Source organism: Massilia sp. KIM, assembly GCF_002007115.1.
In the GTDB taxonomy this organism is placed as follows: domain Bacteria; phylum Pseudomonadota; class Gammaproteobacteria; order Burkholderiales; family Burkholderiaceae_D; genus Telluria.
The window spans coordinates 2,557,139-2,612,320 of sequence record NZ_MVAD01000001.1; the positions used below are offsets into that span (position 1 = coordinate 2,557,139).

General features: G+C 66.7%; 53 protein-coding genes, 1 other RNA gene and 1 riboswitch (2 of these 55 only partly in view). Of the genes, 19 read left to right on the forward strand and 35 right to left on the reverse strand.

The genetic code is table 11. The annotated features are described in order from the left end of the window. The 16 genes from cysM to gyrA form a co-directional block, all read right to left on the reverse strand. Nucleotides 1-476 carry the 5' portion of a cysteine synthase CysM gene (cysM, locus tag B0920_RS11100; protein ID WP_078032554.1) on the reverse strand. 427 nt of this gene lie to the left of the window's left edge, so only the first 476 of its 903 coding nucleotides appear in the window; its start codon is at nt 474-476; its stop codon lies off the left edge, out of view. 117 nt (nt 477-593) lie between these two features. Next, nucleotides 594-2,126 (reverse strand): M20/M25/M40 family metallo-hydrolase, encoded by a 1,533-nt coding sequence (locus B0920_RS11105; RefSeq protein WP_229455363.1) that lies wholly within the window; start codon nt 2,124-2,126, stop codon nt 594-596. Nucleotides 2,127-2,479: 353 nt separating this feature from the next. Next, on the reverse strand, nt 2,480-2,830 hold the full coding sequence (locus B0920_RS11110; protein ID WP_078032555.1) for a helix-hairpin-helix domain-containing protein: 351 nt from the start codon (nt 2,828-2,830) through the stop codon (nt 2,480-2,482). 96 nt (nt 2,831-2,926) lie between these two features. Further along, nucleotides 2,927-3,916 carry a D-glycero-beta-D-manno-heptose-7-phosphate kinase gene (gene rfaE1 / locus B0920_RS11115; protein ID WP_078032556.1) on the reverse strand — a complete coding sequence of 330 codons (990 nt, stop codon included), beginning with the start codon at nt 3,914-3,916 and terminating at the stop codon, nt 2,927-2,929. Between the two features lie 22 nt (nt 3,917-3,938). Then, on the reverse strand, nt 3,939-5,114 hold the full coding sequence (gene lapB, locus B0920_RS11120) for a lipopolysaccharide assembly protein LapB (protein ID WP_078032557.1): 1,176 nt from the start codon (nt 5,112-5,114) through the stop codon (nt 3,939-3,941). A 26-nt stretch (nt 5,115-5,140) separates the two neighbouring features. Next, a complete protein-coding gene (locus tag B0920_RS11125; protein WP_078032558.1) occupies nt 5,141-5,446 on the reverse strand; it encodes a lipopolysaccharide assembly LapA domain-containing protein in 306 nt (101 codons plus the stop codon). Nucleotides 5,447-5,764: 318 nt separating this feature from the next. Beyond that, the gene (locus B0920_RS11130; protein WP_036237327.1) at nt 5,765-6,070 is read right to left on the reverse strand and encodes an integration host factor subunit beta; all 306 of its coding nucleotides are present in this window, start codon (nt 6,068-6,070) and stop codon (nt 5,765-5,767) included. A gap of 29 nt (nt 6,071-6,099) precedes the next feature. Beyond that, nucleotides 6,100-7,806, reverse strand: coding sequence for a 30S ribosomal protein S1 (gene rpsA, locus B0920_RS11135; RefSeq protein WP_267873365.1), 1,707 nt, complete (start codon nt 7,804-7,806; stop codon nt 6,100-6,102). 295 nt (nt 7,807-8,101) lie between these two features. Beyond that, nucleotides 8,102-8,770, reverse strand: a complete 669-nt coding sequence (gene cmk, locus B0920_RS11140; RefSeq protein ID WP_078032560.1) for a (d)CMP kinase — start codon at nt 8,768-8,770, stop codon at nt 8,102-8,104. 2 nt (nt 8,771-8,772) lie between these two features. Further along, nucleotides 8,773-10,104, reverse strand: coding sequence for a 3-phosphoshikimate 1-carboxyvinyltransferase (aroA, locus tag B0920_RS11145; RefSeq protein ID WP_078032561.1), 1,332 nt, complete (start codon nt 10,102-10,104; stop codon nt 8,773-8,775). Beyond that, nucleotides 10,101-11,006: a prephenate dehydrogenase/arogenate dehydrogenase family protein gene (locus tag B0920_RS11150; protein ID WP_078032562.1), complete on the reverse strand. Its 906-nt coding sequence runs from the start codon at nt 11,004-11,006 to the stop codon at nt 10,101-10,103. The genes aroA and B0920_RS11150 overlap by 4 nt, the downstream gene beginning before the upstream one ends. Beyond that, the gene (hisC, locus tag B0920_RS11155) at nt 11,007-12,110 is read right to left on the reverse strand and encodes a histidinol-phosphate transaminase (RefSeq protein WP_078032563.1); all 1,104 of its coding nucleotides are present in this window, start codon (nt 12,108-12,110) and stop codon (nt 11,007-11,009) included. It abuts the gene before it with no gap. Between the two features lie 22 nt (nt 12,111-12,132). Further along, on the reverse strand, nt 12,133-13,203 hold the full coding sequence (pheA, locus tag B0920_RS11160; protein WP_078032564.1) for a prephenate dehydratase: 1,071 nt from the start codon (nt 13,201-13,203) through the stop codon (nt 12,133-12,135). Between the two features lie 97 nt (nt 13,204-13,300). Beyond that, on the reverse strand, nt 13,301-14,389 hold the full coding sequence (gene serC / locus B0920_RS11165) for a 3-phosphoserine/phosphohydroxythreonine transaminase (protein ID WP_078032565.1): 1,089 nt from the start codon (nt 14,387-14,389) through the stop codon (nt 13,301-13,303). 18 nt (nt 14,390-14,407) lie between these two features. Beyond that, a complete protein-coding gene (locus tag B0920_RS11170; protein ID WP_078032566.1) occupies nt 14,408-14,950 on the reverse strand; it encodes a DUF2059 domain-containing protein in 543 nt (180 codons plus the stop codon). A 110-nt stretch (nt 14,951-15,060) separates the two neighbouring features. Further along, entirely contained in the window at nt 15,061-17,676 is a 2,616-nt protein-coding gene (gene gyrA, locus B0920_RS11175) for a DNA gyrase subunit A (RefSeq protein WP_078032567.1), read from the reverse strand. A 378-nt stretch (nt 17,677-18,054) separates the two neighbouring features. On the opposite strand from gyrA, the gene ompA reads away from it, so the two are divergent. The 4 genes from ompA to B0920_RS11195 all read left to right on the forward strand — a co-directional run bounded on the left by ompA (nt 18,055) and on the right by B0920_RS11195 (nt 21,221). Next, a complete protein-coding gene (gene ompA, locus B0920_RS11180; protein ID WP_078032568.1) occupies nt 18,055-18,768 on the forward strand; it encodes an outer membrane protein OmpA in 714 nt (237 codons plus the stop codon). A 289-nt stretch (nt 18,769-19,057) separates the two neighbouring features. After that, nucleotides 19,058-19,762: a bifunctional 2-polyprenyl-6-hydroxyphenol methylase/3-demethylubiquinol 3-O-methyltransferase UbiG gene (gene ubiG / locus B0920_RS11185; protein ID WP_078032569.1), complete on the forward strand. Its 705-nt coding sequence runs from the start codon at nt 19,058-19,060 to the stop codon at nt 19,760-19,762. A gap of 9 nt (nt 19,763-19,771) precedes the next feature. After that, nucleotides 19,772-20,479 (forward strand): HAD family hydrolase, encoded by a 708-nt coding sequence (locus B0920_RS11190; RefSeq protein WP_078032570.1) that lies wholly within the window; start codon nt 19,772-19,774, stop codon nt 20,477-20,479. 109 nt (nt 20,480-20,588) lie between these two features. Continuing rightward, complete coding sequence (locus tag B0920_RS11195) at nt 20,589-21,221, forward strand: glycine zipper 2TM domain-containing protein (RefSeq protein ID WP_078032571.1); 633 nt, start codon at nt 20,589-20,591, stop codon at nt 21,219-21,221. A 30-nt stretch (nt 21,222-21,251) separates the two neighbouring features. Here B0920_RS11195 and B0920_RS11200 read toward each other — a convergent pair whose 3' ends face one another. Continuing rightward, the gene (locus B0920_RS11200; RefSeq protein ID WP_229455365.1) at nt 21,252-22,022 is read right to left on the reverse strand and encodes a bifunctional 2-polyprenyl-6-hydroxyphenol methylase/3-demethylubiquinol 3-O-methyltransferase UbiG; all 771 of its coding nucleotides are present in this window, start codon (nt 22,020-22,022) and stop codon (nt 21,252-21,254) included. Between the two features lie 232 nt (nt 22,023-22,254). Here B0920_RS11200 and ssrA point away from each other — a divergent pair. The 7 genes from ssrA to B0920_RS25585 all read left to right on the forward strand — a co-directional run bounded on the left by ssrA (nt 22,255) and on the right by B0920_RS25585 (nt 27,066). Beyond that, nucleotides 22,255-22,613, forward strand: a transfer-messenger RNA (tmRNA) gene (gene ssrA / locus B0920_RS11205). A gap of 390 nt (nt 22,614-23,003) precedes the next feature. Then, a complete protein-coding gene (locus B0920_RS11210) occupies nt 23,004-24,038 on the forward strand; it encodes an acyltransferase (RefSeq protein ID WP_179119140.1) in 1,035 nt (344 codons plus the stop codon). A gap of 206 nt (nt 24,039-24,244) precedes the next feature. Continuing rightward, nucleotides 24,245-24,781 carry a PAAR domain-containing protein gene (locus B0920_RS11215; RefSeq protein WP_143745708.1) on the forward strand — a complete coding sequence of 179 codons (537 nt, stop codon included), beginning with the start codon at nt 24,245-24,247 and terminating at the stop codon, nt 24,779-24,781. Continuing rightward, complete coding sequence (locus B0920_RS11220; RefSeq protein ID WP_078032574.1) at nt 24,778-25,467, forward strand: alpha/beta hydrolase; 690 nt, start codon at nt 24,778-24,780, stop codon at nt 25,465-25,467. The genes B0920_RS11215 and B0920_RS11220 overlap by 4 nt, the downstream gene beginning before the upstream one ends. A gap of 2 nt (nt 25,468-25,469) precedes the next feature. Then, the gene (locus tag B0920_RS11225; protein ID WP_078032575.1) at nt 25,470-25,769 is read left to right on the forward strand and encodes a hypothetical protein; all 300 of its coding nucleotides are present in this window, start codon (nt 25,470-25,472) and stop codon (nt 25,767-25,769) included. 93 nt (nt 25,770-25,862) lie between these two features. Then, a riboswitch (yybP-ykoY riboswitch) is annotated at nt 25,863-26,020 on the forward strand. Between the two features lie 19 nt (nt 26,021-26,039). After that, a complete protein-coding gene (locus B0920_RS11230; protein ID WP_078032576.1) occupies nt 26,040-26,597 on the forward strand; it encodes a manganese efflux pump MntP family protein in 558 nt (185 codons plus the stop codon). A gap of 202 nt (nt 26,598-26,799) precedes the next feature. After that, nucleotides 26,800-27,066: a hypothetical protein gene (locus tag B0920_RS25585; protein WP_143745709.1), complete on the forward strand. Its 267-nt coding sequence runs from the start codon at nt 26,800-26,802 to the stop codon at nt 27,064-27,066. A 110-nt stretch (nt 27,067-27,176) separates the two neighbouring features. Here the strand turns inward: B0920_RS25585 and B0920_RS11240 are convergent, their stop codons facing one another. From B0920_RS11240 to B0920_RS11260, 5 genes are all read right to left on the reverse strand, one after another. Beyond that, complete coding sequence (locus B0920_RS11240; protein WP_078032578.1) at nt 27,177-27,785, reverse strand: type 1 glutamine amidotransferase domain-containing protein; 609 nt, start codon at nt 27,783-27,785, stop codon at nt 27,177-27,179. Between the two features lie 102 nt (nt 27,786-27,887). Continuing rightward, a complete protein-coding gene (gene tssG, locus B0920_RS11245; protein ID WP_229455377.1) occupies nt 27,888-28,862 on the reverse strand; it encodes a type VI secretion system baseplate subunit TssG in 975 nt (324 codons plus the stop codon). Further along, the gene (gene tssF, locus B0920_RS11250) at nt 28,859-30,697 is read right to left on the reverse strand and encodes a type VI secretion system baseplate subunit TssF (RefSeq protein ID WP_078032580.1); all 1,839 of its coding nucleotides are present in this window, start codon (nt 30,695-30,697) and stop codon (nt 28,859-28,861) included. The genes tssG and tssF overlap by 4 nt, the downstream gene beginning before the upstream one ends. Before the next feature lie 89 nt (nt 30,698-30,786). Then, complete coding sequence (locus tag B0920_RS11255) at nt 30,787-31,098, reverse strand: chaperone modulator CbpM (protein ID WP_078032581.1); 312 nt, start codon at nt 31,096-31,098, stop codon at nt 30,787-30,789. Nucleotides 31,099-31,111: 13 nt separating this feature from the next. Continuing rightward, nucleotides 31,112-32,020, reverse strand: a complete 909-nt coding sequence (locus B0920_RS11260; protein WP_078032582.1) for a DnaJ C-terminal domain-containing protein — start codon at nt 32,018-32,020, stop codon at nt 31,112-31,114. A gap of 145 nt (nt 32,021-32,165) precedes the next feature. Here B0920_RS11260 and B0920_RS11265 point away from each other — a divergent pair, with 145 nt between their 5' ends. Next, nucleotides 32,166-33,569: an MATE family efflux transporter gene (locus B0920_RS11265; RefSeq protein WP_078032583.1), complete on the forward strand. Its 1,404-nt coding sequence runs from the start codon at nt 32,166-32,168 to the stop codon at nt 33,567-33,569. Nucleotides 33,570-33,714: 145 nt separating this feature from the next. Next, nucleotides 33,715-35,934 carry a S9 family peptidase gene (locus B0920_RS11270; RefSeq protein ID WP_078032584.1) on the forward strand — a complete coding sequence of 740 codons (2,220 nt, stop codon included), beginning with the start codon at nt 33,715-33,717 and terminating at the stop codon, nt 35,932-35,934. A gap of 412 nt (nt 35,935-36,346) precedes the next feature. Here B0920_RS11270 and B0920_RS11275 read toward each other — a convergent pair whose 3' ends face one another. Beyond that, the gene (locus B0920_RS11275) at nt 36,347-36,535 is read right to left on the reverse strand and encodes a CsbD family protein (protein WP_078032585.1); all 189 of its coding nucleotides are present in this window, start codon (nt 36,533-36,535) and stop codon (nt 36,347-36,349) included. A gap of 138 nt (nt 36,536-36,673) precedes the next feature. Between B0920_RS11275 and B0920_RS11280 the strand changes: the two genes are divergently transcribed. Next, nucleotides 36,674-37,765, forward strand: a complete 1,092-nt coding sequence (locus tag B0920_RS11280) for an AI-2E family transporter (protein WP_078032586.1) — start codon at nt 36,674-36,676, stop codon at nt 37,763-37,765. Nucleotides 37,766-37,820: 55 nt separating this feature from the next. Here B0920_RS11280 and B0920_RS11285 read toward each other — a convergent pair whose 3' ends face one another. From B0920_RS11285 to B0920_RS11300, 4 genes are all read right to left on the reverse strand, one after another. After that, nucleotides 37,821-37,997: a CsbD family protein gene (locus B0920_RS11285; protein ID WP_078032587.1), complete on the reverse strand. Its 177-nt coding sequence runs from the start codon at nt 37,995-37,997 to the stop codon at nt 37,821-37,823. A gap of 70 nt (nt 37,998-38,067) precedes the next feature. After that, nucleotides 38,068-38,685 carry a bifunctional 2-polyprenyl-6-hydroxyphenol methylase/3-demethylubiquinol 3-O-methyltransferase UbiG gene (locus B0920_RS11290; RefSeq protein WP_078032588.1) on the reverse strand — a complete coding sequence of 206 codons (618 nt, stop codon included), beginning with the start codon at nt 38,683-38,685 and terminating at the stop codon, nt 38,068-38,070. A gap of 123 nt (nt 38,686-38,808) precedes the next feature. Next, nucleotides 38,809-40,872, reverse strand: coding sequence for a M13 family metallopeptidase (locus tag B0920_RS11295; RefSeq protein WP_078032589.1), 2,064 nt, complete (start codon nt 40,870-40,872; stop codon nt 38,809-38,811). A 35-nt stretch (nt 40,873-40,907) separates the two neighbouring features. Next, the gene (locus tag B0920_RS11300; protein ID WP_078032590.1) at nt 40,908-43,532 is read right to left on the reverse strand and encodes a M1 family metallopeptidase; all 2,625 of its coding nucleotides are present in this window, start codon (nt 43,530-43,532) and stop codon (nt 40,908-40,910) included. 317 nt (nt 43,533-43,849) lie between these two features. On the opposite strand from B0920_RS11300, the gene B0920_RS11305 reads away from it, so the two are divergent. Then, the gene (locus tag B0920_RS11305) at nt 43,850-44,131 is read left to right on the forward strand and encodes a flagellar protein FliT (RefSeq protein WP_078032591.1); all 282 of its coding nucleotides are present in this window, start codon (nt 43,850-43,852) and stop codon (nt 44,129-44,131) included. A gap of 377 nt (nt 44,132-44,508) precedes the next feature. Here B0920_RS11305 and B0920_RS11310 read toward each other — a convergent pair whose 3' ends face one another. Beyond that, nucleotides 44,509-45,645, reverse strand: coding sequence for a FimV family protein (locus B0920_RS11310; RefSeq protein ID WP_078032592.1), 1,137 nt, complete (start codon nt 45,643-45,645; stop codon nt 44,509-44,511). An 88-nt stretch (nt 45,646-45,733) separates the two neighbouring features. Between B0920_RS11310 and fumC the strand changes: the two genes are divergently transcribed. From fumC to B0920_RS11325, 3 genes are all read left to right on the forward strand, one after another. After that, entirely contained in the window at nt 45,734-47,128 is a 1,395-nt protein-coding gene (gene fumC / locus B0920_RS11315; protein WP_078032593.1) for a class II fumarate hydratase, read from the forward strand. 88 nt (nt 47,129-47,216) lie between these two features. Continuing rightward, nucleotides 47,217-47,429, forward strand: a complete 213-nt coding sequence (locus B0920_RS11320; RefSeq protein WP_078032594.1) for an RNA-binding S4 domain-containing protein — start codon at nt 47,217-47,219, stop codon at nt 47,427-47,429. Between the two features lie 100 nt (nt 47,430-47,529). Next, on the forward strand, nt 47,530-47,814 hold the full coding sequence (locus B0920_RS11325; protein ID WP_078032595.1) for a DUF883 family protein: 285 nt from the start codon (nt 47,530-47,532) through the stop codon (nt 47,812-47,814). A gap of 66 nt (nt 47,815-47,880) precedes the next feature. Here B0920_RS11325 and B0920_RS11330 read toward each other — a convergent pair whose 3' ends face one another. The 7 genes from B0920_RS11330 to B0920_RS11360 all read right to left on the reverse strand — a co-directional run bounded on the left by B0920_RS11330 (nt 47,881) and on the right by B0920_RS11360 (nt 53,675). Further along, nucleotides 47,881-49,560, reverse strand: coding sequence for a DUF692 family multinuclear iron-containing protein (locus B0920_RS11330; RefSeq protein WP_229455379.1), 1,680 nt, complete (start codon nt 49,558-49,560; stop codon nt 47,881-47,883). Nucleotides 49,561-49,564: 4 nt separating this feature from the next. Continuing rightward, nucleotides 49,565-49,885: a DUF2282 domain-containing protein gene (locus B0920_RS11335; protein WP_078032596.1), complete on the reverse strand. Its 321-nt coding sequence runs from the start codon at nt 49,883-49,885 to the stop codon at nt 49,565-49,567. 136 nt (nt 49,886-50,021) lie between these two features. Then, entirely contained in the window at nt 50,022-50,219 is a 198-nt protein-coding gene (locus B0920_RS11340; RefSeq protein ID WP_078032597.1) for a YjfB family protein, read from the reverse strand. Nucleotides 50,220-50,232: 13 nt separating this feature from the next. Beyond that, the gene (gene mobB / locus B0920_RS11345; RefSeq protein WP_229455383.1) at nt 50,233-50,823 is read right to left on the reverse strand and encodes a molybdopterin-guanine dinucleotide biosynthesis protein B; all 591 of its coding nucleotides are present in this window, start codon (nt 50,821-50,823) and stop codon (nt 50,233-50,235) included. Further along, nucleotides 50,795-51,559, reverse strand: a complete 765-nt coding sequence (locus B0920_RS11350; RefSeq protein WP_078032599.1) for a general secretion pathway protein GspB — start codon at nt 51,557-51,559, stop codon at nt 50,795-50,797. Before B0920_RS11350 ends, mobB begins: the two co-directional genes overlap by 29 nt. A 1-nt stretch (nt 51,560) precedes the next feature. Beyond that, nucleotides 51,561-53,153 carry an ExeA family protein gene (locus B0920_RS11355; RefSeq protein ID WP_078032600.1) on the reverse strand — a complete coding sequence of 531 codons (1,593 nt, stop codon included), beginning with the start codon at nt 53,151-53,153 and terminating at the stop codon, nt 51,561-51,563. Between the two features lie 6 nt (nt 53,154-53,159). Beyond that, nucleotides 53,160-53,675 (reverse strand): hypothetical protein, encoded by a 516-nt coding sequence (locus B0920_RS11360; protein ID WP_078032601.1) that lies wholly within the window; start codon nt 53,673-53,675, stop codon nt 53,160-53,162. A 315-nt stretch (nt 53,676-53,990) separates the two neighbouring features. Between B0920_RS11360 and B0920_RS11365 the strand changes: the two genes are divergently transcribed. Further along, on the forward strand, nt 53,991-55,182 hold the 5' portion of the coding sequence (locus tag B0920_RS11365) for a head GIN domain-containing protein (RefSeq protein ID WP_078032602.1). 158 nt of this gene lie beyond the right edge of the window; 1,192 of the gene's 1,350 nt are visible here — the first part of the coding sequence; the start codon lies at nt 53,991-53,993; its stop codon lies beyond the right edge, outside the window.

Genomic DNA, 55,182 nt, shown 5'->3' on the forward strand with positions numbered 1-55,182 from the left:
GTCTCGTAGTGGGCGCGCGGATTGTCGAAGTTGGCGAACTGGTCGAGGATGATGCCCTGGCCGTCCTTCTGCATCTGCTCGGCCATGTCGCGCGCGTATTCCATGCCGCCCGACTTGGGCGTCAGGATGATCTGGGCGCCGTAGGCGGCCATGCTCTGGCGCCGTTCGACCGAGAGGTTGTCCGGCATCAGCAGCACCATCTTGTAGCCCTTGATGGCGGCGGCCATGGCCAGGGCGATGCCGGTGTTGCCGCTGGTCGCTTCGATCAGGGTGTCGCCCGGCTTGATCTGGCCGCGCTCTTCGGCGCCGCGCAGCATGGACATCGCGGCCCGGTCCTTGACCGAACCGGCCGGATTATTCCCCTCGAGCTTGCCGAGGATCACGTTGTTGCGCGCCGCCGCGTCCGCACCCGGCAGGCGCTGCAGGCGCACCAGCGGCGTGTTGCCGATGGTGTCTTCGATGGTCTTGTAAGCCATTGCTTTCTCAGTTCGTTGCGGTATTTAATCCGCCATTCTAAACCGGGAAGCAGGACCGCGTATGCAGACGGACCGGTCGGCCCGTCTGCGCCTTGTCAATCAGCCTTGCGACGCGGATCAACGCAGCGGCATGGGATAGGTCGCCGGGCTGACATTGCCGTCCTTGTCGACGGCCTGCACGCCGAAGAACACATTGTCCTTCGACAGGTCGAGCGTCGCCTCGGTGACATTCCCGACCCACTTGGCGCCCTGCCAGTTGGCGGCGGTGGTCTCGCGCCAGACGATGCGGTAGCCGGCCAGGTCGGGTTCGGCATTGGCCTGCCAGACCAGGGTCGAGTCGTTGGTCAGCTTGTCGGTGCGCAGCTTGACCTCGCGCGGCGCGGCCGGGGCCAGGGCAAGCGAGGCCAGGGCCGCCGCGTTCACCTTGGCCACCTTGGCGGTGTAGTCGAAGTCGACGTACTCGATCAGGTCGCCGTACACCTTGCCGTTCTCGGTGCGCAGGTCCTGGTGCTGGTGGTCGAAGTCCTCGGCCGGCTCGGTGAAGCGCAGCGCGGCATAGCCCTGCTCCAGGAAGGGCATGTGGTCGCCGCCGCGCAGGTAGCGGTCGTGGCGCTGGATCACCGAGACCTTGAAGCCCTTCACGTAGCGCTCGCCCTGTTCCTTGGTGTGGCGCGCGAGCTGGCGCGAGAGCGAATCGTTTTCGCCGCCGGTGGCCACCAGCTGGCGCACCGCGTCGCTCATCTCCTTGGTGGCCGGGATGCTCTGGGCGAACAGGCGCACCTGCTTGTTGTCGACCTTGCCGTCGTCGGCGCGCGAGCTGCCGATGATGTCGTTGGTGAACATGCCGGCCACGTTCACGTTGTTCTTGCGCGCCTGTTCGGCCCAGTGGCGGGCGCCGATCAGGCCCTGCTCCTCGGCGGCCACGGCCATGAAGACGATGGTGGCGTCGAACTTGTACTTGGCCATCACGCAGGCCAGTTCCATGGCGGCGGCGGTGCCGGAGGCGTCGTCGTTGGCACCGGGGGCGTCGGCGGTGTAGTTCATCACGTCGCTGACGCGCGAATCGTAGTGGCCGCTGACCACGTAGACGCGGTCCTTCGCGGCTTCCTGGGCGCCCGGCAGGGTGGCGACCACGTTGACGATCTCGGTCGGGCGCGAGATGCGCGCCGAGACCGGGGCCACGTGGCTGTCGAAGGCGACCTGCAGCGGGGTCCCGGCGCCGCAGCGTTCCAGCTCGGCCTTGATCCAGCGGCGCGCGGCACCGATGCCGCGGGTCTCGGATTCGGTTTCCGACATGGTGTGGCGGGTGCCGAAGCTCACCAGCTTGCGGATGTGGGATTCGATACGCTTGGGGGAAATCTCGGCGACGATCTTCTTGATCTGGGCCTGTTCGCGCTTGATGTCCGGCTGGGCCGGGGTGGCTTGCGTGGTCTGGGCCGGGGCGGCTTGCGCGGCCTTGGCCGGGGCGGCTTGCGTGGTCTGGGCCGGGGCGGCTTGCGCGGCCTTGGCCGGGGCGGCTTGCGTGGCCTGGGCCGGGGCGGCTTGCGCGGCCTGGGCCGGGGCGGCTTGCGCGGCCTGGGCCGCGCTGGCGGCGCCGGCGCTGGCCAGCAGGGCGGTCAGCAGGGCGCTGGAGAGACGGACGTGAGGCATGAGTACCTTTCTAATCGTGGTTGAGGCAGGCGCTCACATCTTCTCATGGGCGGGGGATAGTGTCAGTCAATACAGACTGTAAAGTGCATGGCGTGGCTCCGGCGCTGCCGCTGGCAGCTCACCCGGCCACCTGCCTCCAAACGTCGTCCCGGCGAAGGCCGGGACCCAAGTTCGTTCCGCTGCCACCAAGCTGAAACGCAGCTGGGTCGCATGCGAACTTGGGTCCCGGCCTTCGCCGGGACGACGTGCTGATGGAGCTGGCCGCTGGTGGCGTGAGCGACACGCACGAGACAATAAAAAACCCGCGGCAAGCCGCGGGTTGTATCGTTCAATCGACGTTGAGTACCAGGCCCTCACATCGCCGCCTTGCCCTCCTCCGGCTTGGCCTTGGCCGTGGTCTTGGACGCCTTCTCCGCCGGCTTGGCCGACGCGCCCTCCTTGCCCTTGCCGTTCACCACCAGCCCGGCCTCGGTCAACTTGAGGGCTTTCTTGTCGCCCAGCCCCTTCACCCGCTTCTGCAAATCGGCCCAGTCCTTGAACTCGCCCTTGGCGCGCTCGTCCAGGATGGCCTTGGACATGCTCGGCCCGACGCCCTTCACGCCGTCGAGCGCGGCGGCGTCGGCCTTGTTGACCTCGACCTGGGCGAAGGCGAAGCTGGCCGAGGCGGCCAGGGTGGCGATGGCGAGCAGCAGTTTCTTGATCATGTAGCGTCTCCGTAGGTTAAGCCGGACGGCGGCGCCGCCCGACCCTGCCCTAACGGTCCGGCCCGCCTGTCGTTGACGGTCCAGGTTTGATCAAGATCAAGCCGCAGGCGCGCTCGGGAACAGTTCCTCGCGGGTGACCGTCGCGGTGCCCAGCTTGCCCACCACGATGCCGCCGGCGCGGTTGGCGGTGGCCAGGGCCTCGGCCAGCGGCGCGCCCGCGCCCAGCATCGCCGCCAGGGTGGCGATCACGGTGTCGCCCGCGCCCGAGACGTCGAACACCTCGCGCGCCTCGGCGTGCACGTGCAGCACCTCGCTGGCGCTGTACAGGCTCATGCCCTCTTCCGAGCGGGTCAGCAGCAGCGCTTCCAGTCCGAGCTCCTCGCGCAGGCGCTGGGCCTTTTCCGTGAGCTGCTCCTCGGTCTTCCAGCCGCCCACCACGCGCTGCAGCTCGGAGCGGTTGGGGGTGAGGATCGAGGCCCCGGTATAGGGCGTGAAGTCGTCGCCCTTGGGGTCGACCAGCACGATCTTGCCGGCCGCGCGCGCCGCCTTGACCATCTCGGCCACGTTCACCAGCGCGCCCTTGTTGTAGTCGGACAGGATCACCACGTCGTAGTCCGGCAGCAGGGCCTTGAACTGGGTGAGCTTGTCGCGCAGGACGGTCTCGGTGGGCGCGTCCTCGAAGTCGATGCGCACCATCTGCTGCTGGCGGCCGATGACGCGCAGCTTGACGATGGTGGAGATGGCCTCGTCGCGCTTGAGGTAGCTGTGGATGCCGGCGCCGCCCAGCAGGTTCTCGACCTGGTCGCCGGCTTCGTCGGTGCCCACCACGCCCAGCAGGCCCGTGTGGGTGCCCAGGGCGGCGGCGTTGCGCGCCACGTTGGCGGCGCCGCCCAGGCGCTCCTCGCGGCGTTCGATGCGCACCACCGGCACCGGGGCTTCCGGCGAGATGCGCGAGACATCGCCGAACCAGTAGCGGTCGAGCATCACGTCGCCCACCACCAGCAGGCGCACGGCGGAAAGTTGCGGGGCCGCCTGGAGGCGGAAGCTGTCTGCCGCCAGCAGGCGGCTCGGGATCGGATCGTTCATGGGCGGTTCAGGCGCGGACGCCTCAGTTCATCACGTTCAGTTCTTCGGTGCGGCGCGGCGGATAGGTCTCCCAGCGGCTGCAGCCCGGGCACTGCCAGTAGAACTGGCGCGCCTTGAAGCCGCAATGGCTGCACTGGTAGCGCGCCAGCTTCTGGGTATAGCGCTGCACCAGGTTCTTGACCATCGACAGCTCTTCCCACACGTGGGCCGGGGCGTCCATCAGGCGCGCTTCCAGCAGCTTGTCCAGGCCCAGCAGGGTCGGATTGCGGCGCAGTTCCTCGACCACCAGCTGCTTGGCCGCTTCCACGCCATCGAGTTCGATCACGGCCTTGAACAGGACTTCGATCAGGTCGACCGAGGACGCCTCCTGCAGGTAGGAGCGCAGCAGGCTCACGCCTTCCTGCGGACGGCCGACCTTGCGGTAGCCGTCCATCAGGCGCTGGGCCACCAGGGCCGTGTGCGGCACGCTCTGGTGCTCGACGCGGCGCCAGGTCTTGAGCGCGCCTTCGACGTCGCCCTCGGCCAGCTGGGCGTCGCCGCACAGGATGGTGGCGCGCACGCTGCTGCGGTCGGCCTGCAGGGCCTTGTCCAGCAGCGCCATGGCGTCGCTCGGCTGCAGGTGCACCAAGGCGTCCTGGGCCAGCTCGCAGTAGAACTGGGCGATCTCCTTCTGGCGCGCGCCGGCGCCCGATTCCTGCAAGCCGACCGCGACCTCGATGGCGCGCTTCCACTCCTTCTCGCGCTGGTAGATCTCGAGCAGGGCGCGGCGCGCCTGCACGGCGTAGGTGGTGTCGACCAGCAGGTTGAAGCTTTCCTCGGCGCGGTCGAGCAGGCCGGCCTTCAGGTAGTCCATGCCCAGCTCGTAGCGCGCCTGGGCCTTCTGCTCGGAGGGCAGGTCCGGGCGCGCCAGCAGGTTCTGGTGGACGCGGATGGCGCGCTCGGTCTCGCCGCGGCGGCGGAACAGGTTGCCGAGGGCGAAGTGCATGTCGGCCGATTCGGGGTCGAGCTTGACGATCTCGATGAAGGCGTCGATGGCCTTGTCAGGCTGCTCGTTGAGCAGGTGGTTGAGGCCCTTGAAGTAGCCGCGCGGCAGGGAGCGCGATTCGGAGACCAGTTCGTTGATGTCGACGCGGGCGGCGAGCCAGCCCAGGCCGAAGAAGAATGGGATGCCAAGCAGCATCCAGAGTTCGAATTCCATACGTTCTTATTGTGTTGGGTGGGGCCTCAGGGGGCCGGCTTGACGCTGTCGGGCTGCGGCGGCGCATTGCCGGTGCCGGCGGCGCTCTGCAGGGCCTGGATGGTGGTCTTGTGCTGGGAGCTCTGGCGGCGCTGGCGGAACACGGTCGGCGTCAGCGCCAGGATGCCCAGGGCGGCGCCGGCCACGAAGAAGGCCAGCAGCATCAGCACCAGGGGGCCGCGCAATTCGTAGTCGAGGAAGAAGTGCAGGTCGACTTCCTGGGTGTTCTTGAGGGCGAAGCCGAAGAACAGGATGAACAGGATGATGCCGGCGATGGTCGAGACGAATCTCATCAAGGGGTCCCGGGGGTGAGTTGCTCAAAGGCGAAGTGTCGCATATCCGGCATGATATTTCAAAACGGGGTTTGGGGTGCCCCTTCATAGGTGAAAGCTGGCGTTTGCGGGTACTCGCCGAACTTGGGTTCCGGCCTTCGCCGGAACGACGTTGTTCGCTTTCACCAGTAGCTCAAAGACCGTCGTTCCGGCGAAGGCCGGAACCCAAGTCCGTCGCACACAGCCGCCCTCTCCTTGCACCTCATCCCACGCAAGGAAAGGAACAAAAAAAAACGGCATCCTCGCGGACGCCGTTTCTGCCTGCTCGCTGGCAGACGACTAGTCTTCGATGATCGGCTGCCCGACCATCGCGTCCACCCGCTCGCGCAACTGCTTGCCCGGCTTGAAGTGGGGCACCCGCTTTTCGGGCACCATCACCTTGTCGCCGGACTTCGGATTGCGTCCGATGCGCGGGGGCCGGCTGTTCAGCGCGAAGCTGCCGAAACCACGGATCTCGATGCGCTGGCCGCTCGCCAGGGCGTTGGTCATCGCATCGAGGATGGTCTTGACCGCGAACTCCGCATCCTTCGCCACCAGCTGCGAATACCGCTCAGCCAGGCGATTGATCAGCTCGGACTTGGTCATCTGTGCGCTCCTTACGGATCAGCCCTGGATTAGTTCTTGTTGTCGAACTTGGCTTTCAGCAGTGCGCCCAGGCTGGTGGTGCCCGATGCGGCGCTGCTGTCGGCTGCCAGCTTCTGCATGGCTTCCTGGGTGTCGGCGCTGTCTTTCGCCTTGATCGACAGCTGGATGCTGCGAGCCTTGCGATCGATGTTGATGACCAGGGCTTCGACCTTGTCGCCCACCTTCAGGTGGGTGCCGGCGTCTTCCACGCGGTCACGCGAGATTTCCGAAGCGCGCAGGTAGCCTTCGACTTCTTCGTTCAGCGCGATGACGGCGCCTTTCGGCTCAACCGACTTCACGGTGCCGGTGACCAGGGTGCCCTTGTCGTTCAGCGAAGCGAAGGTGTTGAACGGGTCGCCTTCCAGCTGCTTGACGCCCAGCGAGACACGCTCGCGCTCGACGTCGATCGCCAGGACCACGGCTTCCAGCTCGTCGCCCTTCTTGAACTTGCGCACGGCTTCTTCGCCGGCTTCGGTCCAGGACAGGTCCGACAGGTGCACCAGGCCGTCGATGTTGCCCGGCAGGCCGATGAACACGCCGAAGTCGGTGATCGACTTGATCGAGCCCTTGACCTTGTCGCCCTTCTTGTGGGTCATGCCGAATTCGTCCCACGGATTCGGTTTGCACTGCTTCATGCCCAGCGAGATGCGACGACGCTCTTCGTCGATTTCCAGGACCATGACTTCGACTTCGTCGCCCAGCTGGACAACCTTGTTCGGAGCCACGTTCTTGTTGGTCCAGTCCATTTCCGAGACGTGCACCAGGCCTTCGATGCCCTGCTCGACTTCGACGAACGCGCCGTAGTCGGTCAGGTTGGTGACCTTGCCGAACAGGCGGGTGCCCGGCGGGTAGCGACGCGACAGACCGGTCCACGGATCGTCGCCCAGTTGCTTGACGCCCAGCGAGACGCGGTTCTTTTCCTGATCGTACTTGAGGACCTTGGCGGTGATTTCCTGGCCAACCGACAGCACTTCCGACGGGTGACGCACGCGACGCCATGCCAGGTCGGTGATGTGCAGCAGGCCGTCGATGCCGCCCAGGTCGACGAACGCACCGTAGTCGGTGATGTTCTTGACGACGCCGGTGACGACGGTGCCTTCCTTCAGGGTTTCCATCAGCTTGGCGCGCTCTTCGCCCATCGAGGCTTCGATCACGGCGCGGCGCGACAGCACCACGTTGTTGCGCTTACGGTCCAGCTTGATGACCTTGAATTCGAGGGTCTTGCCTTCGAACGGGGTGGTGTCCTTGACCGGACGGGTGTCGACCAGCGAACCCGGCAGGAATGCGCGGATGCCGTTGGTCAGGACGGTCAGGCCGCCCTTCACCTTGCCATTGACGGTACCGGTGACGATTTCACCCGATTCCATCGCTTTTTCCAGGGCCAGCCACGATGCCAGGCGCTTGGCCTTGTCGCGCGACAGGATGGTGTCGCCGAAGCCGTTTTCCAGCGATTCGATGGCCACGGACACGAAGTCGCCAACCTTGACTTCCAGTTCGCCCTGGTCATTCTTGAATTCGTCGATAGGAATGAAAGCTTCCGATTTCAGGCCGGCGTTGACGATCACGAAGTTGTGATCCAGACGCACGACTTCAGCGGAAATGACTTCGCCCGAACGCATATCCTGGCGCGACAGCGATTCCTCGAAGAGGGCGGCAAAGCTTTCCATACCGGTTGCTTGGGTGGTTGCAGTAGACATAAAAGAAATTTCAAGTTAGCCAGCAGGCCGACGGAATTGCGGACTGAACTGGGTCAGGTTGAGACAACACCTGCTCCGGCTGGATTGCCGGGGCAGGCACCAAAGGACGACGGCCGCGAGACCGTCGTCCCGGCGTAGGCCGGGACCCAAGTCCATATGCGGCGCCTCGGCGATAACTCAAGCCAGGGGTGACGCAAGGGAACTTGGATTCCGGCCTGCGCCGGAATGACGTTTTGATTGCCGTGACTTCCGGCATTGCCAAGGAAGCTCATGCAATCAAAACGTCAAACAATTCTTATTCTTTCACTTCCGCATACCACGCGAGCACCTGCTCGATCGCATCCTGTGCGCTCATGTGCGAGGTGTCGAGGATATGCGCATCCGCCGCCGGGACCAGGGGAGCCACGGCGCGCTTGGTGTCACGCTCGTCCCTCGCCTGCAAATCCGCCAGCAGATCGTCCATATTAGCAGAAAACCCTTTGTCAATCAATTGCTTATATCGGCGTTCCGCACGTGCTTCCACACTTGCGGTAAGGAACACTTTTAGCTTGGCGGTCGGAAAGATCACCGTGCCCATGTCGCGCCCGTCGGCCACCAGGCCGGGCGCCTCGCGAAAGCCCAGTTGCAGGGCGAACAAGGCCTGGCGCACGGCCGGCAAGGCGGCGATCTTCGATGCCATGTTGCCAACTTCCTCGGCGCGGATGGCGTGGGCCACGTTCTCGCTGCCGATGAAGATGTCGTGGCCGGTGAAGCGCACCTGCAGGTGCTCGGCCAGCTTGGCGATGCCGTGCTCGTCCCTGAGCTCGACGCCGCGGCGCATCGCCTGCAGCGCCGTCAGGCGGTACAGGGCGCCGGAATCGAGCAGGTGGAAGCTGAGCCGTTCGGCCACCCTGGCCGCCACCGTGCCCTTGCCGGAGGCGGTCGGGCCGTCGATGGTAATCACAGGTACGTTGGAATGGGACATGGTCAGAACAGTTCGTTGCGGGCGATGCCGGCGAAGGCCTCGAAGTAATCCGGGAAGGTCTTGGCGACGCATTTCGGATCGTTGATGCGCATGGCGTTGCCGCGCCGCGCCTTGCCGTCGAGCGAGGCGAGCGAGAAGCACATGGCCATGCGGTGGTCGTCGTAGGTGTCGATGGTGGCCGGCTTGAGCTGTTCCGGCGGCGTGATGCGGATGTAGTCCGGCCCCTCCTCCACCTTGGCGCCGACCTTGCGCAATTCGGTGGCCATGGCCGCCAGGCGGTCGGTCTCCTTCACCCGCCAGCTGGCGATGTTGCGCAGGGTCGAGGGGCCGTCGGCGTAGAGCGCGGCCACGGCGATGGTCATGGCGGCGTCCGGGATGTTGTTGAAGTCGGCGTCGATGGCCTTCAGCACGCCGTTCGAGCGCGCCTCGATCCAGTTGTCGCCGCGGGTCACGATGGCACCCATGCGCTCGAGCGCGTCGGCGAAGCGCACGTCGCCCTGGATGCTGTGCTCGCCCACGCCCTCGACCCGCACCGGGCCGCCGGCGATGGCGCCGGCCGCCAGGAAGTAGGAAGCCGAGGAGGCGTCGCCCTCGACGTGGATGGTGCCCGGGCTCTGGTAGCGCTGGCCCGGGTGCACGGTGAAGGAAGCCCAGCCGTTCTGCTCGACCGCCACGCCGAAGCGGCGCATCAGGTTCAGGGTGATCTCGATATAGGGCTTGGAAATCAGCTCGCCCACCACGTCGATCGTCACCGCATGGGTCTTCGCCATCAGCGGCGCAGCCATCAGCAGCGCGGTCAGGAACTGGCTCGACACGTTGCCGCGCACCGCGATGCGGTCGGCGTGGATGTGGCCGCGGCGGATGCGCAGCGGCGGGAAGCCCTGCTCGCCGGTGTACTCGATCTGGGCGCCGACGGCGTTGAGGGCGTCGACCAGGTCGCCGATCGGGCGCTCGTGCATGCGCGACACGCCGTGCAGGGTGTAGTCGCCGCCGATCACGGCCAGGGCCGCGGTCAGGGGGCGGATCGCGGTGCCCGCATTGCCCATGAACAGGTCGGCCTCATGGTTCGGCAGCACGCCGCCCATGCCGTGCACCACCACGGTGCGCTCGTCGACTTCGTCCCAGCGGATGCCGAGCGAACGCAGCGCGCCCAGCATCACCATGGTATCGTCCGAGGCCAGCAGGTCGTGGATGGTGGTCGCGCCTTCGGACAGCGCGGCCAGCAGCAGGGTGCGGTTCGAGATGCTCTTGGAACCCGGCAGGCGCACCGAGCCCTGGGCATGCAGGACGGGCTCCAGGTCGATGTGCTGGGGGTAGTGTTTTTGCTGCGTCATTCTGTTTCCTGGTTGGGCGGCGGCGGGGGCTCGTTGGCTTCGATGGCCTCGATCCACGCGCGCCGGGCGCGCTGGGCATTGGCGTAGACGGCTTCCAGCGCGGGGCCGTCGGACGCGGCGAGATGCGCGCGCACTGTGTTCAATTGTGCCAGATATGCATCGAGCTCGGTGAGCAGCGCGGCGCGGTTGGCCAGGCTGATGTCGCGCCACATTTCGGGCGAGGAACCGGCGATGCGGGTGAAGTCGCGAAAGCCGCTGGCGGCGTACTGGAACAGCAGGCCGGCGTGGGGCTTGCCGGCGATGTCGTCGACCAGGGCGTAGGCCAGCAGGTGCGGCAGGTGGCTGACGGCGGCGAACACGCGGTCGTGGTCTTCGGGGCTCAGGCGATGGATGACCGCCCCGCAGGCGCGCCAGGCTTGCGCCACCTGCTCGACCGCCGCCACGAGGTTCTCCGGCAGCGGGGTGAGCACGACCTTCTTGTTGCGGAACAGGCCGAGGGTGGCCGCGTCCGGACCGTTGGATTCGCTGCCGGCGATCGGGTGGCCGGGCACGAACTGGGCGATGCGCTCGCCCAGCACCGCGCGCGCGTTGGCGACCACGTCGCACTTGGTGCTGCCGGCGTCGGTGACGACCGTGCCCGGCTCCAGGTGCGGCAGCATGGCCGCCAGGATGGCCGGCGTTTGCGCCACCGGCGCAGCCAGCAGCACCAGCTCGGCGCCCGCCAGCGCGTCCGCGTAGGAGTCCGCGACCTGGTCGATGAGGCCGAGCTCCAGCGCGCGCGCCATCGGCTGCGGCTCGCGCCCCACCCCGACGATGCGGCGCGCCATGCCGGCCGCCTTCAGCCCGAGGGCGAAGGAACCGCCGATCAGGCCGACGCCGACGATGACGACCTTGCCGAACATTCAGCCGAGCGCCCGCTTGAGCGCGTCGATGAAGGTCGCGTTCTCCTGCGGCAGGCCGATCGAGACGCGCAGCCACTGCGGCAGGCCGTAGTTGCCGACCGGGCGCACGATCACGCCCTGCTTGAGCAGGGCCAGGTTGACGCGCGCGCCGGCGCCCTCGTCCTCGCCCACCTTCACCAGCACGAAGTTGCCGAAGGACGGCACGTACCGCAGGCCGAGTTCGTCGAAGGCGGCGGTCAGCTGCTGGTAGCCCTCGGCGTTGTTGCGCGCGCCCTGCTCCAGGAAGTCCTTGTCGTTCAGGGCCGCCACCGCGGCCGCCTGGGCCAGCGAGTTGACGTTGAAGGGCTGGCGGATGCGGTTCATCAGGTCGGTCAGCGCCGGCTGGGCGATGGCGTAGCCCACGCGCAGGCCGGCCAGGCCGTAGGCCTTGGAGAAGGTGCGCGAGACGATCAGATTTGGATACTTGCGCACCCACTGGCTCGACTCGAACTGGTGTTCCGGGGCCAGGTATTCGTTGTAGGCCTCGTCCAGCACCACGACCACCCTGGCCGGGACCTTCTGCAGGAAGGCTTCCACTTGCGGCGCCGGGATGAAGGTGCCGGTCGGGTTGTTCGGATTGGCGACGTAGACCAGGCGGGTGTCGGCGTCGATGGCGGCCGCCATGGCGTCGAGGTCATGGCCGAAGTCCTTGGCCGGCACCACGATGGCGCGCCCGCCCACGCCCTGGGTGGCGAGCGCGTAGACCGCGAACGAGTACTGGGCGTAGACCACGGCCTCGCCCTTCTGCACGAAGGCGTGGGCCGCGATCTCCAGGATGTCGTTGCTGCCGTTGCCGAGGGTGATCCAGTCGGCCGGCACGTCGTAGCGCTCCGACAGCGCGGCCTTGAGCTCGAAGCCGTTGGCGTCCGGGTAGCGCCCCAGCTCGGCGGCGGCGGCCGCCATCGCCTGGCGGCTCGATTCCGGCAGGCCGAACGGGTTTTCGTTCGAGGCCAGCTTGACGATGTTGGCTTCGTCGAGGCCGAACTCGCGGGCGACTTCCGCGATGGGTTTGCCGGCCTGGTAAGGCGCGATGGCGCGAACGTAGTCTGGTCCGAATTGCGACATGGTGTCTCTCGATGGGTAGTGTTTAAAGGCTTTGCGGGTAGGAGCCGAGCACCTTGAAGAAGGCGGCGTTGTGCTGCAGCTCCTCGAGGGCGCGCTTGACGGCGGCGTCGTGCACGTGGCCCTCGATGTCGACGTAGAAGTAGTACTCCCAGGTGCCGATGCGCGCCGGGCGCGATTCGAAGCGGGTCATCGACACGCCGTGCTTGGCCAGCGGCGCCAGCAGGTTGTAGACGGCGCCCGCCTTGTTCGGCACCGCCAGCACCAGCGCGGTGCGGTCGCGTCCGGACGGCCCGGTCTGGAGCTGGCCGATCACCACGAAGCGGGTGCGGTTGTGCGGGTCGTCCTGGATGTGGGCCTGGACCACGCCCAGCTTGTACTGCTCGCCCGCCATCTCGCTGGCGATCGCCGCCACCGTCGGGTCCTTGCTGGCCAGTACGGCGGCTTCGGCGTTGGAAGCCACGGCGCGGCGCTCCAGCTCGGGGTAGTGCTGGTTGAGCCAGACCTGGCACTGTGCCAGGGCCTGGGAGTGGGCGCACACGGTCTTCACGCCCTCCATGGAACCCGAGCTGCTCATCAGGCTGTGGTGGACCGGGATCGAGATCTCGCCGCTGATGATGGTGGTGGTGGCCAGGAGCAAGTCGAGGGTGCGGTTGATCGCGCCCTCGGACGAGTTCTCGACCGGGACCACGCCGAAGTCGGCGGTGCCGGCCTCGGTGGCGCGGAACACCTCGTCGATCGACACGCAAGGCAGGGTCTCGATGGCGCTGCCGAACTGCTGGAACACGGCCTGCTCGCTGAAGGTGCCGCTGGGGCCGAGATAGGCGACCGTGACGCGCTTTTCCAGCGCGCGGCAGGAGGACATGATCTCGCGGAAGATGGTCTGGACATCGCGGTCCTTGAGCGGACCGGGGTTGCGCTCGGCCACGCCGCGCAGCACTTGCGCTTCGCGCTCGGGGCGGAACACGGGGGCGTTGGTCTCGGCCTTCACGTGGCCGACTTCCTGCGCGATCTTGCCGCGGCGCGAGAGGAGATCCAGGATTTGCGCGTCGATGGCGTCGATCTGTTCGCGCAGGGGTGTGAGTTTGTCTGTCATCGTCGTAATGCAATCAGTCGAGGTGGTTCGGCGGCGCGCCGCGGCGCCGCATCCTCTGGCGCGCCGGGCTTCGCGGCCCGCGCGCCCGGCCGGGGCCTCAGCGCCCCGCGAACTCGTTCAAGTAATCGACGAGGGCCTGCACGCCCTCGATCGGCATCGCGTTGTAGATCGATGCGCGCATGCCGCCGACGGACTTGTGGCCCTTCAGTTGCAGCAGCCCGCGCGCCTTCGCGCCGGCCAGGAATTGTTCGTTCAGGGATTCGTCGCGCAGGTAGAAGGGTACGTTCATGCGCGAACGGAATGCGGGCGCCACCCGGTTCTGGTAGAAGTCGTCGGCGTCCAGCGCGGCGTACAGCAGCCGCGCTTTTTCGATATTACGCTGTTCCATGGCCGCCACCCCGCCCTCGCGCTTGAGGTGGGCGAACACCAGGCCGGCGATGTAGATCGCATAGGTCGGCGGCGTGTTGAACATGGATTCGTTCTCGGCCACCGTCTTCCAGTGGAAGGCCGAGGGGCAGATCGGCAGCGCGTCGTTCAGCAGGTCGTCGCGCACGATCACCAGGGTCAGTCCGGCCGGGCCGATGTTCTTCTGGGCCCCGGCGAAGATCACCCCGTACTTCGACACGTCGATTTGCCGCGACAGGATGTGCGAGGACATGTCGGCCACGATCGGAATGCGCGGATCGATCTCGGGCACGAAGTTGTACTCGACGCCGTCGATGGTCTCGTTGGTGCAGATGTGCAGGTAGGCCGCGCCCGGGCTGAGCTGCCAGCTTTCCTGGGGCGGGACCCCGGTGAAGCCGCTCGCCTCGCTGGAGGCGGCGACGTTGACCTGGGCGTAGCGCTTCGCTTCCTTGATCGACTTGCCCGACCAGGAACCGGTGTGGACGAAGTCGATGATGGCCGGCTGGGCGCAGCAGCCCGCCAGGTTGAGCGGAATGATGGCGTTCTGGCCCAGTCCCCCGCCCTGCATGAACAGGATCTTGTAGTTGGGCGGGACCGCCAGCAGCTCGCGCAGGTCGGCCTCGGCCTGGCGGTAGATCGAGATGAATTCCGGACCGCGATGGCTCATCTCCATCACCGACATGCCGCTGCCGTGCCAGTCGAGCATCTCGTCGGCGGCCTGCTGCAGCACTTCCTTGGGGAGGACGGCCGGGCCGGCCGAGAAATTGAATATCCGGGTCATGCGGTCCTTTCTTGCCGGTCAGGGGTTCTGCAGGCTCTTCATGACGTCCTGCATCATGCCGTTCAGGCGCGGCGCGACCACGCGCTGGCCGAGGGCCATGCTTTCGGCCGACAGCTTGGGCATGTTGGCCAGCATCTTGCGGCCCAGCGGGGAGCGGTAGAAGGCGGTCAGTTCCTTGATCTCGGCGGTCGTGAAGTGGTTGGCGTAGAGCGGCACCATTTCGTTCACCATCTCGTCCAGCAGGCTCGGATCGCGGAACAGGCGGCCGACCGCCTCGGCCGCGCGCGGCACCATCTGGTCGACCCTGGCGATCGCTTCCTTGCGCTTTTCCGGGCTCAGGCTGGTGTCGGCCTCGATCGCCGCCATCACCTGGGCGCGCATCATGACGGGAATCTGCTGCTCCATCTGGACGAAGGAAGCGGCCATCACCTTCTTGATCTCCATGGCGTCCAGCATCGCCTTGACGGCGGCGGTGGTCTGGGCGTCGGGGGCGGCGACGGCGAAGGATGGCAGGCCGGCCAGGGTGGCGGCGGTGGCGAGGGCGACGAAGAATTTTTTCATTGGCTTTCCAAGCGGGCCGGCAAGCCCATCGACATCATTCTACGCGCCCGGCTGGCCGGGCCGGGCGCGGGGCGAGACCGCCGTCGGGCAGCCTCGCAGGCGGCGGCGGATTACTCCGGCGCCGGCTCCAGCTCGGGCTCCTCGAGATCGGTCTCGACGATGCGCTGCAGGCCGGACAGCTTGGTGCCGTCCTCGACCGCGATCAGGGTCACGCCCTGGGTGGCGCGGCCCATCTCGCGGATCTCGGCCACGCGGGTGCGGATCAGGACGCCGCCGGTGGTGATCAGCATGATCTCGTCGGTCGCGTCGACCAGGGTCGCCGCCACCACCTTGCCGTTACGCTCGCTGGTCTGGATCGCGATCATGCCCTTGGTGCCGCGGCCGTGGCGGGTGTACTCGGTGATCGGAGTACGCTTGCCGAAGCCGTTCTCGGTGGCCGTGAGCACCGACTGCTGCTCGTTCTCGGCCACCAGCAGGGCGATGACCTGCTGGCCCTCTTCCAGGTTCATGCCGCGCACGCCGCGCGCGGTGCGGCCCATCGGACGCACGTCGTTCTCGTCGAAGCGCACCGCCTTGCCGCCGTCCGAGAACAGCATCACGTCGTGCTTGCCGTCGGTCAGGGCGGCGCCCACCAGCACGTCGCCCTCGTCGAGGTCGACCGCGATGATGCCGGCCTTGCGCGGGTTGCTGAAGTCCTTCAGCGGGGTCTTCTTGACCGTGCCCAGCGAGGTCGCCATGAACACGTAGTGGTCTTCCGGGAAGGTCCGGTTCTCGCCCGACAGCGGCAGCACCACGGTGATCTTCTCGCCGTCCTGCAGCGGGAACATGTTCACGATCGGCTTGCCGCGCGAGTTGCGCGAGCCCTGCGGCACTTCCCACACCTTCAGCCAGTACATCCGGCCGCGGTTGCTGAAGCACAGGATGTAGTCGTGGGTGTTGGCGATGAAGAGCTGGTCGATCCAGTCCTCGTCCTTGGTCGCCGCCGCCTGCTTGCCGCGGCCGCCGCGCTTCTGGGCGCGGTACTCGGAGATCGGCTGGGCCTTCATGTAGCCCGAGTGCGAGAGCGTGACCACCATGTCCTGCGGGGTGATCAGGTCTTCGGTCTCGAGGTCGCTGGCGTTGTGCTCGATGGTCGAACGGCGGGTGTCCTTGCCGTTGTCGGTGTACTCGCTCTTCACCGCCGTCATCTCGTCCGAGATGATGGTGGTGACGCGCTCGGGCTTGGCCAGGATGTCGAGCAGGTCGGCGATGTGGTCCATCACTTCCTTGTACTCGTTGACGATCTTGTCCTGCTCCAGGCCGGTCAGGCGCTGCAGGCGCATCTGCAGGATTTCCTGGGCCTGGTCGTCCGACAGCTTGTACAGGCCGTCCGGCTGCATGCCGTAGTGCTTGGGCAGGTGCTCGGGACGGAAGGCTTCGATGCCGCCGGACTCGCCCAGCTCGCTGCGGGTCAGCATGTTGCGCACCAGGGAAGAATCCCAGGCGCGCGCCATCAGCTCGGTCTTGGCGATCGGCGGGGTCGGCGCGGCCTTGATGATCGCGATGAAGTCGTCGATGTTGGCCAGGGCCACGGCCAGGCCTTCCAGCATGTGGCCGCGGTCGCGCGCCTTGCGCAGCTCGAACACGGTGCGGCGGGTGACGACCTCGCGGCGGTGCGAGAGGAAGCACTCCAGCATCTGCTTCAGGTTCAGCAGCTTGGGCTGGCCGTTGACCAGGGCCACCATGTTCATGCCGAAGGTGTCTTGCAGCTGGGTCTGCTTGTACAGGTTGTTCAGCACCACTTCCGGCACTTCACCGCGCTTGAGCTCGATGACCACGCGCATGCCCGACTTGTCGGACTCGTCGCGGATGTCCGAGATGCCTTCCAGCTTCTTGTCGCGCACGTTCTCGGCAATCCGCTCGAGCAGCGACTTCTTGTTCACCTGGTAGGGCAGCTCGTCGATGATGATCGCGGTGCGGCCGCCATCCTTGCCGTATTCCTCGAAGTGGGTCTTGGCGCGCATCACCACGCGGCCGCGGCCGGTGCGATAGCCGTCGCGCACGCCCGAGACGCCATAGATGATGCCGGCGGTCGGGAAGTCCGGCGCCGGGATCAGTTCGATCAGCTCGTCGATGGTGCAGTCCGGGTTGCGCAGCACGTGCAGCGCGCCGTTGACCACTTCCGACAGGTTGTGCGGCGGGATGTTGGTGGCCATGCCGACCGCGATGCCCGAGGAACCATTGATCAAGAGGTTGGGAATGCGGGTCGGCAGGACCGTCGGTTCTTTTTCCTTGCCGTCGTAGTTCGGCTGGAAGTCGACGGTGTCCTTGTCGATGTCGGCCAGGATCTCGCCGGCGATGCGGTCCAGGCGGCACTCGGTGTAACGCATGGCCGCGGCGCTGTCGCCGTCGATCGAGCCGAAGTTACCCTGCCCGTCCACCAGGGTGTAGCGCAGCGAGAAGTCCTGCGCCATACGCACCAGGGTGTCATAGATCGACGCGTCGCCGTGCGGGTGGTACTTACCCATGGTGTCGCCGACCACGCGCGCGCACTTGAGGTAAGGACGATTCCACACGTTGTTCATCTCGTGCATGGCGTACAGCACGCGGCGGTGCACCGGCTTCAGGCCGTCGCGCACGTCCGGCAGAGCACGGCCCACGATCACGCTCATGGCGTAATCGAGGTAGCTCTTGCGCATCTCTTCTTCGAGGGAAATGGGGACTGTTTCTTTTGCGAATTGATCCATTGGGCGGGTCGGCTGCTTTTCAGCTGTGGTTATAAGTTGCAACGGGCGATTCTACCATGCGAGGCATAGCAGCTGCGCAATTCCTGGGGGCCCTCAGCCATCGCGTTTTTTGAAGGCGGCGACCCGCCGCAAACTTCCAGTATTGTCGAGGCCGATCTAGTCCTCTTGCCAAAATGTTGCGGCGAAACAACGTCAAGAAAAGAATGCTTGATGTTTGATTTCGGTGCAGTCGTGCGATTTTGGTGCATATGGCAAAATGGCTAGGAAGTTAATTGCTTGTTTCACAATACGAAACCGACAGTCACGGCCCTGTGTTATTATTCTGACACCATAGCGCTTTGTCTGTTTCGCTAAGAATTTACCGAAAGGAAGAACAATATGAATAAACTGGCCACCCTCATGCTCGCAGCGTCGGCCGCGATGGCAGGTAACGCGTTCGCCCAGAGCGCGCCGCCGTATGCGCCGCTGACCACGGACATCAAGGCCCGTACTCCGTACAGCGCCTACGTCCAGGACAGCCGCGGCGTGATCGCCCGCAATCCTTTCGGCCTGTGCTGGCGCACCGGTTACTGGACCCCGGCCGATGCCGTGCCGGGCTGCGACGCGCCGCTGTGCGTGGAGCCGGAGAAGCTCGAGAACGGCAAGTGCGTCGCTCCGCCGCCGCCCCCGCCGCCGGCTGCCCCGGTCGCCGAAGCCCCTGCCCCGGTGGCCGCCGCCCCGGTGCCGACTTCGGAAAAGGTGAGCTACTCGGCTGACGCCTTCTTCGACTTCGACAAGGCCGTCCTGAAGCCGGCCGGCAAGGCCTCGCTGGACGAGCTGGTGGCGAAACTGGGCGACATGAACCTGGAAGTCATCATCGCCGTGGGCCACACCGACTCGATCGGCACCGACGCCTACAACCAGAAGCTGTCGATCCGCCGCGCCGAAGCCGTCAAGTCCTACCTGAAGGGCAAGGGCGTGGAAGAAAACCGCATCTACACCGAAGGCAAGGGCGAGAAGCAGCCTGAAGCGGACAACAAGACCGCCGCCGGCCGCGCCAAGAACCGCCGCGTGGAGATCGAAGTCGTCGGTACCCGTACCGTCAACAAGTAATCCCCGCGCCAGCGAACAACCCCGCTGCGGCGGGGTTTTTTTTCGTTCGCGCGGCGCCGCTGGCGTGTTTTCGCTGGCGTTTTCGCTGCCGTGTTTCCTCCGCCGTGTTTCCACTGAAATGCTTCCGCAGCCAAGCGTGCGCCACCGGAGCCGCACCCGCTGTAAACCAGCTCCTTACAACAACGTCATCCCCGCGCAGGCGGGGATCCAAGTTTCCCAGCAACACCGCAAGGCTTTTTTTCCACGCGCAACCCTTGCCCACGACCCATTTCCGCTATTATTCCCAGCTATGACGACGACCAACGCAGACCCCTTAGAAATCCAGAAATTCAGCGAACTGGCCCATCGCTGGTGGGACCCGACTTCCGAGTTCCGTCCGCTGCACGAGATCAACCCCTTGCGCCTCGAGTGGATCAACGCGCGCGCGCCCCTGGCCGGCAAGAACGTGATCGACATCGGTTGCGGCGGCGGGGTGCTGTCCGAAGCCATGGCGCGCAAGGGCGCCAAGGTGACCGGCATCGACCTGTCCAAGAAGGCCCTGAAGGTCGCCGACCTGCACAGCCTGGAATCCGGCGTCGAGGTGCGCTACAAGCTGATCGCCGCCGAAGAGATGGCGGCCCAGGAAGCCGGCCATTTCGACGTGGTGACCTGCATGGAAATGCTCGAGCACGTGCCGGACCCGGCCGCGATCGTCCAGGCCGCCGCCGACCTGGTCAAGCCAGGCGGCCACGTGTTCTTCTCGACCCTGAACCGCAATCCCAAGTCCTACCTGTTCGCAGTGATCGGCGCCGAGTACATCCTGCGCATGCTGCCGCGCGGCACCCACGACTACGGAAAGTTCATCACGCCGGCCGAGCTGTCGCAGTTCGCGCGCCAGGCCGGCCTGCAGGTGGACGGCATGAAGGGCCTGACCTACAACCCGCTGACCAAGATCTATTCGCTGAACAACGACACCGACGTGAACTACATGATCGCGTGCAGCAAACCCCTTTGATTCCCTGACATGAGCTTCCCCACCGTTCTGCCGGCACCGCGTGCCATCCTGTTCGATCTCGACGGCACGCTGGCCGACACGGCGCCCGACCTGGCTGCGGCCGTCAACTGGCTGCGCACCGAGCGCGGGCTGGACCCGACGCCCTACGACATCCTGCGCCCGACCGCCTCGGCCGGCGCGCGAGGCATGATCGGCGCCGCTTTCGGCCTGGCGCCGGGCGACGAGGGCTACGAAGAGCTGCGCCTGGCGTGGTTCGACCGCTACCAGTCGGCCATGTGGCTGCACACGGTGCTGTTCGAGGGCGTGCCGGAACTGCTGGCCGGCATCGAGCAGGCCGGCATGGCCTGGGGCATCGTCACCAACAAGCCGGCCCGCTTCACTGACCCGCTGGTGCCGAACATCGGCCTGGCGCACGCCGGCTGCGTCGTCTCGGGCGACACCACGCCCCACCCCAAGCCCCACCCTGCCCCGCTGCTGGAAGGCGCGCGCCGGCTGGGGATCGCACCGGAACAGTGCTGGTACGTGGGCGACGACCTGCGCGACATCGAAGCCGGCCGCGCGGCCGGCATGGTGACGGTGGCCTGCGGCTGGGGCTATTGCGGCGCCATCGAACCCTCGAGCTGGGGCGCCGACTATCTGCTGGACACCCCCCAGCACCTGCTGGAGACCCTGCGCCAGGTGGCCGAGGCGGCGCGCCAGGGCGCGCGCGTGGCCTGAGACGCGCTTACACATCCTTACGATTGATACAGGCTATCGTCTATCTCTGGGTCCAGCCTGCCATTAATCTACTCCTGCACGACAACACAACGTCTTACGGGAGCAAAACATGGAAACGACTCAGAGCACCAACCGCATCCACCCGCTGATGGCAGCCGCTGCCGCATCGGTGGTCATCGTCAGCCTGACCGGCGCCGCCGCGATCACCGGCCTGCTGCCGACCTCGAAGAGCGCGCCTGAGCCGACTCTGGCCAACCCGCAGCTGGCCGCGATGGCCGCCGCCTCGCAGTACGGCGCGCAGCCCGGCGCCCTGCCGGGCGCACCGGTCGCGCCGCAGATGGCGATGCCGCTGAACGCCGCGCCGATGGGCGCCTACCCGCAAGCCCAGGCCGTGCCGGCAGGCTACGCCCAGCCGCAGGCGGCCCCGGTGGCCTATGCCCAGCCGCAGCCCGCCCCGCAGCCGACCGTGATCATCAAGGAAAAGCCGGTCGTGAAGGTGGTCGAGAAGACCCGCGTGGTGCACGCCGCGCCGAAGCCGGTTCGCTATGAAGAGCCGCGCTACCACCCGCAACCGGCGCCCGCTCCGGCCCAGCCTAACTACGTCGGCATCGGCACCGGCGCCGTGATCGGCGGCCTGATCGGCAACCAGATCGGCGGCGGCAGCGGCAAGAAGATCGCGACCGTGGCCGGCGTGATCGGCGGCGGCATCATCGGCAACGAGATCGCCAACCGCAACCGCTAAGCGCAGCCCCGCATGTCGAAAGCCGCGGACTCAGTCCGCGGCTTTTTTTCTGAACACGCCGACGATGATGTCGCTCGGGAACATGCGCAGCACCGGAATCAGGCACAGGATCGCCAGGTATTGCGCGTACAGCATGACCGGCCCCATGTCGCCGGTGCAGCGCATCCGCTCCAGCAAGCCCTGGGCGCGCAAGGCCGGCAACTCGGTCGCATCGGCCAGTTCGAAGCCCTGCCCTGCCACCAGTTGACGCAGATTGCCCGGGTTGAAATAGTGGACATGGGGCGAAGGCAAGTCCTTTTGCCACAGGCGCTCGAAGGGGGCGCGCCAGCCCACGCGGGCAAGCAGCTTCGACAGGCGGTAGAAGAAGCCGCGGCTGCTCGGGATGTTGAGGATCAGGATCCCGCCCTCGTCCAGCCGCTCGTGGCAGGACGCCAAGGCGCTGTGGATGTCGGGGATATGCTCGATGACGTCGTTGAACACGATGATGTCGAAACGCTCGCCGTCGGCGAGCGCATCCGGGAAATAGCCGGTTCGCACGGGCAGTCCGCGCGCGGCGGCGCGCTTGCCGACCGCCTCGTCGGGCTCGATGCCCAGCACCTGGAACTGCTTGCGGGCGATTTCCAGAAACCAGCCGTGGGCGCTGCCGACATCGAGCAGGCGGCGCGCGCCGGGCCGTGCATGGCGCATGGCGTAGCGCACGATGACCTCGAAGTTCTCCTGACGTAAAGCCTTCAGGCCGCGTTCGCGTTCCGCCTCGTCGGGTGCGAGTCCGTTCTGCCCATTGATGGCGCCAGTCAGCATCGCGCTCTCATAGCGGCATCCCGGGCAGGTCTGGTGCCACTGGGCGAGACCGGCGACTTGTGTCGCCCCGCAAACAATGCATGCCATGTACCACCCTTGATGTGTCAAGACGAGGCTCATCATATTGCAATTGTGCTACCCGATGTGGATGAAACTCATGCTTTCGCTTAAGCGCGCGCTAAGCGAAACCCCTGTACATCCATGCAGGTTGGAGTACAATGGTTCTCTCGCTGGGGGCGACCTGGTTTCGACGTGGGTTGCAAAGCAGCGCAGGGCATACCGAGGACTGGTTACCTCGTAAATACATCCAGAAATCAATAACTGCAAACGATAACTCGTACGCACTCGCAGCTTAATTGCTGCTAGCTCCACACCACCTCGCCCCTGGGGTGTACCGCAAGGTTCGTGGAGTCATTTACAGGGGCTCGGGTTTGGCCGGGTTACTTGGTCACTCCCTAAATAATAGGTAACTCGCTTAGTCAAAGGGTGCACATCCCCGTTGCCTAAGTTAAATTAATTGATAGTGCTAAGTATGTAGAACTGTCTGTAGAGTGCTTGCGGACGCGGGTTCAATTCCCGCCGCCTCCACCAACCAATACCGGGTCTTGACGACCGACAGAAGACCCGCCTCGAGCGGGTCTTTTTTTTCGCGCCCACTCTTCCTGCAGCGGCATCGGACGGCGTCCAGATCCATCTTGGCAACAATCGGACGCCAGTGCGACCGGAAGCTGCCTGGCATGCTGCGCGCTCAGGCGGGCGTCTCTGCTGGCAGCACGGGAGCGACGCCTGTATCGCCCCGCCATGGCCTGACTTCCATCCGGAACGCTTCTGGGTGTCACCGCCGGAGGGAAGCCCCCGGGCCGTCAGCTGATCTTTATGCCTCGTCACCCGCCCGCCGAGCATGGCGCTGCCGATTTTTATTGTCGAGTACACTGCGCCCTGATCAAAACAGCAAGACTGTGTAGGAGGCGGGGACATCCGATGAAGCGACTGCAGAGTGTCGACGTCATGCGCGTGATCGCGATCATCGCCGTGATCGCGATCCACACGATTCCATTCACGCCGCCCTCGGTCCCCATCGGACAGTCCGTCGACCTGGCCACCATCGTCAACGGCCTGGCCCGCTTCGCCGTCCCGCTCTTCTTCATCCTGTCGGGCTACTTCTGGGCCAAGAAGATCGAGAGCGCCCGCACGGTGTGGGCGCCCAGCCTGGCCATGGGCAAGCGCATCGCCCTCCTCTTCGTCGTTTGGTCCCTCATCTACCTGATCCCCTTCGACTTCGCCGAAGTCTTCGCCGACGGACCTTCGGGATTTCTCGACCACCTGAGCCGGAGCATCCACACCCAGCTCGGCAGGCCGGTGACCGTCTTTTTCCAGGGGACCGAGCAGCATCTGTGGTTCCTCATGGCGCTGCTATGGAGCCTGGGGATCTCGGCGCTGCTGATCGGCCTGCGGCAGCGAGGGCTGCTGATTGCGCTGGGGATCGCGCTGTTCGCCTTCGGGCTGGCCGGGAAGGCCTACAGCGGCACGCCCCTGGGTTTCAAAACCGGCTTCAATCTCCGCAACGGCCCTTTTTTCTCGCTGATTTTCTTCGTCACGGGCGTCCTGCTCGCCGGGACCGGCAAGCCACTGCCGCGTTTGCGCACGGGTTTATGGATCGCATCGGCCGGCATCGTGTTGCAGTTCGTCGAACTGGCGATACTGCACGAAGGCTGGGGCGTTTCAATGAGCCAGGATTACGTCTTGAGCACCTTCGTGTTCGGGCTCGGCGCTGCGATCATTGCCCTTTCAAATTCTCCCCGGCTGCATCTTGCGCGCGCCGCCGCGATCGGCCCGCTCGTATTGGGCATCTATTCCGCGCACATAATCTTTGTGGAATTGTTCAGACCAGCCAATGCCATCCTCGGAGGAAACTGGTTATGGTCAATTGCGTATGTGCTGATCGTATTCGCCTTGTCGTACGCGCTGGCCCGTTTCCTGGCGCGCTTTTCGGCGACGAGACAATTGGTCATGTAATCGCTTCCGGACATACCTCTCTTTTACTCACACGAATTTCCCGAGTGGACAATACGGCGATCAAACGCGCCATCGCAAACGCCTTGCCGGGTTAGCAGGCTTGACTTTGCGCCTGTAGAAAGCGCATCAGTCGCCAGCTTGTGATCCACCAAGCCGCAGCCGCATCGGATCTCTACATTGAGACTTTATGCTCGTTGGAGACCGGGATGAAATCGATTGGTTGGATTCGGCTGGGCGACCTGGCCGCATGCGGTGGCATTGTTGCAGAGGGGGATGTGCGTTGCCGAAATATGGGCAAACCCTACGCATTCCAGGGCGCGCGCATGGATTGTCCGAACAATTGCGTCATCGCAGAAGCCTATGGCCAGTCGACGCTCACCAATGGACACAAGCGGGTTCTTCACGGCATGAAAACCAGCGGCGGATGCCCCCTACTCTCCACGCTCAATGGCATCGACGGGATCAGGCAATCGAGCGGCGCCGATGTGCCGGTCCGCTTCATCCAGGACGAGGCGGGACAATGGCATGGGCGGGCTGACGAAGGATATGACCAGCATTTCGTCCTGACCGATCAGCAAACCGGAGAACCGCTAGCCAATCGTCTCTACCGCATGCGCTTCAACGGCAAGACAATCGAGGGAAGAACCGATTCCGAAGGAATGACACTCAGGGCGATTGCCGACGACCCCACGGAAGTCACGATCGAAATCATGCCAGAGGGATTTTGCGGGGATATCGAATGAGCGCGGCTTCGGCAGCGTATTTGTCGGTCAAGGCGGCAATGAGCCTGAAGTCGAATACCACGCCGGTAACGGTCGAAGTGAACAGACCCAGGGGAACGATTTACTGGGGCGGTGCCGGTCTCGACGGCCCGTATATCGCGGACCAGTTGGCCGCCCTCCAGGAAGCCGGTATCCAGCACGTCTACCGGGGAGTGCGGACTTGTTCGATGCCGGTGGACGCGCTCCGGTCCGGCTTTTCCATCCGCTATCGCGACAACCCGGTCGCCGAAGACTGGCACATCGATGGCATGGACAACCCATCGCCCCAGTTCAACCTGATCGGCTATTCCTACGGCAGCCTGGTCGCCGCACAGACCGCCTATTACTACGCCGCGCTCGGCCACATCGTGGACCATCTGGTATTGGTAGGAAGTCCCATCGACAAGCGCTTCCTCGAGGACCTGGGCAAGCAGATCAACATCAGGCGCATCGTGATACGCGATCTCGCCGAATATGGCGATCCCATCTATGCGGGGATCGGCAAGCTGCGGCTGTACGCCTCTTCGCTGCAACTGGGGGCGCAAATGCTGAAGACCCTCGATACCGGAGACGGCTGGGGTCATTTCTATTTCGCCAGCTCATCCTCGAACGGCGCGCTGCGGCGACGCGAACTAGCGCGCCTCATGGTGCGTCACGGACTGAAATGAGGATGGCGGCTGTCGGACGTGCGCTCGGTATCCCGATGCTGTTTCTCAGCACGGGGATGCAGGTATTGGCTTTTGTGATCGTCCTCGCCGACTTGTCCTTCACCGGGCGGGTGAATTTCGCGGCCGTGTTCGGCTATGCCAGCGCACAACCCATCGCCGCGCCCGCTTTCATGCTCGGATGTGCGCTGACCTACGCGGCGAGAGCACGGCGGCTGATCAAGTGGTGCTACCTGATCTATCTTGTATCGCACGGCCTGATCCTGATCTGCATCTTCCTTTTCCCGGGACGGTTTGCGCCGTGACGGCGCTCCACGCTTGCCGGTTCCATAAGACCCGGCTGTACGCGCCCTAACTGACGCCTTGCTCAACCATTCCAGCTGCGTTACCATGTGGCACCCCTTGGGGAGTAGCCTGCTTCCGTTATGGAAGTTTTCGCATCAACATACTTGACGCCTTTGTCCTTCCGCGCGTCATGGTGCGAAAGCCATCCGGTTGGCAAGACCATGGGCATGTGAGCGTGACGATCGGGCCACGCGCACATGCCTTTGCTCGTGCCCGACCAGAAAGCAGTCATGACACTCACCGCCATCCTCATCCTGGGTCTCGCCATGTCGACCGACGCCTTCGCCGTCGCCATCGCCATGGGCGCCCGCCGCAACCACATCCCCCTGAGCGAAGCGCTGCGCACCGGCCTGCTGTTCGGCGTCATCGAAGGCTTCACGCCGGTGATCGGCTGGATGCTGGGCAGCATGGCGGCCTCTCATGTCGCGGCCTGGGATCACTGGATCGCCTTCGCGCTCCTCGGCGGCCTGGGCCTGCGCATGATTCATGCGGGGATGGGGGAGCCGGAAGAAGCGCAGGAACTGGCCCGGCGCCCGTTCTGGCTGCTGGTGCTGACCGGATTTGCGACCAGCATCGATGCGCTCGTGGTCGGCTTCGGGCTGGCCTTCGCCGACACCAGCATCGTCACGCCGGCCGTGGCGATCGGGGTGGCGACGCTGTCGATGGTCACGCTGGGCCTGCTGATCGGGCACCGGATCGGCGCCATCGTCGGCAAGCGGGCCGAGGTCTTCGGCGGTGTCGTCCTGATCGCCGTCGGTGCGCTGACCCTGTGGGACCATCTCCGCTAACGCATCACGCTCAGCAGGGCCCAGGTGACGGCAGTCACCTCAAGCTTCTCAGGTAACGGCTACACTCTGCGCGTCCATCAGTACCAAGATGCGCCGGTGCAGCCGCAGCAGGAGATAGTCATGAGCAAAGTCAGCGTTCCCAACGAAAGGTTCTTCCCGATAGCGGGGCCATGGTGGCCACCGCCCAACAGGGAGAACCTCAATGGAGAAAAACCGTCAACGCGCGCTGCGCCGTCATCATCTCGAACGCGTCAAGAAAAAGCGGGCTGACTACGCGGGTGGCTATGTTCGCCAATTGCCGGACGCGGAGCGGCTGCGCCGGATCGGCCTTTATGCAAACACGGTCCCGGTCTGCAGTTGCTGGATGTGCGGCAATCCGCGCCGCCATCTGCATGAGTCGAGCTTGAAAGAGAAACTTGCCGAGTTGATTCTCGCTATCGAAGTCGGCGATCTCGACAAGGCAGACTGAGAAGCAAGTCGAGTCCGGCGTGGTTCCAGGTGCGCCTCTCACGCAAGAAACCATGCACCGGATTCGCCGGACGATTTCAATGGAAGTGTCGGCGACGACCGCGCAACTGCTTACGACGTCGGTCCCGGATCCGACCCCGCCTTCTGGATCACAATCAACTCCTTCTTCAGCGCGTCATTGAAGGCCGGAATATCATCCGGCGAGCGGCTCGTGATCAGCTTGATGTCGACCACCACCTCCTCGTCCGTCCACTCCGCCCCCGCCTTCCTGAAGTCGTCCTGGATCGCGGGCCAGCTGGTCAGGTGCCGCGCCATCGCGAGGCCGGCGTCGATCAGCAGCCAGGGGCCGTGGCAGATGGCGGCGATCGGCTTGTCCTGCTCGTCGAAGGTTTTGACGAAGGCGATTGCCTCCGGGTTCTTGCGCAACTGCGCCGGATTGCGCTCGCCGCCCGGCAGCAGCAGCGCGTCGAAGTCGCGCGGGTCCGCCTCGCTCAGGTTCATCTCGACCCGGAAGCGGTCGCCCGGTTCGTCATGGTGGTAGCCCTGCACTTCCTCGCCAGCCGGCTTGGGCGAGACCAGGGTCACCTTCACACCGAGCTGCTCGAGGAACTTGCGCGGCTCCGTGTATTCGACCTGCTCGACGCCATCGGTCATCAAGACCGCCACGCGGCGCCCCTTCAGGTCCTGCTCGCTGCCCAGCTCTACAACATCGCCTGACATATGGCCTCCTCCATCGTTCGTAGCTTGTTCAGGACGATTGTAGGTCTCCGCTTCCGGCCGCGTCGCGCGCATGACACGACCCGGCGCAGGCAGGGAGGCGTTTCAGTCGAGCAGATAGCAGACGTCGTCGCGGTCGCGCCGGTCCGCCTGCGTGCACAGGAAACCGTCCAGCCCGAGCCGGATCCGGCCGTCGAGGCGCGCGCCCTCGACGTCGTCGCGCCGCAGGACTACCTGCAGCTCGCGGTAGGGGATGTCGATCGCGAAACGGTCGAGCAGCGCCGCCACCACGCGCGCACCGCGCGCGCCCGGCAGGAAGCTGTCGAATTCGCGGGCGGAGAGCGGTCCCAGGCGGACACGTATGCCGAGCTCGGGCCGCAGCAGGCGCGCGCCGACCGTGGCGCCTTCGCCGAGCAGGCAATTGCCGACTGCCAGGTGGGTGCGCTGCCCGGTTTCCAGCACGTCCCAGCGCCCGGTGAACTGCAGCACCCGCACCGGCACCCGCAGGTAGTCGCCCAGCACGCCGGCGATCATGCTGCCCGGCACAACGCGGCTGCGCAACTGGGCCGCGTAGCGCGCCAGTGACCAGGGCGGCAAGCTCGCCCTCACGCCGGGAGACAAGCTCACGCCGGTCCCGCCCAGCGCCAGCAGCAGCGGCAGCAGGCGGTCGCGTCCGTCCTCCGTCGACAGCCCGACCCGGTACTTGCACCAGGCGCGGTAGAAAAGCGCCACCTGGCGGCCAGAAAACAGGTCGAAGAAGGCGCGCGCGCTGGCGTCGTGGGTTTCCTGCTCCCAGGCGGCGATGCGCTCGGTGTAGTGCAGCGGCAGCGTGCCCGTCACCCCCAGCAGCCCCATGACCAGCGGCCTCACGTCCAGCCTTTCCCGGTGCCCGCCGTCGTGCCGCTCGATGGCTTCGATCTCGCCGGCCGGAAAGCCGAGCGTCAGGCTGTTGCCGAAGCGGAGCACGCGCGTCAAGGCTTCGTCCGGCGCGATGCCCTCGCAGGCGAGCCAGCGCAGCAGCAGGCGCACGGCCTGGAAGAATTCGACCCGCTGCGGCGTGCGCAGCAGCCGTTCGATCACACCAGGCCGAGGTCGCCGTTGCGGGCTTCGCATCGCAGCAGTTCCGTGTCGCTCTGGCCGGAGACGATCACCAGCCGCGTGAAGCTGTTGACGTGGACGTAGAGACCGAAGAAACGGCTCATCACCTGGCCGAAGACGGCGATGCTGCTGCCGGCGAAGGCCTCCTCGTCGATGGTCATGCTCAGCTCGGTGCCGTGCACGAGATGGGTGCCCCAGCGGTTGCGCAGCCAGGCGGTGGCGGGCCTGGCCCGCATGCCGGTCACGCCGGCGATCTGGCGCTGGGTGGCGCTGCTGCGCGCCAGGTCGTACAGGGACAGGGTCTCGCGGAAGGCGTCGAGATCGGCCAGCGAACGGTGGTTGAGGGCAAGCTGGGTCACCAGGCGCCAGTGGGTGCCGCCACGGCTGGCGAAGCGCAGCGGCGGCGTCGGCCGGCGCAACAGGCGCAGCGGCAGGCCGCCGGTGGCGGTCTCGCTCATCAGGTCGCCGTCGGGCGCGCCGAAGCCGACCGCGCAGGCCTGCTGGCCGTTGGTGCAGGTCAGGCCGATCGAGGCCACGCTGGCCTCGTCGCCGGCGAGCGAGAAATCGTCGTCCGTGAACGCGATCTTCATGCGGTGGCGCTGGTCGCCGCGGTCGTCGCGCCGCGCGAACCAGTAGCGCTGGCTGCGTCCGCCGCCCTCGCCGTGCCGCAATCCGTAATACGGCCGGTACTCGACCCCGTGCACCCTGCCGTTCTCGGTGCGCAGCACCTGCACGCTGTCGATGCTGTAGACCTCGATGCCTTCCTCGTGCTTGCTGGGCACCACGTCGTACATGCTGGCGCGGTGGGTGATGCGCACCGGCGAGGCCGGCTGCTGGAACAGGTTGACCACCGGCGCGCAGCCGGGCAGCAGATTGTCGCGGCCCAGCGAACGCAGGATGCGCGCGCTGTCGGCGTCCGCATGCATGCCGGCCAGCACCACGTGCAGGGTGAAGCGGCGCGCGCCGGCCGGCAGCAGCGGGGCCAGTGCGCCCAGGTCGAGGTCGATGAAATGGAATTTTTCCGGGAAGGCGAAGTACTCGCCCAGCAGGCGGTAGGCCGGGTGGCTATGCGGCTGGGCCGGCACCAGCGATTCTTCCTCGTCCATGCCGCCCAGCGACAGCGGATTGCGCTCCACCCGGCGCCAGGACTCCATGCCCTCGGCCTCGACATACACCGCGGCGGTGTGCATGAAGAGCGCATCGATCAGCGCCGAGCACAGCAGGCTGTCGCCGTCCACGTGCAGCCGCAGGCGCGGCAGGCCGAGCTGGCGCAGCAGACGTGCCGGCATGGCGCTGTCGATGGCGATGCCGATGCGGGCGCCGGACCGCGGCGGCAGCCGCAGGCGCGGCGGCGCGTGCACGCTGGCGTCGAACCAGGCGCGCGTCACCGTCACGGGGGCGATCGCCAGCGGGCTGGTGGTGCGGAAGCGGCAGGGCGTGCCCTTGGCGTGCAGCGCAGTCATCTCGGTCCCGCGCGGCACCACGTGCACGTGCTCGGGCTTGTGAAGGCGGCCGGCCGGGTCGCCGCCGGCGTCGACGCGGACGATCGAACAGGCCGGCAGGCCGTGCAGGAAATGCGGATACAGGCTGCCCAACAGGGCTTCGGTCAGTTCGGGATAGTCATCGTCCAGCTTCTTGGCGGTGCGCGCGTTGAGCAGGGCGCAGGCCTGGATCAGGCGCCGCACGTGCGGGTCTTCGCTGCCTTCGGCGCCCAGGCCGAGGCCGGCGGCAAGCTTCGGATATTGCTGGGCAAGTTCGCGCCCGACCGTGTGCAGGTAGACGAGTTCGCGCTCGTAGTAAGGCAAGAGCTCTTCCATCGCGGCTTCCTCCGTGCTGACACTTTACAGTCGTGCAGATCACGGAGGAAAGCATTGCGCTGGCGCAATGGATCGTCTTGCCCTGCCCTTCAGGCGCGGATGCCGAGCACGTGCAGGCGCGCGCGCAGGCGCCGCAGTTCGTCCGCCATGTCGATCACCAGCGCCGCCAGTTGCTCGTTGGCGTCGAAATGGCGCTCCAGTTGCAGCAGGCCGCGCGCCCGCGTCAGGTCGCGGCTGCGGAAACGCCAGCCGCTCACTTCCACGCTCACGTCGCCCAGCACGCCGGCCTGCACATGGCGCACCACCCAGTCCGGCTCGACGTCGCAGGCGCGCGCCAGCTCATCCAGGCTGAGTGCCATCTCGTCGAGCAGCACACCGCTCACGGATTGTTCGATTCGCATACGTCCTCGCTCCTCATGCACTACGCGGATTGAAGTTCAGTTCGCGCGCCATCTGCTGGTAGAGCGCGCGCGCCCGCTCGTTGTCGGCCGGCGGCAGCACCACGTTCAGGATCAGGTAGAGGTCGCCCGGCTTGGCGGACGGAATGCCGCGGCCCTTCAGGCGCAGCTTGCGCCCGCTCTGGGAGTTGGGCGGCACCGTGACCTCGACCGAGCCCGACGGGGTCTGCACCGACACGCTCGCGCCCAGCGCCGCTTCCCAGGGCGCGACCGGCAGGTCCTGGTAGACGTCGGCGCCCTCGACGCGGTAGCGTGGGTCGGGATTGAACTGGATTTCCAGGTACAGGTCGCCCGGCGGGCCGCCGCCGACGCCCGGATGGCCCTGCCCGGACAGGCGCAGCTGCTGGCCCGGGGTCACGCCTTTCGGAATCGTGACGTTGAGGGTCTTCTCGCGCATCGTCACCCTGCCCTGGGCGTCCTGCTCGGGCACGCGCAGGCTCAGGGTGCGGCTGCCACCCTGGTAGGCGTCGCGCAGGTCGATGTTGATGGCGGCGTGGATGTCCTCGCCGCGCATCTGGAAGCCGCCGCGCCGGGCCTGCCGGCCGCGCCCCATGTGGGCGAACAGGTCGGCGAAGATGTCTTCGCCATTGCCGCCGAAGTCGAAGCGCTCGCTCCAGTCGGGCGGCGGGCGGAACTGCTCGCCGGCCGCGTGTTCGCGGCCGAGCTGGTCGTAGGCGGCGCGCTTCTCGGCGTCGCCCAGCACATCGTAGGCCTCGTTCAGCTCCTTGGTGCGCTTGTCGGCGTCCGGTTCCTTGCTCACGTCCGGGTGGTACTTGCGGACCAGCTTGCGGTAGGCCTTCTTGATGTCCTCCGCCGATGCGCCGCGCTCGAGGCCGAGCGCCTGGTAATAGTCCTTGTATTCCACGAGCTTGCTCCCGGATTACGCTGCACTGTTGACGAAAGCTTATGTATGGACGAAGGGCCCGTTTTCAATACGCAAGTAGGCGGTCTCGTCCAAACTTATCAAGAAGACAGTAAAATGGACGGCTTTCCGTCGCACCCGAACCGCCATGACCGCCACTGCCAGCGCCGCACCGCACTCCCCCGTCCGCTCCGAGATCGCCACCCTGTGGCGCCTGTCCTGGCCAATGCTGGTCGGCCAGCTCGCGACCGTGGGCATGGGCGTGGCCGACGTCGCCATGACCGGCCACGTCAGCGCCGAAGAGCTCGCCGCCGTCTCGCTCGGCACCTCGGTGTGGTCCATCGTGCTCGTCACCGTGATGGGCACGATGATGTCGATCAATACCGTGGTGGCCCACGAGATCGGCGCGGCGCGCCACGACGCAGTGCCGCACTCGGTGCGCCAGTCGCTGTGGAAGGGCCTGCTGGTAGGCGTGGTCGCCTGCCTGTTCGCCAACCTGTGCACCCTGCTGTTCGACCACGTCGGGCTGGACGCCGCCGTGGCCGACCGCGCCGCGCTGTTCCTGCACGTGATCAGCCTCGGCATGCCGGCCTTCGCCTGCTACCGCGCACTGTACGGCTACACCACCAGCATCAACCAGACCCTGCCGATCATGTGGATCGCCATCTTCGGCCTGGTCTACAACGTGATCATGAACTGGCTGCTGGTGTTCGGCAACCTGGGCTTCCCGCGCCTGGGCGCGGTCGGCTGCGCGGTCTCGACCGCCAGCGGCATGTGGCTGATGCTGGGCGCCATGGTGTGGTGGATCCGCGTCGCGCCCGCCTACCGCCTGACCTATCCCTTCGACCGCGGGGAAGGCCCGGAGGGCAAGACCATCGGCGCCATGCTGCGCCTGGGCCTGCCGATCGGCGTCACCTATTTCGCCGAGGTCAGCGCCTTCGGCCTGATCAGCCTGCTCGTGGCGCGCTTCGGCGTGGTGCAGGTGTCCTCGCACCAGGTGGCGCTCAACTTCGCCTCGCTGGTGTTCATGGTGCCGCTCAGTTTCGCGATCGGCATGCTGACCCGGGTCGGCCAGGCCATGGGCGAAGGCAATCCGCAGCGCGCCCGCTTCGTCGGCTGGGTCGGGGTCGGCATGTCGGTCGCCTTCGGCGCGGTGTCGGCCCTGTTCATCGCTATCTTCCGCTGGGAGATCGCGGCCGCCTACACCTCCGACCCGGCGGTGCAGGCCGCCACCGCCCACCTGCTGCTGTTCGCCGCCCTGTTCCAGCTCTCGGACGCGACCCAGGTCGCCACCGCCTCGGCGATCCGCGGCTACCAGGTGACGCGCCCGCCGATGATCATCCAGCTGCTGGCCTTCTGGGGCGTGTCGCTGCCGGTCGGCTGCATCCTGGGGCTGGCCCCGCAGTGGTTCCCCTGGGTGCCGGAAGCGCCGATGGCATCCACCGGTTTCTGGATCGGCCTGGTGCTGGGACTGACCGTGGCGGCGGTGCTGCTGACCTGGTCTTTCGAGAAACTGGCGCGCCAGAAAATCCGCGAGGGCGCGGGCGCCTGAAGGCCGGGCCGAGGGCGCGCCGAGGGCGCGCCGAGGGCCAACCTGGGGCGAACCGAGATACATATTTACAGCTTTCCATGGCTGACTCTGGTATCGTTCCGCCCGTTGCAGTTGTTCATTAAATTCCAAGATCCAAGAGACCACCATGCGCCCTCTCCTTCTTCTCCTGGCCGCCCTCGCGGCCGCACCTGCTTCGGCCGAGCGCCTGACGCTGGACCGCATCTACGGCGAACCGGCATTGGCCGGCCCCGGCGTGCGCACCCTGCGCGTCTCGCCCGACGGCGAGCGCGTGACCTTCCTGCGCGGCCGCAGCGACAACCAGTACCAGCTGGACCTGTGGGAATACAACACCAGGAACAAGAAGACCCAGCTGCTGGTCGATTCCAAGCGCCTGGTGCCGAACGAGGAACTGTCGCTCGAGGAAAAGGCGCGCCGCGAACGCGCGCGCACGGCCGGCCTGTCGGGCATCCTGAACTATTTCTGGTCGCCGGACGGCCGCCAGCTGCTGGTGCCCATCGGCGGCGACCTCTACCTGGTCGACGCCGCAAAGCCGGAAGCGGCGCGCAAGGTCGCCTCGGGCAACGTGATCGATCCGAAGATCTCGCCCAAGGGCCGCTACGTCTCCTTCGTGCGCAACCAGAACCTGGTCGTGATCGACCTGGCCACCGGCGCCGAGCGCGCCCTGACCACCGACGGCAAGGGCACCATCCACAACGGCGAAGCCGAGTTCGTGGCCCAGGAAGAAATGGACCAGCACACCGGCTACTACTGGGCGCCGGACGATTCGTACATCGCCTACCGCCGCTATGACGAAGCGCCGGTGCCGGTGGTGCGCCGCTTCGAGATCTTCGCCGACCGCACCGAAGTGATCGACCAGCACTACCCGGCGGCGGGCGATCCGAACGTGCTGATCGACCTGATGATCGTCAACCCGGCCACCGGCGAGCGGCGCAAGATCGACCTCGGCGCCGAGAAGGACATCTACCTGGTGCGCGCCGATTTCAGCGCCGACGCCAAGACCCTGGTCTACCAGCGCCAGTCGCGCGACCAGAAGCGCCTCGACCTGGTGGCGGTGGACGTCGCCACCCTGGCCCAGCGCCCGCTGTTCACCGAAACCTCCAAGACCTGGGTCAGCATCCACAACGACCTGCGCTTCCTCAAGAAGGGCAATGCCTTCATCTGGGCTTCCGAGCGCAGCGGCCGCAACCACCTCTACCTCTACGGCCTGGACGGCAAGCTGATGCACCCGATCTCGAAGGGCGAATGGGGGGTGGACAACGTGCTCGCCGTGGACGAGACCGCCGGCAAGGTGTACATCTCGTCGAACCGCGACGCCGTGACCGACAAGCAGACCTATGCGCTGAACCTGGACGGCAGCAATGCCGACAAGCCTGCGCGCATCACCAGCGGCGACGGCTGGCACGAAGCCGCGTTCGCGGGCAACGGCAAGATCTTCGTCGACACCTATTCCAACCCGCGCACCCCGCCGCAGGTGTCGATCCGCCGCGCCGACGGCTCGATGGTCGAGTGGCTGGAAAAGAACGAGCTGAACGGCAACCATCCTTACGCCAAGTATCTGCCGGATCACCTGCCGACGGAATTCGGCACCATTAAGGCCAAGGATGGCCAGACCCTGCACTACTCGCTGATCAAGCCGGCCAACTTCGATCCGAACAAGCGCTATCCGGTGTTCCTGTTCACCTACGGCGGCCCGCACTCGCAGCGCGTCACCCGCACCTGGGGCAATTACTTTGACCAGTACATGGCCCAGCAGGGCTTCGTGGTCTTCCGCCTCGACAACCGCGGCTCGAGCCGCCGCGAGCGCCAGTTCACCGACGTCATCTACAACAACCTGGGCAAGCACGAAGTCGAGGACCAGCTTACCGGCGTCGAGTGGCTGGGCCAGCAGAGCTATGTCGATCCGAAGCGCGTGGGCGTGTTCGGCTGGAGCTATGGCGGCTTCATGACCCTGCGCCTGCTGGCCGCGGCGTCCGACAAGATTGCGATGGGCGTGTCGGTTGCACCGGTGACCGACTGGGCGCTCTACGACACCCACTACACAGAGCAGTTCGTGGGCGGCACGCCCAAGGGCGATCCGGAAGCCTACAAACGCAGCGGCGTGTTCGCCCACCTGGACGGACTGAAGTCGCCGCTGCTGCTGATCCACGGCATGGCTGACGACAATGTGCTGTTCACCAATACGACCCGCCTGATCGACGAACTGGTGAAGCGCAACGTGCAGTTCGAGCTGATGACCTACCCGGGCGCCAAGCACGGCATCTCGGGACGCGTGAACCAGCGCCACGTGTACGGGCTGATCGAGTCCTTCTTCAAGAAGAACCTGGGCGGGACGCAGCCGAAGTAAGCTGCGGTCGCGCTTGCGCTAGCGCTTGCGGCCGCACTTACGGTTGCACTTGCGCTAGCGCTTGCGGTCGCACTTGCGCTCACCCGAACGGCCGCTTCCAGCGGCCTATTGTGTTCAGTTAGCAGAGAAACCGTCGCCCCGGCGCAGGCCGGGGCCCAAGTTCAGCGTCTTACCAGCTCAACAAACTTGGATTCCGGCGTGGCCGACCAGGCCTACGCCGGAATGACGCGTATGCGCTAACTTCCGGTCTACGCCGGAATGACGCGTATGCACTAACTTCCGGCCTACGCGAATGACGCGTATGCGCTAACTGAACGGCATGACGATCACAGCGGCCGTTTTTCATCTCCCTCATCACAAAAGCAACAGCCGCCCGAAGGCGGCTGTTCCCTCTCACTCATCCAGCAAGGATTTACGGCCGGCGACGGCTCGCCTCATCCAGCGCTTCGCGGGCATCGCCCAGCTTCTCCTGCGCCTTGCCTTCCACCTGGTTCTTCAGGCCCTTGGCCTGCTGCTCGGTGCTGCCCACGAGCTTGCCGGCTTCTTCCTGAATCTTGCCACCAATGTCTTGCAGTTTGCCTTCGACTTGATCCTTGTTCATGACGTTCTCCTTTCAAAAACAGTAATGACAGGTTAACAACTCAGCCGCAGGTCTTCTGTACGCGTCCGCACACAGCGCGGGCGAGCCTTGGTGCTAATCTTTTTACAACGCGGCGCCGCCGCTCACCGAGGCACTGTCATGACCGATAGAACCCCTCCCCCACCGGACTCCGATCCGCCGCAGACCCAGCGCAGGCTGGCCAAGCGCGTCACCATCATCAATGGCATCGCGGTCCTGTTCATCTTCGGCGTGGCCGCCGTGGTGCTCGCCGCCGACGCCCTGCTGCTGACCTTCGCCTGCATCCTGTGCGCCGTCCTGTTCTACAAGCTGAGCGAGATCGCGCATCGCCGTCTCGGCCTGAACCGCAAGTGGGCCCTGGCGGCCATCGTGCTCCTCCTGCTGGCCATCATCGGCCTGGGCGGCTGGGCCATGGCGCCCCAGATCTCCGAGCAGTCCAGCAAACTGGCCAAGGAAATCCCGGCCGCCGTCGAACGCCTGCAGGGCGAAGTCCAGAACCACCCGCTGCTCAAGCGCGTCGCCGCCGAACTACCGCCGCCGGAAGAGATCGTCAAGCAGCTCGGCAACATGGTGCCTAACGCAGGCCTGTTCTTCTCGGGCGTGCTGGGCGCGATCGGCAACGTGGTCATCATCCTCTTCGTCGGCATCTATTTCGCGGCCACGCCCCAGCTCTACACCAGCGGCTTCGTGCGACTGATTCCGCGCAACCGGCGCGACCGCGCGCGCCAGGTCTTGCAGGAGCTCGGCCATACCCTGGCCAGTTGGCTGCTCGGCAAGGCGGCCTCGATGCTGATCGTCGGCATCGCGACCTCGATCGGCCTGAGCATGCTGGGCGTGCCGCTGGCGCTGATCCTGGGCATCATTGCCGGCCTGCTCGACTTCATTCCCTATCTCGGTCCCATCATGGCCGGCGTGCCGGCCGTGCTGCTGGCCCTGTCGATCAGCCCCGACCTGGCGCTGTACACCGTGCTGCTCTTCGTCGGGGTGCAGGTGGTGGAAGGCTATCTGCTCCAGCCCCTGATCGAGGCGCGCGCGGTCGACCTGCCGCCGGCGCTCGTAATCGTGATGCAATTGATCTTCGGCACACTATTCGGACTGGCCGGCGTGGCCCTGGCGACGCCGCTGGCGGCCGCGCTGGCGGTGCTGGTGCGCATGCTCTACATCGAAGACGTGCTGGGAGACCGCACGCCGCCGCGCAAGGATTCAAGCTGAGGCGGCAAAGAAAAAGCCGCGCATTGCGCGGCTTTTTCGTGGAAGGCAGGATGCGTCAGCGATTGCCTTTGACAATGTCTTTCACATCGCCTACTTTCTCCTGCACCTTGCCTTCGGCCTGGTTCGACAGGCCCTCGCGTTGCTGCTGGCGGCTGCCGGTGGCTTCACCGACCTTTTGCTGAATCTTGCCGCCGATGTCCTTGGCCTTGCCCTTGATCTGGTCCTCGTTCATAGGCACCTCGTCTTAGTGATGTAGGAAACCCTACCTTAGGCCCCTGATCGCAACCGCTCTGTGCGCCAGTTCACGCAAGCGGCTTGCGCCACACGCTGGCCAGCCAGGGCTGCTGCTCGCGCGGCAGGCCGGGCGGACGGTAATAATGCTGGACGGGAAGAAAGCCGGCGCGCTGGAGCTGGGCTTCCCAGGTTTCGTAATCGTAATAGCTGCCGTAGCGCGGGCCGTTCCAGCCTTCCTCGTTGTGGCCGCGCGGGTTGGAGCTGAACAGCACGCCCCCGGGTTTGAGCGCGCCATGCAGGGCGGCCAGCACGGCGGGAAGATTGGCGCTGGGCACGTGGAACAGGACGGCGTTGGCGAAGATGCCGTCGAACATCGCGCCCGGCAGGTCGAGGTGCAGGAAATCCTGGTGCCAGACCTCGCAGCCGCTGAAGCTGCGCGCCATCTCGACGAAGCGGATGCTGCCGTCGAGGCCGATCGCGCGGTGGCCCAGCCCGGTGAAGGTCTTCAGGTCGCGCCCCGGTCCACAGCCGAGGTCGAGGATGGTATAGGGCGCGGGCGCCTCGATCGCATCGAGCAGCGCACCGATGTTCTGGCTGACGTCGTGGTCGATGGTGCCGGCGAAGAAAGCGTCCGCATTGCGGTTGTAGTGTTCCAGGGTGCGGCGTGAGATCTCGTCCGGGGTCATCGCTTCGGTTTCGTCTGTTGCGGTCTGATGATGTCATCCTAACGCGTTCCGCCCCACATGGGCAGACACCATCGGGTCAGCCACGGGGCGGAGCCCCCGGTTGGCCGACCCGGGCCCGGCGCCTCACCAGACCCGCACGCGCTCCTGCGGCGCCAGGTAGAGCTTCTGCCCCGGCTTCACGTCGAAGGCCTCGTACCACGCGTCCAGGTTGCGCACGGTATAGGTGCGGTACTGGGCCGGCGCATGGCCGTCGGTCATGACCGCGCGGCGCAGGCTGGCCTCGCGCATCTTGGTGCGCCAGGCGCGCCCGTAGCCGGTGAAGAATTCGCGCTCGCCTTCCGCGCCCGCCGACTTGGCTCCCGCCGCGGCGCCCGCCTTGAACGCATCGTAGGCCGCCGCCAGGCCGGCCAGGTCGGACAGGTTCTCGCTCAGGGTCAGCTGACCGTTGAGCGCCAGGTCGTCGAAGGGCTTGTAGCCGTTGTACTGCTCCACCAGCTTTTGCGAGGCGGCGCGGAAGTGCGCCAGGTCTTCCTTGGTCCACCAGTCGCGCAGGCGGCCCTGGGCGTCGAACTGGGCGCCCAGGTCGTCGAAGCTGTGGCTGATCTCGTGGCCGATCACCGATCCGATCGCGCCATAGTTGACGGCGTCCGAGGCCTGCGGGTCGAAGAACGGCGGCTGCAGGATCGCGGCCGGGAAGTTCAGCGCGTTCTGCATCGGCAGGTTGACCGCGTTGACCAGTTGGGGCGGCATGGCCCAGTCGCTGCGCTCGGGCTTGCGGCCCAGCTTGGCCAGTTGCTGGGCGTAGTGGAATTGCTGCGCGGCCACCACGTTGCCCAGCGCATCGGTCGGCGATACCTTCAGGCCCTCATAGGACTTGAACTTGTCGGGATAGCCCACGCCCACATACATGGTGCGCACCTTTTCCTTGGCATGCGCGCGGGTGGCCGGCGCCATCCAGTCGAGCTTGTCGATGCGACGTTCGAAGGCATCCTTGATGTTCGCCACCATCTGCTGGATGCGCGCCTTGTTCTCAGCCGGGAAGTATTTCTGCACATAGAGCTTGCCCACCGCGTCGTCCATCGCCTCGTTGGTGGCGGCCAGCGCCCGCTTCCAGCGCAGCGACTGCTGCAGCGTGCCGGCCAGCGCCGTGCCGTAGAAGGCGAAACGCTGGTCGCCGAAGGCCTTCGGCAGCACGCTGGCGAACTGGTTCACCAAATGGAAGGCCAGGTAATCCTTCCACACCGCGACCTCCGTGGCCGCCACCTGGCGGGCGGCGCCGGTGACGGCGCCCGGATGGTAGACCAGGAAGCGGTCCTGCTTGCCCAGGCCTGCGGCCTTGAAAAAGAGCTCCCAGTCCATGCCGGGCGCCCTGGCGGCGAAGTCCTTGGCGCTCCAGAGGTTGTTGGCCTTCTGGATGTCGGCCGATTCCTCGCGCGTGGCGTGGCTTTGGGCGAGCGCGGTCTCGAGCGCGAAGATCTTGTCGGCGCGCGCCTCGGCATTGTCGTAGCCGGCCAGCTTGAGCATGGCGGCGATGTGCTGGCGGTACTTGGCGCGCAGCTCGACCATCTTCTTGTTGTCGTCGAGGTAGTAGGCGCGGTCCGGCATGCCCAGGCCGCCCTGCAGCAGGTAAGGCAGATTGCGCGAAGGATCGGTCAGGCCCTGGTTGATCCAGACGCCGAACAGGTTCTCGGTCTCGAAGTCGGTGGCGTTGAGCGGGTCGACGTCAGCGCGCAGCGAGGCGCCCAGCAAGCGCGCCAGGTCGGCGCGGGTCTTGACCGCCTCGATCCTGGCGAGGTGGGGCTTGAGCGGGGCCAGGCCGGCCGCCTCGATCGCCGCTTCGTTCATGTAGGCCTGGTAGAAATCGGCCACCTTGCGCGCCTCGGCGCCGGCGGACTTGTCGGCGCCGGCGGCTTCGATCAGCTTGACGATGCGGCCATTGGTCTCGTCGGCCAGCGCGTGCATCGAGCTCCAGGCGCCGCGGTCGGCCGGGATCTCGGTCCTGGCCAGCCATTCGCTGTTGGCCCAGGCAAAGAAATCGTCGCCCGGCAGCATGGTGGCGGCGGCCGGTTTGGCCGGGGCGGCGGTGGCGGCGACTTGATCGGCGGCGAAGGCGGGGGCGGCGGCCAGCATGGCGCCGCACAGGGCCAGGGAAACGGCTGTCTTGATCGGTGTCCGGCGGGTGTTCATGGGTTCCCTTCTCTCTCCAGGTATCGTTGTTGGGTTCATTGCAGGGCGGCGCGCACCTGCGGCAGCAGGCGCGCCTTCTGGGCGGCGCGGAGGCGCACGCCATTGCCGACGCGTTCGGCTTCGACCACGGCGTCCGGGCCGAAGTTCTTGCGCATGTAGTCTTCCATCATCTCGGCATGGGCCGGGTTGCTCGAGGAGCCGACGATGCTCGCGAACAGGCCGTAGCGGCCCAGCGCCTCCATGTTGTTCAGCAACGCCTCGCGGTTGGCGGTGGCGAAGGCCCAGGTCTTGTCCAGGTGCTCGTTCGCGACGCCGCCCACGAGGTAGGGAAGCAGGTCGGGCGGGGTCTCGGGCGACAGCAGCGCCTTCATGGTGCGTTCGGCCAGCGCCGGGTCCTGGGCGGCCACCAGGGCCTTGCCGAAGCGGTTGCGCTCTTCGCTGGTGGCGGCGCTGGCCACGCGCGCCGCCAGCGCCTCGTAGGTGGCCTGGTCGGCATAGCGGCCGGCGATGCTGGTGACGAAATCGATCATGGCCGGGCTCACCGAGGATGGGTCCTTCAGGTAGCCGGCGAAGCGGCGCTTGGCCTGGGCGGTCGCCTGCGGGTCGCCGGCGCGCGCCATCGCGGTGGCCAGCAGTGCGCGCAGCTCGGCGTCCTCGATCGCTTCGCCGGGCTTTTCGTCCCAGCCGAGCTGGGCGAACTTCGGCCCGGCCAGCTCGATGAGGAAGCGGCGGATCTTCGCCTGCTCCGGCTCGCCGCGCGCCAGGGTGTCGAGGGTGCGCAGGTTGGCCAGGATCGACTCCCATACCGCCAGGCGCGGCTCGTCCCGGTACTTGCGCACCAGGTTCAGGTAGCCGTCCAGCTGCATGTGGCCGGCCGCGACCATGGCCCAGGTGTCGGTCAGGAGCTTGAGACGGGTCGAATCGCGCAGGCGCGGCGCCTGCGAGGCCAGGGCCTGGAAGCTGGCCGGATCGTAGTGCACCCGGAAATAGCCCACGCTGTACGGGTCGACCACCAGGGTGCCTTCGCAGCTGGCCTGGGTGAAGCTCTTGCTGGGGTTGGACAGCAGCATGGTCCAGGCCTTGCCGTCCACCACGCCCACCTGGACCGGGATAGCCCACAGGCGTTTTTCAAGCGCCGGCTCGTCCAGGCGGAACTGTTCCTGCGACAAGGTAACCTTGCGCTTGCCGTCCTCGCACACCTGCTCCACCCTGATCAGGGGGAAGCCCGGCTGCAGGGTCCAGTCCGAGGCCAGCTTCTCGACCGGCTTGCCGGTGGCCTTCTCGAGCGCCTGCCACAGGTCGGCCGAGGTGGTGTTCGAATACTGGTGCCTGGCCATGTAGGCGCGGATGCCCTTGCGGAAGGGTTCTTCGCCCAGGTAGGCCTCGAGCATGCGCAGGAAGGCCTGGCCCTTGTGGTAGGTGATGGGGTCGAAGGCGGCGGCGGCCTGCTCTTCGTTGTCGATCGGCCGCTGGATCGGATGGGTGGTCTTGCGCGCGTCCAGGTTGAGCACGTACTCGCGCTCGGCGATGCCGTCCAGGTAGGGACGCCATTCGGGGTGGAAGTGCTGGGTGGCCTTGGCCGCCATCCAGGAGGCGAAGCCTTCGTTGAGCCAGAGATTGTCCCACCAGGCCATGGTCACCAGATTACCGAACCACTGGTGGGCCACCTCGTGGGCATTGATGTTGAAGGTCAGCTTCTTGACCTTTTCGGGGCTGCGCTGCGGGTCGTAGAGCAGGGTCGGCTCGTTGTAGACCACCGCGCCCCAGTTCTCCATGGCGCCGTTGAAGCCGCCTGGGATGGCGATCTGGTCCAGCTTGGGCAGCGGATAGGGAATGCCGAAGTAATCGTTAAAGTAGTGCAGCAGGTCGCGCGTGGCAGCCAGCGGGAAGGCGGCGGAGGCGAGCTTGCCCTCGGTGGTCACGATGCCGATATCGACCCCGTCCTGCTGGCCCGACAAACGCTCCATCTCGCCCGCCACCAGCACCACCAGGTAGCTCGGCATCTTGGGCGTGTTGCCGAAGCTGATGCGCTGCATGCCGCCTGCGATCGGCTCTTGGTGCTCGACCGGGGTGGTCGAATAGGCCTTGAAATGGGCCGGCACGTCGACCGTCAGCTTGAAGCGGGCGCGGAAGGCCGGCTCGTCCCAGGTCGGCAGCACGCGGCGCGCGTCGGCCGGGGCCATGGTGGTGGCGATCAATTTCTTGTCCACCCCCTTGGCCTTGTAGTTCACGTAGAACATGCCGCGCGCCTCGCGGTTGATCAGGCCCCGGAACTGCAGCGCCAGCTGGTACTTGCCGGGCGCCAGCGGTTGCCTGAGGTCGAAGCGCAGGGTCTGCTGCTCGCGGTCGAGCACCGGCTTCAGCTTGAGCGGGGCCAGTCCCTTGCCGGACAGGCTGGCGCCCTCGATCTCCATGTTGTCCGCGTTCAGCATGATGGTCGAGGTGGCCTTCAGGACCTCGATGTCGACGGTCTGGCTGCCGCGGAAGGCATTGCCGGCCAGGTCGGTCTTCAGGTGGGCGGTGTACTGGACCGGCACCACGTCCTTGGGCAGCTTGCCTTGGGTGGTGGCAAAGGAAAACGGCGCTTCCGCAAGGGCGCAGGCGCTCGATACAGCGAGCGCAACCGCTGCCGCGGTGCGCAGGACCGGCTTGTCTCTCATGACTCTCTCTCTCGTATGGGCGTCCGGACTGGCGCCGGACTGCGCAAGAACTCAGCATGCACTCTAAGCAGCGCGCCCGGCCAGCGCGGCGGGAATGCGACAGACTGCAAAAAACGCGGCCAAACTGCTGAATTTGGGGAATGGCGGGCACATGCCGGAGCATGCCATACGGGTCGGCGATGCCAGGATGGCAAGTTTGAGCTCGCTAAAAAATATTCAAAAAATTTTTTGGAAAACCCTAAAGTTCCCTCAAGCCCGTCCGTAAACGATGTAGACAACCGGCAATCCGGCCGGAATTTACTTGCCTTGGTGCAAATATGACCGCGAACGACGTCCTCGCCATGTACGAAAACCTGAACAACCTGACGGGCCAAATGGCGTCCGCAGCCCAGGGTGGCGACTGGAAGGGCTTCGACAAGCTGGGCGCCGAGGCCAAGACCGAAGCGCGTGTCGCCGCCGGCGGCGTGCCGGCGCTGGACGGCGCCAAGCGCCTGCGCAAGATCGACCTGCTCAAGCAGCTGATGGCGAACGACCGCGCGATCCGCGACGTGACCGATCCCTGGATGGGGCAGCTCGAGCGCGCGATGGCCGCTCACTGAGCCGTTCACTTGAAAGAATGACAAAAGGCGCCGTGGGCGCCTTTTTTCTTGCCCCCTGCTCCCGGCGCACATCGCGGACGTGCATCACGGGCGTGCATCACGGGCGGAAATGAAAAAAGCGCCCGCAGGCGCTTTTTTTTGCCACCGAGCCTAGGCTCAGCCGCGAATTGGGGAGAGCGAGCACCAGGTATCTCCTGGCGTCGCCTCTTGCCGGTTGCTCCCGGCGTCCGTCGCACACAGTAGGCAAGCGGACTGCTTCCGGACACAGGCGTTTCCTCAACGATCGTCTGCTTTCCGCGCCACGCTATCGGTGGTGGCTGCGCCAGACCCTGAGCCGTCTGCGATCTCATCGATCACGGGCTCAGTATAACCCAATTTCAGACTTGTGTAGACGTGTCGTGCGCGGAAGCTTCAAGGCTGGGTTCGACGCCTGGTTCGGCCGGTTTCCTGCGCATGAAGCGCTGGCGCAGACGCGCGGCCAGCCCTGCCTTCGGACTGTCCGCTACGGGCGCGGCCGGCGCCTTCCTGCGGCGGCGCGCCAGCACGACCCCGCCGGCCAAGGCCAGTAGCGCGCCCAGGCCGCCGGCGATCCAGCCCCAGGGCGTCTCGTCGACCGGTTCGGGAGCGGGCTTCTTGCGCTTGTGGGTCTTGGGCGCGGCCGGCGTCAAGGCCTCGAGCTCGGCGGGCTTGGCGCCCATCGCCACCTGCAGGACCTTGACCCGGTCTTCCAGCTGGCCGATCTGGGCGCGCAGCTGGACATTCCTGGCATCGAGCGCGGCGCACACCGCGGACGGCGCGGGCTGCGCGGCGGGCACGCAGGCGGCGCTTGAGGCCGGCGCGGAAAGGGGCGCGGCAGGCGGTTCAGGCCTGGCGGCGGGCGTGGCAAGCGGTTCAGGCTTGGGGGCGGGCTTGCTGTCGGCCTTGGCGACCGGCTTGAGCGCTTCCTTGGGCGCCGGCTTCGGCGTCGGCGTCTTTGCCACCACATTCTGCGCCGGCGCTTCCACCGCCTTCGCCGGCTGCCTGGCGGGCGCCGGCGCGGCGACGGCGACGGCGGCAGGCGCGGCCGCCTGCGCCTGCGCCGGCTCCTGCGGCGGCGTGCGGGCCGGCAGCGGCGGCGCCGGGGCCGGATTCGGGTCCGGCGTCAGCCACAAGGTGGCCAGGCGCACCGCGCGCTGGCCGCCGTCGGCGAGCTCGAGGTAAAGATGCAGGTGGCTTGATTCAACCGGGGCGCGCGAGGTGATGTGCAGGAACTGGCGCCCGTCGCGCTGTATCACAGACATGGACAGGGTCGACAGCACGTGCGGCATGCCGATGTTGGCGCCCCGGTAGACCTCCGGATGGGCGAGGCGCGCATCGACCTTCTGGCCGGGGTGTTCGATCAGGTTCAGCTCGATGTCCGCGACCAGCGGCTGGCCCATGTAGGAAGCGACGCGCGGTTCGCCCAGCTCGGCGGCGTTAGCGGCGGCGGACAGGATCAGCGCGCAGGAAAAAAACAGTGGAAGGCGGCAAGCCATAGGGAAGAGGAAACGAGTGAGGCCCAGCGATGTTAACGGACATTGCGCTAAACTCTTTAATCAAACCCTCATGCACAGGATACATTTCATGGAAAACAGGATTGAGAAGGACAGCTTCGGACCGATCGAGGTGCCGGCGGACCACCTGTGGGGTGCGCAGACCCAGCGCTCGCTCCACCATTTCCATATCTCCAGCGAGCGCATGGCGCCGGAGCTGGTCGCCGCCCTGGCCCAGGTCAAGCGCGCCGCCGCGGCCGTCAACCGTTCGCTGGGCAAGCTCCCGGCCGACAAGGCCGACGCCATCATCAAGGCCGCCGACGAAGTGCTCGAGGGTCGCCACCCCGACGAATTCCCGCTGGCCGTGTGGCAGACCGGCTCGGGCACCCAGAGCAACATGAACATGAACGAGGTGCTGGCCAACCGCGCCTCCGAGATCCTGGGCGGCGAGCGCGGCGAAGGCCGCCTGCTCCACCCCAACGACCACGTCAACATGGGCCAGTCCTCGAACGACATCTTCCCCACCGCCATGCACGTGGCGGCGGCGATCGCGGTCGCCAAGGGCGTGCTGCCGGCGCTGGCCAAGCTGCGCGGCACGCTCGAGATCAAGTCGCGCGAGTTCGCCGACATCGTCAAGATCGGCCGCACCCACCTGCAGGACGCCACCCCGCTGACCCTGGGCCAGGAGTTCTCCGGCTACGTGGCCCAGCTCGAGTTCTCCGAGCAGGCGATCCGCGCCGCCCTGCCCGGCCTGCTGCTGCTGGCGGCCGGCGGCACCGCGGTCGGCACCGGCCTGAACGCGCACCCGGACTTCGCGCCGCGCATCGCCGCCGAGCTGGGCTCGCGCACCGGCCTGTCCTTCAAGAGCGCACCCAACAAGTTCATGGCCCTGGCCGGCCACGACGCCATGGTCGGCGCCCACGGCGCCTTCAAGACCCTCGCCACCGCGCTCATGAAGATCGCCAACGACATCCGCTGGATGGCTTCCGGCCCGCGCTCGGGCCTGGGCGAGATCACCATCCCCGAGAACGAACCGGGCAGCTCGATCATGCCGGGCAAGGTCAACCCGACCCAGTGCGAAGCCCTGACCATGATCTGCTGCCAGGTGTTCGGCAACGACGTCGCGCTCACGGTCGGCGGCTCGCAGGGCAACTTCGAGCTGAACGTGTTCAAGCCCATGATTGCGCACAATTTCCTGCAAAGCGCCCGCCTGCTGGCGGACGGCATGCGTTCCTTCGACGAGCACTGCGCCCAGGGCATCCAGCCGAATCACGCCCGTATCGGCGAGCTGATGGAAAAATCGCTGATGCTGGTGACCGCGCTGGCCCCGCACATCGGGTATGATCGCGCCGCGCAAATCGCCAAGAAGGCGTCGCATGAAGGCCTGACCCTGCGCCAGGCCGCCCTGCAGACCGGCTTCGTGGACGAGCAGCAGTTCGAGCAGTGGATCGTGCCGATCGAGATGACCCGGCCCGACCGCGTGTAGGGACTGCGCGGCGTATGACCCGGTGGGCCGCGCGCCCACCGCCAGGCGGACTGAATCGTACGCCGCCTTCACCCATCCCGAGGATAGAATGCAGAAAATAGTTTTCGATTTGACATCAGAATTTGTCGAGGTCAACCAGCTCCTGAAGCTGGTCGGCCTCGTCGACAGCGGCGGCGCCGGCAAGAACATGGTCGCCAGCGGCGTGGTGTCGGTCGATGGTAAACAGGAGCTGCGCAAGACTGCGAAGATCCGCAGCGGGCAGACCGTGACGGTCGGCGACCTGCAAATTCGCGTGCAATAACGAGCCGTTTAGGCGGGCTTATGTTTGCGCGCTAACAAACAGAGCGGGGCTTCCTTGTTTATATTTTAGACATCATCAAACCGGCTCAAAGGTGAAGGCGATGGAAACCCCGGAACACCACACACGCTCGCAGGACCAGCTCATCGGCGACCTGCGCATGGTGATCGAGAACGCGGAAGAGCTGCTCAAGAACACCGATCACTACAGCAGCGCCCTGTACCAGAACGCACGCGCCAAGCTGGCGCTGGCGCTGGAAGCGGCGAACGAAGAACTGGCGCGTTTCGAAGACGCGCAACTGGAACGCATGATGGCCGCCACCCGCGCCGCCAACGAACGTTTCCACGACCGCACGGGCGAAGAGCGCATCCTGCGCGCCTTCCACTGATCCGCGCGACCAGGGCGACGCATGCCGCGCTCGCGGCGGCGCCGCTCGCTGCGCCTTCCCTCGAACTCAGTCCCGCTGGGCAGGAAGGATAGCCGCAGCGCTTTCCTCCTCCGGCAACACGATCCCCGTCACCGCCTCCCACGCGAACCAGCGGCGCAGCATCGCGCCCAGGTCCGGCGGCGCCAGGCCGTCCGCTTCGGCGCGCGCGAGCGCCGCGTCGAAAGCCTGCGCCAGTTCGGCGCCCTGCGCGATTGCCTGCAGGGCCGCGTGCTCGGGCGCCGACAACTCCAGCACCTCGAGCGTCCAGCGCCGCCGGATCACCAGGGCTTGTGCGCCCCCGGCGATGTCAGTGGGGAAGTCCACGTCCTCCTCCCGGTGCGCGCGCCATAGCCGCGCCACCTGCCAGGGGCTGGACAGCAAGGCGCAGCTCGGGTGCAGGGACAAGCGCGCCGCGGCCAGCCGCGCCGGGTCCATCCCGGCCAGCGCCGCGAAGGCGAGCGGCCCGGCGTCCCCGGCCATCCAGGCCAGGTGCAGGGCCCACTCGAGACGCGCCATGTCGGCCAGGTAGGGCAGCTCGCGGGCCGGCGCGAAACCAGCGAGGAAAGTGGAAAGCTGCGCGCCGAAGCGGTTCAGGTCGGGGTCTTGCGAGGGATGGGCCTTGCCGTAGGCATGGGCCAGCGCGCCGAATCCTTCCTCGCCCACCAGCTGCTCGATGACCGGATAGGCGTTGGCCAGGGCGCGCCGCCAGTTGGCGGCAAGATTGCCCCGGTAGACGGCCAGGCGCGCCGGGTCGCCACGCAATTCGGACGCCAGGGCGTGGTCCCCGGGGTCGGCCAGGGCGCCGGCGAAACGCGCCTGCAGCTCGGCCGCGCCCGCGTCCTCCACCGCCGGCCAGGCGGCGGCGCGCGGCGCCGCCCCGGCACGCGCGGGTGGCGCGAACTCGCCCGCGATCGCCTGCGCGCGCCGCGCTTCCTCCAGCAGCACCTCGAGGGCCGGCAGCCCGGTATCCCATTCGATCAGCGCCGGCACCTGGCCGAAGCGCGCCAGCGCCGCCCGGAACAGCTCCCACACCGGTTCGGCGATCGTCGCGCCGTGGTGGTCGATCACGGCTTGCGGCGTTTCCAGATGCCCGCCGAGATGGATTTCGCCCACGCTTCCCGGGTCCAACGCGGCGATGGCCGCCAGCGCGTCCTCGCCATGATTACGCTGGTTCACATAGAGATTGTTCACGTCGAGCAGGATGCCGCAGCCGCTGCGGCGCGCGAGTTCGGCCAGGAATTGCGCCTCGCTCATGGTGTCGCCGCGAAAGCGCACGTAGCTCGAGACGTTTTCGACCAGCAGACGGCGCCCCAGGGCGTCCTGCACCTGCTGGACGCGCGCGCTCATCAAGCCGAGCATGGCTTCGTCGAGCCGCAGCGGCAGCAGGTCGTTGAGCTGGCGGTCGGCGAGCGCGCCCCAGCACAGGTGTTCCGACACCAGCAGGGGATCGAGCGCGCGCACCAGTTCGCGCACCCGGGCCAGGTGGCCGCTGGAAAAGCCGCGCGCCGAGCCCAGGCCGAGGCCCACGCCGTGCAGGCTGATCGGATAGTCGGCGCGCAGGCGCTCCAGCACGTGCCAGTCCCAGCCGGCGCGTGCCAGGTAGTTTTCGGAATGGACTTCGAGCCAGCCGACCGGCTGGCGCCGTTCGAGGAAGGCGGGGACGTGCGGCGTGCGCAGTCCGACGCCGACGCCGGCGTGCGGCAGCACCGGTTTATTGCGTGGAGGTGGCGGCCTTGGGGTCGGCTGGCGGCGCGGCCTCGGCCGGCTTGCCTGACTTGGCCGGCTGGAGCGTACCGCCCAGTTTGGCGCAGGTACCCTTGGCGACGAACTTCCACTCGGCCGGGTCCTTGTCGGTGGCGGCCATGCCGGCGCAGCCGTGGGTGGCGGTGCCGCAGTCGTTCTGGCCGGCCTTGGCCACGCCGTAGCACATTTCCTGGTTGGCCTTCGGCACGCCCATCTGGTCCTGGGCGTGGGCGGGGGCGGCGCAGACGCCGGCCAGGGCGGCGGCGATCAGGGTGGAACGGTGGGACATGGGGAACTCCGATGGCGGTGGGGGACGGACGACAGTGTCGGCTCCCGCACCGAAAAAATCAACCCGGCTGCTCAAGCCGCTGGCCGAGCCCGCAGGTCAGGCCGGCTGCTCACGCCGGCCGGCGCACCGGCGACGCTCAGGCGGTGGTGTTGATCTTGTTGCCGAGGTGGGCAGGCAGGTTGGGCGAAGGCACCGCCTGCAGGGTTTCGAGCATCTGGACGGCCGTCGACTGCTCGATCTGCTGGGCGCGCTTGAGCACGGCCAGACCGACTTCCTGGCGGTTACCGGTTTCGGCGATGCTGGTTGTCAGCTTTGCAATATTCGTCACATCCATGGTGAACTCCCAATCAGGCGTATCCACCATTTACGGCAGCCTGGGCCGGAACTTGAGGGTGTTCGCGCATAAAGTCGCGCAACCAGGCCAGCACTTGATCTGGCGCATTCAGATCCAGCCATGCCAGGCCGTCCGCCAGGCCGCCGGGACGCACGGCGTCGGAGACGACCGCCCGCACGTCCGGGTCCTCGGGATACAGCGCCGCCTTGCCCAGCGCGGGACGGAACACTTCCAGCTTGGGCAGGGCTTCCCATTTGTAGCCTTCGACCAGGGTCAGGTCGGCCGGGGACAGCCGGCAGAGCAGCTCGGCCAGCGCTGGTTCGCGCGCGCCGCGCAGCTCGCGCATGATCGCCAGCCGGTAGGGCGAGGCCAGCATGACCTCGGCCGCGCCGGCCATCCGCAGGCGGGCGCTGTCCTTGCGTGGCGGTTCGAGCTCGATGTCGTGGTGGCTGTGCTTGACCACGTTCACGCGCAGGCCCTCGGCGGCCAGCGCGCCGACCAGGTATTCCAGCAGCGAGGTCTTGCCGCTGCCGGACCAGCCGACCACCAGCAGCACCCTGCCCTGCCCGGGCGGCTCAGTAGCCGACACGGTAGCGGTTGCCACGGTAGTTCATCACCGCCGACTTCGGCAGGATGCGTTCCAGCACCAGCCCGGGCGCCACCTCTTCGCCTTCGCGGCGCAGCATCTTGTCCACCAGCAGCAGGCGCTCGGCCGGATTCGGCGAATAGATGTAGCCGCCGAAGGCGACCCGGGGAATCTCGCGCTGGACCGCTTCCGGCAGTTCCTGGAAGCTGCGCAGGTTGTCCTCGGACGCCGGCTGAGGCGCTGGCGCCGACGCCACGCGGACCGGCTCGGGCGGCGCCGGCGGGACGGCAGGCTCGGCCCGCGCCGGCTTGGCCGGCTCCGGCTCGCGCGCGGGTTTAGCCTGGGGCTTCGGTTCCGCCGCGCGTGGCTTTGGCGCCGGCTCCGGTGCCTGTTTCAGCGCCGGTTCCGGCTCGGCTGGCGCCGGGACCGAAGCGGGCGCATCGGCAACAGGCGCAGCAGCAGAAGCAGGCTCAGGCGCGGGCGCAGGCGTGGGAGCCGCTTGCGCGGCAGGCGCGGCGACGGCCGCCACCTGGGCGGGCGCCGCCGCCGGCTTCGGCTCCGGTGAACGCGGCCACAGGATCGCGGCCGCCGCCACCAGCGCGCCCGCACCCAGGCCCAGCAGCAGGTAGCGGTGCTTGGCGGCCGGCGCGGCCGCCGGGGCGGCATAGGTGGGCGCGGGCGCGTGGATGGTCGGCGCACTGCCGAGCTGGCGTTCGGCCTGGGCCTTCTTGAGGGCTTCGAGGATGTAGGACATATTATTTTCCCGTCCCCGCAGGCGCGGCGGCGGCGAGCAGGCGCGGTTCCGGCACGCCGGACAACTGGTTGAGACGCATGTAGGTGCGCGGCCCGGCCACGCCGTCCGCCTTCAGGTTCTGGGCCGCCTGGAAGGCGCGCAGCCATTCGCGGGTACGCGCGTCGAGCGGATGGTCGGCGGCCGGGGCGGCGGCCTTGTTCAGGGCGGCCAGCCGCGCGCCGAGCCAGTCCACGTCCGGGCCGCGGTCGCCCTCTTCCACCTGGTCGCGGAAGGCGCGCGGCACGCGCCAGAAGGTGGTGTACTCGCCGCCGAAGCGGGCCGTGAAATCGGCCAGCGGGACGCGCTCGCGTTTCCCGCCCGCTTCCAGCACCACGCTGGAAGCGTCCATCCCCGCCAGCACCGCGTAGCCGGTGCGCTGTCCTTCATGCAGGGTGACCACGGCCGGACGATCGAGCAGGCGCAGTTCGTACAGCCCGCCCCTGCCCTGGTGGCAGCGCAGGTCGTGGCGCATCCCGACTTCGCAGGGCTGGCCGCCGGGCAGCGGCTTGCCCCACAGCGCCGCCAGGCTGCGCAGGGCGGCGGTTTCGTTGTCCTGCAGCGGCACCTTGGGCGCCGCCGCGGGCGCGGCCGCGGTTGCGGCAGGCGCCGCCGCCGTGGCCGGGACGGCCGGCGCCGCGCGCTGCGGCAGGATCTGCCAGGCCGCCGCGCTCAGCGCCGCCCCCGCCAGCACGCCGCCGGCGAGCAAGGGCCAGCGCGCGCTCCGGCGCGCCTGCGCTTCGCCGGCGAATACTTCCTCAGCCGCCTTCTGCACGATGCGGCGCGTCACCTGCGAACTGTTCTCGACATAGGCGCCCAGCAGCGCGCGGTCGCACAGCAGGTTGATGCGGCGCGGCACGCCTTGCGCGAGGCGGTGGATCAGGGGCGTGAGCGCGGGCGGGAAAGGCACGCCGACGGCGCCCGCCACTGCCATCCGGTGCGCGATGTAGGCGCCGGTTTCCGCTTCCAGCAGCGGCCCCAGGTGGTAGCGCGCGATGACGCGCTGGGCCAGCTGTTCGAGTTCCGGGCGGGCCAGCATGGCGCGCAGTTCCGGCTGGCCGATCAGGATGATCTGCAGCAGCTTGCGTTCGCTCGTTTCGAGGTTGGTGAGCAGGCGCAGCTGTTCCAGCACCTCGGGCGAGAGGTTTTGCGCCTCGTCGATCACCAGCACGTTGTTCAGGCCCTGGGCATGGGACGCCAGCAGGTAGGTATTGATGGCGTCGACATAGCCCTTGACGCCCAGGTGGCCGCTGCTGGCAGGCGGCAACTCGATGCGCAGCTCGTCGCATATGCTCAGCAGCAATTCCTCGACCGTCAGCTTGGGATTGAAAATATAGGCCAGGCGACAGTTCTCGGGGATTTGCTCGATGAAGCAGCGGCACACCGTGGTCTTGCCGGCCCCGATCTCGCCAGTGAGCAGCACGAAACCGCCGCCGCTGCCGATGCCGTACAGAAGGTGCGCCAGCGCCTCGCGGTGGCGTTCGCTCATGAACAGATAACGCGGATCGGGCGCGATCGAGAACGGGGCTTGCTTCAGATTGAAAAAGTTGTTGTACATGCAATGCTAGCGGCCAGCCGGCAGCGGTTTGAACTTCGCGCAGTATATTTTGCTTTTGTCATTCTGGTAGGCAATCGTGCTGCCGGGATTCGAGGTGCGCACCGGGAAAGGCGAACTGTCCGCCGGGCGGAAGGCCACGCCGGCCGCCGCGCGCACCGATTTTTCCAGCTCTTCCGGCGTGCTGTCGGTGACCGCGCCGATGAAGACGAGCTTGCTGCTGTCATCGCTGACCATCACTTCACGCACCTGGGCGCCCCACAGGGTGGCGTCGGTGCGGAACCAGTAGGCGCCACCCTCGCGCTTGTAGGACGGCCCGAAGCTCTTGGTGAGGTAGTCATGGAAATAGGCGTTGTCGAGCGCGCTGCGGCACAGCAGCGCGGCGCCGATCACCGGACCGAAAGTCGAGGGCGCGGCGCCCGCCTGCACGCAGGCCAGCGCCAGCCCTGCCGCAAGCAAACGCGGCAGATGCAGGAAAGACGGTGGACGACGCCCCTGGGGGCGCGGGTCCGGTGAGCGGATCACGGGGATGGATCTCCTTCGACGATCCGTCCATTATGACACTGCCGGGCGGGACCGGCCATCGGACCGGCCAATGCCGGGTCGGATCGGTGTGATGCGGACGGCTGCGCAGCACGCCGCACACGCCCGTGTTGTGGTCGGACCACATGCGCCGGGCATAGTCTTCGTCGCTTTTACTGCCTCTTGTCAACCTCAGCAGCCTGTCGCGCGTATTTGCGTTTTAGTCCACAAATTTCTACGTCCGTCGTATTCCGCAGGCAGCTTGCGCCGCATTGCCCTATCGTTCAGTCTCCATCGCCCCCCTGCCGTAAGCACAACATGAAAACCGCCCTCAAGCACACCGTCCTCGCCGCCGCCATCGGCGCCGGCTTCTTCGCCACCCTGGGCGCCAACGCCGAAACCTCGGGCGACGCGGCCGTCACCGAGCAGCGCACGGTGGGCGCCTTCAGTGCGATCGAGCTGTCGGGCCCCTACCGCGTGGTGGTGCGCGCCCAGGGCCGCCAAGGCATCGAGCTGAGCGGCGAGCGCAAGCAGCTCGACGAGGTCGAGACGGTGCTGCGCGGCGACACCCTGGTCGTGCGTCCGGTGGAGCGCAACGGCTTTTCCTTCAGCTTCGGTAAGCGGCGCGACCTGGTCACTATCCAGATCGCCGCGCCGCAGCTGAAAAGCCTCAAGATGTCGGGCAGCGGCGACGTCCGGCTGGATCACGTGAGCGGCGACCGTTTCAGCCTCAGCGTGGACGGCCCGGGCGATCTCGAGGCCAACGGCGCGGTGCGCGAACTGGCCGTGCGCGTGAGCGGCAGCGGCGACGCCGACCTGCATATGGTGAAGGCGGCCAACGTCGACCTCAGCATGTCTGGCCCGGGCGACGTGCGCCTGTCCGGCGTGGGCAACGAGCTGAGCGCCAAGCTGAGCGGCTCGGGCGACCTCGAGGCGGACGACCTGCGCCTGGCGAAGCTGCAGGCGAACATGAGCGGCCCGGGCAGCATGAAGCTGAGCGGCAGCACGCGCGAGCTGCGCGCCGAGATCAGCGGTTCGGGTGACTTCACCGGCTGCAGCCTGGCGGTGCTCAGCGCCAGCACCGTCCAGCATGGTCCGGGCAACGCCTGCCTGGGCGGCGAGATCCGCAGCCTGGACGCCGAGGTGAGCGGCTCGGGCGAACTGAATGCCGCCGGCCTGCAGGCCGGCACGGCGGTGGTGCGCATGGCCGGCCCTGGCAACGTCACCCTGGCGGGCACGGTGCGCGAGCTGAATGCGATCCTGAGCGGCTCGGGCGACCTCGATGGCGACGACCTGAAGGTCAGGAAGGCCGTGATCAAGAACCAGGGGCCGGGCAATGTGCACCTGGCCCGGGTCGAGGACACGCTCGACGGCGACCTCCGCGGCTCGGGAGACCTGAGCGCGACCATGGCGGGCAAGCGCCTGCTGCTTCAGATGAGCGGGCCGGGCAATGCGCTGATCGACGGCACCGTGGACCTGGTGCGGGCCCGCACCAGCGGCTCGGGCAACC

What these genes read in the sequence shown, in the direction of transcription:
- B0920_RS11105 (WP_229455363.1), bottom strand. Translation starts at nt 2,126, where the DNA reads ATGCCTCACGTCCGTCTCTCCAGCGCCCTGCTGACCGCCCTGCTGGCC.
- B0920_RS11110 (WP_078032555.1), bottom strand. Translation starts at nt 2,830, where the DNA reads ATGATCAAGAAACTGCTGCTCGCCATCGCCACCCTGGCCGCCTCGGCC.
- rfaE1 (WP_078032556.1), bottom strand. Translation starts at nt 3,916, where the DNA reads ATGAACGATCCGATCCCGAGCCGCCTGCTGGCGGCAGACAGCTTCCGC.
- lapB (WP_078032557.1), bottom strand. Translation starts at nt 5,114, where the DNA reads ATGGAATTCGAACTCTGGATGCTGCTTGGCATCCCATTCTTCTTCGGC.
- B0920_RS11125 (WP_078032558.1), bottom strand. Translation starts at nt 5,446, where the DNA reads ATGAGATTCGTCTCGACCATCGCCGGCATCATCCTGTTCATCCTGTTC.
- B0920_RS11130 (WP_036237327.1), bottom strand. Translation starts at nt 6,070, where the DNA reads ATGACCAAGTCCGAGCTGATCAATCGCCTGGCTGAGCGGTATTCGCAG.
- rpsA (WP_267873365.1), bottom strand. Translation starts at nt 7,806, where the DNA reads ATGTCTACTGCAACCACCCAAGCAACCGGTATGGAAAGCTTTGCCGCC.
- cmk (WP_078032560.1), bottom strand. Translation starts at nt 8,770, where the DNA reads ATGTCCCATTCCAACGTACCTGTGATTACCATCGACGGCCCGACCGCC.
- aroA (WP_078032561.1), bottom strand. Translation starts at nt 10,104, where the DNA reads ATGACGCAGCAAAAACACTACCCCCAGCACATCGACCTGGAGCCCGTC.
- B0920_RS11150 (WP_078032562.1), bottom strand. Translation starts at nt 11,006, where the DNA reads ATGTTCGGCAAGGTCGTCATCGTCGGCGTCGGCCTGATCGGCGGTTCC.
- hisC (WP_078032563.1), bottom strand. Translation starts at nt 12,110, where the DNA reads ATGTCGCAATTCGGACCAGACTACGTTCGCGCCATCGCGCCTTACCAG.
- pheA (WP_078032564.1), bottom strand. Translation starts at nt 13,203, where the DNA reads ATGACAGACAAACTCACACCCCTGCGCGAACAGATCGACGCCATCGAC.
- serC (WP_078032565.1), bottom strand. Translation starts at nt 14,389, where the DNA reads ATGACCCGGATATTCAATTTCTCGGCCGGCCCGGCCGTCCTCCCCAAG.
- B0920_RS11170 (WP_078032566.1), bottom strand. Translation starts at nt 14,950, where the DNA reads ATGAAAAAATTCTTCGTCGCCCTCGCCACCGCCGCCACCCTGGCCGGC.
- gyrA (WP_078032567.1), bottom strand. Translation starts at nt 17,676, where the DNA reads ATGGATCAATTCGCAAAAGAAACAGTCCCCATTTCCCTCGAAGAAGAG.
- ompA (WP_078032568.1), top strand. Translation starts at nt 18,055, where the DNA reads ATGAATAAACTGGCCACCCTCATGCTCGCAGCGTCGGCCGCGATGGCA.
- ubiG (WP_078032569.1), top strand. Translation starts at nt 19,058, where the DNA reads ATGACGACGACCAACGCAGACCCCTTAGAAATCCAGAAATTCAGCGAA.
- B0920_RS11190 (WP_078032570.1), top strand. Translation starts at nt 19,772, where the DNA reads ATGAGCTTCCCCACCGTTCTGCCGGCACCGCGTGCCATCCTGTTCGAT.
- B0920_RS11195 (WP_078032571.1), top strand. Translation starts at nt 20,589, where the DNA reads ATGGAAACGACTCAGAGCACCAACCGCATCCACCCGCTGATGGCAGCC.
- B0920_RS11200 (WP_229455365.1), bottom strand. Translation starts at nt 22,022, where the DNA reads ATGCTGACTGGCGCCATCAATGGGCAGAACGGACTCGCACCCGACGAG.
- B0920_RS11210 (WP_179119140.1), top strand. Translation starts at nt 23,004, where the DNA reads ATGAAGCGACTGCAGAGTGTCGACGTCATGCGCGTGATCGCGATCATC.
- B0920_RS11215 (WP_143745708.1), top strand. Translation starts at nt 24,245, where the DNA reads ATGAAATCGATTGGTTGGATTCGGCTGGGCGACCTGGCCGCATGCGGT.
- B0920_RS11220 (WP_078032574.1), top strand. Translation starts at nt 24,778, where the DNA reads ATGAGCGCGGCTTCGGCAGCGTATTTGTCGGTCAAGGCGGCAATGAGC.
- B0920_RS11225 (WP_078032575.1), top strand. Translation starts at nt 25,470, where the DNA reads ATGGCGGCTGTCGGACGTGCGCTCGGTATCCCGATGCTGTTTCTCAGC.
- B0920_RS11230 (WP_078032576.1), top strand. Translation starts at nt 26,040, where the DNA reads ATGACACTCACCGCCATCCTCATCCTGGGTCTCGCCATGTCGACCGAC.
- B0920_RS25585 (WP_143745709.1), top strand. Translation starts at nt 26,800, where the DNA reads ATGGAGAAAAACCGTCAACGCGCGCTGCGCCGTCATCATCTCGAACGC.
- B0920_RS11240 (WP_078032578.1), bottom strand. Translation starts at nt 27,785, where the DNA reads ATGTCAGGCGATGTTGTAGAGCTGGGCAGCGAGCAGGACCTGAAGGGG.
- tssF (WP_078032580.1), bottom strand. Translation starts at nt 30,697, where the DNA reads ATGGAAGAGCTCTTGCCTTACTACGAGCGCGAACTCGTCTACCTGCAC.
- B0920_RS11255 (WP_078032581.1), bottom strand. Translation starts at nt 31,098, where the DNA reads ATGCGAATCGAACAATCCGTGAGCGGTGTGCTGCTCGACGAGATGGCA.
- B0920_RS11265 (WP_078032583.1), top strand. Translation starts at nt 32,166, where the DNA reads ATGACCGCCACTGCCAGCGCCGCACCGCACTCCCCCGTCCGCTCCGAG.
- B0920_RS11270 (WP_078032584.1), top strand. Translation starts at nt 33,715, where the DNA reads ATGCGCCCTCTCCTTCTTCTCCTGGCCGCCCTCGCGGCCGCACCTGCT.
- B0920_RS11275 (WP_078032585.1), bottom strand. Translation starts at nt 36,535, where the DNA reads ATGAACAAGGATCAAGTCGAAGGCAAACTGCAAGACATTGGTGGCAAG.
- B0920_RS11280 (WP_078032586.1), top strand. Translation starts at nt 36,674, where the DNA reads ATGACCGATAGAACCCCTCCCCCACCGGACTCCGATCCGCCGCAGACC.
- B0920_RS11285 (WP_078032587.1), bottom strand. Translation starts at nt 37,997, where the DNA reads ATGAACGAGGACCAGATCAAGGGCAAGGCCAAGGACATCGGCGGCAAG.
- B0920_RS11290 (WP_078032588.1), bottom strand. Translation starts at nt 38,685, where the DNA reads ATGACCCCGGACGAGATCTCACGCCGCACCCTGGAACACTACAACCGC.
- B0920_RS11295 (WP_078032589.1), bottom strand. Translation starts at nt 40,872, where the DNA reads ATGAACACCCGCCGGACACCGATCAAGACAGCCGTTTCCCTGGCCCTG.
- B0920_RS11300 (WP_078032590.1), bottom strand. Translation starts at nt 43,532, where the DNA reads ATGAGAGACAAGCCGGTCCTGCGCACCGCGGCAGCGGTTGCGCTCGCT.
- B0920_RS11305 (WP_078032591.1), top strand. Translation starts at nt 43,850, where the DNA reads ATGACCGCGAACGACGTCCTCGCCATGTACGAAAACCTGAACAACCTG.
- B0920_RS11310 (WP_078032592.1), bottom strand. Translation starts at nt 45,645, where the DNA reads ATGGCTTGCCGCCTTCCACTGTTTTTTTCCTGCGCGCTGATCCTGTCC.
- fumC (WP_078032593.1), top strand. Translation starts at nt 45,734, where the DNA reads ATGGAAAACAGGATTGAGAAGGACAGCTTCGGACCGATCGAGGTGCCG.
- B0920_RS11320 (WP_078032594.1), top strand. Translation starts at nt 47,217, where the DNA reads ATGCAGAAAATAGTTTTCGATTTGACATCAGAATTTGTCGAGGTCAAC.
- B0920_RS11325 (WP_078032595.1), top strand. Translation starts at nt 47,530, where the DNA reads ATGGAAACCCCGGAACACCACACACGCTCGCAGGACCAGCTCATCGGC.
- B0920_RS11335 (WP_078032596.1), bottom strand. Translation starts at nt 49,885, where the DNA reads ATGTCCCACCGTTCCACCCTGATCGCCGCCGCCCTGGCCGGCGTCTGC.
- B0920_RS11340 (WP_078032597.1), bottom strand. Translation starts at nt 50,219, where the DNA reads ATGGATGTGACGAATATTGCAAAGCTGACAACCAGCATCGCCGAAACC.
- B0920_RS11350 (WP_078032599.1), bottom strand. Translation starts at nt 51,559, where the DNA reads ATGTCCTACATCCTCGAAGCCCTCAAGAAGGCCCAGGCCGAACGCCAG.
- B0920_RS11355 (WP_078032600.1), bottom strand. Translation starts at nt 53,153, where the DNA reads ATGTACAACAACTTTTTCAATCTGAAGCAAGCCCCGTTCTCGATCGCG.